Source organism: Nocardioides bruguierae (genome assembly GCF_023656415.1).
In the GTDB taxonomy this organism is placed as follows: domain Bacteria; phylum Actinomycetota; class Actinomycetes; order Propionibacteriales; family Nocardioidaceae; genus Nocardioides; species Nocardioides bruguierae.
Genome location: NZ_JAMOIL010000005.1, coordinates 57,173 through 113,741 on the forward strand (window position 1 = coordinate 57,173; position 56,569 = coordinate 113,741).

General features: G+C 73.8%; 55 protein-coding genes, 3 tRNA genes and 1 pseudogene (2 of these 59 cut by a window edge). 11 read left to right on the forward strand and 48 right to left on the reverse strand.

The window, feature by feature from the left end:
* The 30 genes from M8330_RS04960 to M8330_RS05105 all read right to left on the reverse strand — a co-directional run.
* Positions 1-62 carry the beginning of a YraN family protein gene (locus M8330_RS04960; protein ID WP_250055697.1) on the reverse strand. It extends 328 nt beyond the left edge of the window, so 62 of the gene's 390 nt are visible here — the first part of the coding sequence; its start codon is at positions 60-62; its stop codon lies beyond the left edge, outside the window.
* Between the two features lie 166 nt (positions 63-228).
* On the reverse strand, positions 229-1,989 hold the full coding sequence (locus M8330_RS04965; protein ID WP_250826436.1) for a Tad domain-containing protein: 1,761 nt from the start codon (positions 1,987-1,989) through the stop codon (positions 229-231).
* Positions 1,986-2,495 carry a TadE/TadG family type IV pilus assembly protein gene (locus tag M8330_RS04970; protein ID WP_250055693.1) on the reverse strand — a complete coding sequence of 170 codons (510 nt, stop codon included), beginning with the start codon at positions 2,493-2,495 and terminating at the stop codon, positions 1,986-1,988. The genes M8330_RS04965 and M8330_RS04970 overlap by 4 nt, the downstream gene beginning before the upstream one ends.
* A 103-nt stretch (positions 2,496-2,598) precedes the next feature.
* Positions 2,599-2,907: a DUF2469 domain-containing protein gene (locus M8330_RS04975; RefSeq protein WP_250055691.1), complete on the reverse strand. Its 309-nt coding sequence runs from the start codon at positions 2,905-2,907 to the stop codon at positions 2,599-2,601.
* A gap of 94 nt (positions 2,908-3,001) precedes the next feature.
* Entirely contained in the window at positions 3,002-3,679 is a 678-nt protein-coding gene (locus tag M8330_RS04980) for a ribonuclease HII (protein ID WP_250826437.1), read from the reverse strand.
* Positions 3,680-3,681: 2 nt separating this feature from the next.
* Entirely contained in the window at positions 3,682-4,503 is an 822-nt protein-coding gene (gene lepB / locus M8330_RS04985; RefSeq protein ID WP_250826438.1) for a signal peptidase I, read from the reverse strand.
* Positions 4,504-4,570: 67 nt separating this feature from the next.
* Entirely contained in the window at positions 4,571-4,921 is a 351-nt protein-coding gene (gene rplS, locus M8330_RS04990; RefSeq protein ID WP_250826439.1) for a 50S ribosomal protein L19, read from the reverse strand.
* Between the two features lie 224 nt (positions 4,922-5,145).
* Positions 5,146-6,318, reverse strand: coding sequence for a tRNA (guanosine(37)-N1)-methyltransferase TrmD (gene trmD / locus M8330_RS04995; protein ID WP_250826440.1), 1,173 nt, complete (start codon positions 6,316-6,318; stop codon positions 5,146-5,148).
* A gap of 13 nt (positions 6,319-6,331) precedes the next feature.
* Positions 6,332-6,880 (reverse strand): ribosome maturation factor RimM, encoded by a 549-nt coding sequence (rimM, locus tag M8330_RS05000; protein WP_250055681.1) that lies wholly within the window; start codon positions 6,878-6,880, stop codon positions 6,332-6,334.
* 190 nt (positions 6,881-7,070) lie between these two features.
* Positions 7,071-7,313 (reverse strand): RNA-binding protein, encoded by a 243-nt coding sequence (locus tag M8330_RS05005; protein WP_250826441.1) that lies wholly within the window; start codon positions 7,311-7,313, stop codon positions 7,071-7,073.
* Positions 7,314-7,318: 5 nt separating this feature from the next.
* The gene (gene rpsP, locus M8330_RS05010) at positions 7,319-7,762 is read right to left on the reverse strand and encodes a 30S ribosomal protein S16 (RefSeq protein WP_250826442.1); all 444 of its coding nucleotides are present in this window, start codon (positions 7,760-7,762) and stop codon (positions 7,319-7,321) included.
* A 198-nt stretch (positions 7,763-7,960) separates the two neighbouring features.
* The gene (locus M8330_RS05015; protein WP_250826443.1) at positions 7,961-9,043 is read right to left on the reverse strand and encodes an amidohydrolase family protein; all 1,083 of its coding nucleotides are present in this window, start codon (positions 9,041-9,043) and stop codon (positions 7,961-7,963) included.
* 49 nt (positions 9,044-9,092) lie between these two features.
* The gene (locus tag M8330_RS05020; protein ID WP_250826444.1) at positions 9,093-9,473 is read right to left on the reverse strand and encodes a hypothetical protein; all 381 of its coding nucleotides are present in this window, start codon (positions 9,471-9,473) and stop codon (positions 9,093-9,095) included.
* A 133-nt stretch (positions 9,474-9,606) separates the two neighbouring features.
* Positions 9,607-11,172: a signal recognition particle protein gene (ffh, locus tag M8330_RS05025; RefSeq protein ID WP_250055672.1), complete on the reverse strand. Its 1,566-nt coding sequence runs from the start codon at positions 11,170-11,172 to the stop codon at positions 9,607-9,609.
* 83 nt (positions 11,173-11,255) lie between these two features.
* On the reverse strand, positions 11,256-13,502 hold the full coding sequence (locus tag M8330_RS05030; protein ID WP_250055671.1) for a [protein-PII] uridylyltransferase: 2,247 nt from the start codon (positions 13,500-13,502) through the stop codon (positions 11,256-11,258).
* 145 nt (positions 13,503-13,647) lie between these two features.
* Entirely contained in the window at positions 13,648-13,986 is a 339-nt protein-coding gene (locus M8330_RS05035; RefSeq protein WP_250055670.1) for a P-II family nitrogen regulator, read from the reverse strand.
* 197 nt (positions 13,987-14,183) lie between these two features.
* A complete protein-coding gene (locus tag M8330_RS05040) occupies positions 14,184-14,522 on the reverse strand; it encodes a P-II family nitrogen regulator (RefSeq protein WP_250055669.1) in 339 nt (112 codons plus the stop codon).
* Positions 14,519-15,805 (reverse strand): ammonium transporter, encoded by a 1,287-nt coding sequence (locus M8330_RS05045; protein ID WP_250055668.1) that lies wholly within the window; start codon positions 15,803-15,805, stop codon positions 14,519-14,521. The genes M8330_RS05040 and M8330_RS05045 overlap by 4 nt, the downstream gene beginning before the upstream one ends.
* 397 nt (positions 15,806-16,202) lie before the next feature.
* Complete coding sequence (ftsY, locus tag M8330_RS05050; protein ID WP_250826445.1) at positions 16,203-17,372, reverse strand: signal recognition particle-docking protein FtsY; 1,170 nt, start codon at positions 17,370-17,372, stop codon at positions 16,203-16,205.
* 63 nt (positions 17,373-17,435) lie between these two features.
* Positions 17,436-17,774 (reverse strand): hypothetical protein, encoded by a 339-nt coding sequence (locus M8330_RS05055; protein WP_250826446.1) that lies wholly within the window; start codon positions 17,772-17,774, stop codon positions 17,436-17,438.
* 149 nt (positions 17,775-17,923) lie between these two features.
* Positions 17,924-21,541, reverse strand: a complete 3,618-nt coding sequence (smc, locus tag M8330_RS05060; protein ID WP_250826447.1) for a chromosome segregation protein SMC — start codon at positions 21,539-21,541, stop codon at positions 17,924-17,926.
* A 224-nt stretch (positions 21,542-21,765) separates the two neighbouring features.
* Positions 21,766-21,960: a hypothetical protein gene (locus M8330_RS05065; RefSeq protein ID WP_250055662.1), complete on the reverse strand. Its 195-nt coding sequence runs from the start codon at positions 21,958-21,960 to the stop codon at positions 21,766-21,768.
* 179 nt (positions 21,961-22,139) lie between these two features.
* Entirely contained in the window at positions 22,140-23,006 is an 867-nt protein-coding gene (gene mutM, locus M8330_RS05070; RefSeq protein ID WP_250826448.1) for a bifunctional DNA-formamidopyrimidine glycosylase/DNA-(apurinic or apyrimidinic site) lyase, read from the reverse strand.
* 1 nt (position 23,007) lies between these two features.
* Positions 23,008-23,838 (reverse strand): ribonuclease III, encoded by an 831-nt coding sequence (gene rnc / locus M8330_RS05075; protein ID WP_443689922.1) that lies wholly within the window; start codon positions 23,836-23,838, stop codon positions 23,008-23,010.
* The gene (gene rpmF, locus M8330_RS05080) at positions 23,793-23,978 is read right to left on the reverse strand and encodes a 50S ribosomal protein L32 (protein WP_250055659.1); all 186 of its coding nucleotides are present in this window, start codon (positions 23,976-23,978) and stop codon (positions 23,793-23,795) included. Before rpmF ends, rnc begins: the two co-directional genes overlap by 46 nt.
* A gap of 43 nt (positions 23,979-24,021) precedes the next feature.
* Positions 24,022-24,576 carry a YceD family protein gene (locus tag M8330_RS05085; RefSeq protein ID WP_250826546.1) on the reverse strand — a complete coding sequence of 185 codons (555 nt, stop codon included), beginning with the start codon at positions 24,574-24,576 and terminating at the stop codon, positions 24,022-24,024.
* Positions 24,577-24,685: 109 nt separating this feature from the next.
* The gene (gene coaD / locus M8330_RS05090; RefSeq protein ID WP_250055657.1) at positions 24,686-25,186 is read right to left on the reverse strand and encodes a pantetheine-phosphate adenylyltransferase; all 501 of its coding nucleotides are present in this window, start codon (positions 25,184-25,186) and stop codon (positions 24,686-24,688) included.
* Entirely contained in the window at positions 25,183-25,815 is a 633-nt protein-coding gene (gene rsmD / locus M8330_RS05095; protein WP_250826449.1) for a 16S rRNA (guanine(966)-N(2))-methyltransferase RsmD, read from the reverse strand. Before rsmD ends, coaD begins: the two co-directional genes overlap by 4 nt.
* A 20-nt stretch (positions 25,816-25,835) precedes the next feature.
* Entirely contained in the window at positions 25,836-28,094 is a 2,259-nt protein-coding gene (locus tag M8330_RS05100; protein WP_250826450.1) for an ATP-dependent DNA helicase RecG, read from the reverse strand.
* 47 nt (positions 28,095-28,141) lie between these two features.
* The gene (locus M8330_RS05105) at positions 28,142-29,905 is read right to left on the reverse strand and encodes a DAK2 domain-containing protein (protein WP_250826451.1); all 1,764 of its coding nucleotides are present in this window, start codon (positions 29,903-29,905) and stop codon (positions 28,142-28,144) included.
* A gap of 226 nt (positions 29,906-30,131) precedes the next feature.
* Between M8330_RS05105 and rpmB the strand changes: the two genes are divergently transcribed.
* Entirely contained in the window at positions 30,132-30,317 is a 186-nt protein-coding gene (gene rpmB, locus M8330_RS05110) for a 50S ribosomal protein L28 (RefSeq protein ID WP_136570259.1), read from the forward strand.
* A gap of 95 nt (positions 30,318-30,412) precedes the next feature.
* On the opposite strand, the gene M8330_RS05115 is transcribed toward rpmB, so the two are convergent.
* The gene (locus tag M8330_RS05115) at positions 30,413-31,357 is read right to left on the reverse strand and encodes a thiamine-phosphate kinase (RefSeq protein WP_250826547.1); all 945 of its coding nucleotides are present in this window, start codon (positions 31,355-31,357) and stop codon (positions 30,413-30,415) included.
* Between the two features lie 252 nt (positions 31,358-31,609).
* Between M8330_RS05115 and M8330_RS05120 the strand changes: the two genes are divergently transcribed.
* From M8330_RS05120 to M8330_RS05130, 3 genes are all read left to right on the forward strand, one after another.
* Positions 31,610-31,846, forward strand: coding sequence for an Lrp/AsnC family transcriptional regulator (locus M8330_RS05120; protein WP_250055649.1), 237 nt, complete (start codon positions 31,610-31,612; stop codon positions 31,844-31,846).
* Between the two features lie 27 nt (positions 31,847-31,873).
* A complete protein-coding gene (locus M8330_RS05125; RefSeq protein WP_250055647.1) occupies positions 31,874-32,392 on the forward strand; it encodes a DUF3515 family protein in 519 nt (172 codons plus the stop codon).
* 109 nt (positions 32,393-32,501) lie between these two features.
* Positions 32,502-33,464, forward strand: coding sequence for a D-alanine--D-alanine ligase family protein (locus tag M8330_RS05130; protein ID WP_250826452.1), 963 nt, complete (start codon positions 32,502-32,504; stop codon positions 33,462-33,464).
* 91 nt (positions 33,465-33,555) lie between these two features.
* Here the strand turns inward: M8330_RS05130 and M8330_RS22330 are convergent, their stop codons facing one another.
* The 3 genes from M8330_RS22330 to M8330_RS05145 all read right to left on the reverse strand — a co-directional run bounded on the left by M8330_RS22330 (position 33,556) and on the right by M8330_RS05145 (position 37,094).
* Entirely contained in the window at positions 33,556-34,665 is a 1,110-nt protein-coding gene (locus tag M8330_RS22330; RefSeq protein WP_250826453.1) for a D-alanine--D-alanine ligase family protein, read from the reverse strand.
* Positions 34,666-34,776: 111 nt separating this feature from the next.
* On the reverse strand, positions 34,777-36,294 hold the full coding sequence (locus tag M8330_RS05140) for a Mur ligase family protein (RefSeq protein WP_250826454.1): 1,518 nt from the start codon (positions 36,292-36,294) through the stop codon (positions 34,777-34,779).
* Positions 36,291-37,094, reverse strand: a complete 804-nt coding sequence (locus tag M8330_RS05145; RefSeq protein WP_308196240.1) for an alpha/beta fold hydrolase — start codon at positions 37,092-37,094, stop codon at positions 36,291-36,293. Before M8330_RS05145 ends, M8330_RS05140 begins: the two co-directional genes overlap by 4 nt.
* 94 nt (positions 37,095-37,188) lie before the next feature.
* Between M8330_RS05145 and M8330_RS05150 the strand changes: the two genes are divergently transcribed.
* Positions 37,189-38,301, forward strand: a complete 1,113-nt coding sequence (locus M8330_RS05150) for a trans-sulfuration enzyme family protein (RefSeq protein WP_250055639.1) — start codon at positions 37,189-37,191, stop codon at positions 38,299-38,301.
* A gap of 241 nt (positions 38,302-38,542) precedes the next feature.
* On the opposite strand, the gene M8330_RS05155 is transcribed toward M8330_RS05150, so the two are convergent.
* Together M8330_RS05155 and M8330_RS05160 are read right to left on the reverse strand one after the other, a co-directional pair.
* On the reverse strand, positions 38,543-39,592 hold the full coding sequence (locus M8330_RS05155) for an NAD(P)H-dependent glycerol-3-phosphate dehydrogenase (RefSeq protein ID WP_250826455.1): 1,050 nt from the start codon (positions 39,590-39,592) through the stop codon (positions 38,543-38,545).
* Entirely contained in the window at positions 39,589-40,398 is an 810-nt protein-coding gene (locus tag M8330_RS05160; protein ID WP_250055635.1) for a lysophospholipid acyltransferase family protein, read from the reverse strand. Before M8330_RS05160 ends, M8330_RS05155 begins: the two co-directional genes overlap by 4 nt.
* 107 nt (positions 40,399-40,505) lie before the next feature.
* Between M8330_RS05160 and cofC the strand changes: the two genes are divergently transcribed.
* Positions 40,506-41,180: a 2-phospho-L-lactate guanylyltransferase gene (gene cofC, locus M8330_RS05165; RefSeq protein ID WP_250826456.1), complete on the forward strand. Its 675-nt coding sequence runs from the start codon at positions 40,506-40,508 to the stop codon at positions 41,178-41,180.
* Positions 41,181-41,201: 21 nt separating this feature from the next.
* Here the strand turns inward: cofC and M8330_RS05170 are convergent, their stop codons facing one another.
* The 3 genes from M8330_RS05170 to leuC all read right to left on the reverse strand — a co-directional run bounded on the left by M8330_RS05170 (position 41,202) and on the right by leuC (position 44,232).
* Complete coding sequence (locus M8330_RS05170) at positions 41,202-42,032, reverse strand: alpha/beta fold hydrolase (protein WP_250826457.1); 831 nt, start codon at positions 42,030-42,032, stop codon at positions 41,202-41,204.
* A 185-nt stretch (positions 42,033-42,217) separates the two neighbouring features.
* Complete coding sequence (leuD, locus tag M8330_RS05175) at positions 42,218-42,817, reverse strand: 3-isopropylmalate dehydratase small subunit (RefSeq protein ID WP_250826458.1); 600 nt, start codon at positions 42,815-42,817, stop codon at positions 42,218-42,220.
* 14 nt (positions 42,818-42,831) lie between these two features.
* Positions 42,832-44,232 carry a 3-isopropylmalate dehydratase large subunit gene (gene leuC, locus M8330_RS05180; protein WP_250826549.1) on the reverse strand — a complete coding sequence of 467 codons (1,401 nt, stop codon included), beginning with the start codon at positions 44,230-44,232 and terminating at the stop codon, positions 42,832-42,834.
* A 307-nt stretch (positions 44,233-44,539) separates the two neighbouring features.
* On the opposite strand from leuC, the gene M8330_RS05185 reads away from it, so the two are divergent.
* A complete protein-coding gene (locus tag M8330_RS05185) occupies positions 44,540-45,265 on the forward strand; it encodes an IclR family transcriptional regulator (protein WP_250055631.1) in 726 nt (241 codons plus the stop codon).
* A 111-nt stretch (positions 45,266-45,376) separates the two neighbouring features.
* Here M8330_RS05185 and M8330_RS05190 read toward each other — a convergent pair whose 3' ends face one another.
* Positions 45,377-45,865: a methylated-DNA--[protein]-cysteine S-methyltransferase gene (locus tag M8330_RS05190; protein WP_250055630.1), complete on the reverse strand. Its 489-nt coding sequence runs from the start codon at positions 45,863-45,865 to the stop codon at positions 45,377-45,379.
* The gene (locus M8330_RS05195; RefSeq protein ID WP_250826459.1) at positions 45,862-47,418 is read right to left on the reverse strand and encodes an AlkA N-terminal domain-containing protein; all 1,557 of its coding nucleotides are present in this window, start codon (positions 47,416-47,418) and stop codon (positions 45,862-45,864) included. The genes M8330_RS05190 and M8330_RS05195 overlap by 4 nt, the downstream gene beginning before the upstream one ends.
* A gap of 244 nt (positions 47,419-47,662) precedes the next feature.
* On the opposite strand from M8330_RS05195, the gene M8330_RS05200 reads away from it, so the two are divergent.
* Positions 47,663-48,928, forward strand: a complete 1,266-nt coding sequence (locus tag M8330_RS05200; protein ID WP_250826460.1) for an LCP family protein — start codon at positions 47,663-47,665, stop codon at positions 48,926-48,928.
* A 24-nt stretch (positions 48,929-48,952) separates the two neighbouring features.
* Here M8330_RS05200 and M8330_RS05205 read toward each other — a convergent pair whose 3' ends face one another.
* Together M8330_RS05205 and M8330_RS05210 are read right to left on the reverse strand one after the other, a co-directional pair.
* Positions 48,953-49,666, reverse strand: a complete 714-nt coding sequence (locus M8330_RS05205) for a hypothetical protein (protein ID WP_250826461.1) — start codon at positions 49,664-49,666, stop codon at positions 48,953-48,955.
* Positions 49,663-50,253 carry a hypothetical protein gene (locus M8330_RS05210; RefSeq protein ID WP_250826462.1) on the reverse strand — a complete coding sequence of 197 codons (591 nt, stop codon included), beginning with the start codon at positions 50,251-50,253 and terminating at the stop codon, positions 49,663-49,665. Before M8330_RS05210 ends, M8330_RS05205 begins: the two co-directional genes overlap by 4 nt.
* 151 nt (positions 50,254-50,404) lie before the next feature.
* Between M8330_RS05210 and M8330_RS05215 the strand changes: the two genes are divergently transcribed.
* The 3 genes and pseudogenes from M8330_RS05215 to M8330_RS05225 all read left to right on the forward strand — a co-directional run bounded on the left by M8330_RS05215 (position 50,405) and on the right by M8330_RS05225 (position 53,834).
* Positions 50,405-51,523 (forward strand): FUSC family protein, encoded by a 1,119-nt coding sequence (locus M8330_RS05215; protein WP_250826463.1) that lies wholly within the window; start codon positions 50,405-50,407, stop codon positions 51,521-51,523.
* Between the two features lie 121 nt (positions 51,524-51,644).
* Entirely contained in the window at positions 51,645-52,610 is a 966-nt protein-coding gene (locus M8330_RS05220; protein ID WP_250826464.1) for a YhjD/YihY/BrkB family envelope integrity protein, read from the forward strand.
* A 340-nt stretch (positions 52,611-52,950) separates the two neighbouring features.
* Positions 52,951-53,834, forward strand: a pseudogene (locus M8330_RS05225) (AI-2E family transporter).
* A gap of 62 nt (positions 53,835-53,896) precedes the next feature.
* Here the strand turns inward: M8330_RS05225 and M8330_RS05230 are convergent.
* The 5 genes from M8330_RS05230 to gltX form a co-directional block, all read right to left on the reverse strand.
* A tRNA-Glu gene (locus M8330_RS05230) sits at positions 53,897-53,969 on the reverse strand.
* Between the two features lie 76 nt (positions 53,970-54,045).
* A tRNA-Glu gene (locus M8330_RS05235) sits at positions 54,046-54,118 on the reverse strand.
* Between the two features lie 113 nt (positions 54,119-54,231).
* Positions 54,232-54,306: transfer RNA gene (locus M8330_RS05240), tRNA-Gln, on the reverse strand.
* Between the two features lie 53 nt (positions 54,307-54,359).
* On the reverse strand, positions 54,360-55,352 hold the full coding sequence (locus M8330_RS05245) for a CPBP family intramembrane glutamic endopeptidase (RefSeq protein WP_250826465.1): 993 nt from the start codon (positions 55,350-55,352) through the stop codon (positions 54,360-54,362).
* A gap of 2 nt (positions 55,353-55,354) precedes the next feature.
* Positions 55,355-56,569, reverse strand: partial view of a glutamate--tRNA ligase gene (gene gltX, locus M8330_RS05250; RefSeq protein WP_443689923.1) — the 3' portion only. 282 nt of this gene lie beyond the right edge of the window; the window shows 1,215 of its 1,497 coding nt (coding positions 283-1,497); its start codon lies beyond the right edge, outside the window — the gene reads right to left on this strand; it ends in the stop codon at positions 55,355-55,357.

Here is a 56,569-nt window from a genome sequence, read left to right on the forward strand (position 1 = left end):
TAGGCACCGAGCGCCTGGTGGGCGGTGGTCGGAGCGCCGGCCCCGTTGGTCTGTGTCGTCATCGCTGGACCTCCTGGGCACCCAGGCTGTCCGCTCCCGAGCCGCTGCGGGGTCCGCCCGCGACGCCCTGTGGAGGAGCCGGCCGCGCGGAGGTCCTGTGGACGACAGGTGGCCCGCCCGGCCGGTCCCGACGGCCGGTCCAGAGGGTCCCCGACTCCCCCGGCTGTCTCAGCCGCGCAGCGCGGTCGCGCCGCAGTCCGGGCGCGGCACTCCCCACACGTCGCTGCCGTTGAGCGTCACGCCGAGCGCGTCGAGCAGCGGTTCCACGGTGGTGCTGACCAGCGTGTCCACCGCGGGCGTCACGACCTGGGACAGCAGCGCGGCCACCAGCGGGTCGGCCGCGGCGCCGGCCGGCAGGCCGAGGACGTCGAGGTCGACGGAGGTGGAGGTGACCAGGAACGAGGACGAAACGTCGCCGCCGGTGGCGACCGGGGACTCGTAGTCCGGCAGCGCGTCGAACGCCCCGACGGCGGTGCTGCTCGTCGGGTTCGCGGCCAGCTCGACGTGCACGGTGCCCTCGGCCAGCGGTGGGAGCAGGTCGAGCACCGGCTGCACGAGCAGCCGGTCCAGCGGGCCGAGCGTGGACAGGTCGGCGGAGAGGTCCGCCGCGACGTCGAGGTCGATCCCGATCGTGGCGAGCCCGTTCACCACGTCGACGGTGATCGCGTCGCCCAGGGCGGCGGCGCCGGCGCGGCCGCACCGCAGGTCGGTGAGGGTGCCGGTCGAGCCGGCCACCTCGAGGGCGAGCGCGACGTCGCCGTCCACCCCGGCGTCGACCGTGCCCACGCTCGCGAGCAGCGGGGCGACGACGGCGGTGACCCCGCCCGCCTGGAGGATCGCTTGGAGGGTGGAGGTGCCGAGGGCCAGCTCGGAGCCGGGGGCGCCGAGGCCGCCGGTCACGTCGAGCGCGACCTGGGCGGTGGACGCGGTGGCCTGCCCGGCCGGTCCGCAGGCCTGTCGCGGGGCCTCGACGACGGTGAGGGTCCCGTCCACCCCGGCCAGGCCGAGGGCGTTCACGCCGAGCGAGGGCACGGCGATCGCGTTCGTCCCGTTGGCCACGAGGATGGCGGAGGAGACCAGGTCGAGTGCGTCGATGCTGGTCTCGAGGGCCGAGTCGGCCCCCGGTGCCAACGAGACGAGGTCGCCGACGCGCACGGTGAGGCCGGAGACGCCGGCGTTGATCGCCTCCAGGATCGACACGGCGGCGGCGTTGCCGGCCCCCGCTCGGAGCACGTCGGCCGCCGCCAGCGCCAGCTCGCCGAGGCCGACGGTGGTGTCGGCGAGCTCGTCGGCGGTGCCGGCGTCCAGCGTGACCGCGAGGTCGGCGAGCGAGACGTCGACGCCTGCCAGGCCCGTGTAGGAGATGCCGGTGACCGAGGCACCGCCGCCCAGCGCCTGGCCGAGCAGGGCGTCGAGGAGGACGGAGTCGGCCGTGTCGAGGCCCAGGGCGTAGGAGCCGAGGCGGAAGCAGGCCTGCGGCTGCACCGCGGCCACGGCCGAGCGCTGCGCGGCCCCGTCGCCGGGCCGGAAGGCGTAGGAGACCGAGCCGTGCGCGGTGACCCGCACCCCGTCGGGCTCCTGGGTGCCGGACGCGGGGCTGACCGCACCGGTCGCCTGGTCGACCATCACCAGCTCCACGTCGAGCGTCGGTGCCGTGCCCAGGACGTCGGAGTTGCGGCCGAGGCTGTCGGCGACGGCCGCCGACCAGTCCGGGTCGGCCTGGATCTCGGCGGCGGTCCGGCCGCGCAGGTCCCGCGCGAGGTCGAGGGCGACCACGTCCGCGACCGTCTGCATGTCCGAGCGGACGACCCGCTGCATCCCGAGGTCGACCGTGAAGGCGGCGCTGGCCACGAGCACGGTGAGCATCACCGCGACCATGGGCAGCACGCCGCCCCGCTCGTCGCGCCGAGGGCGCTGGTGACGCCTCACGAGACCCGCACCTGGGTGCTGAAGGCGAGCGAGTCGGGCACGAGGGCGTCCATGAGCGGGAGCACCGGGAAAGTGGGGTGCTCGCGGTAGTGGTAGTCCAGCGCCACCTCGGCGCACACGACGGTGCCGCACGGGACCTCCGTGACCGTGCAGGTGCCGACCGCCTCGCCGTCGCGGGTGAGCACCCCGCCGGCGCAGCTGACGTCGTAGGGCTCCAGGGCGGAGCTGACGGCGGCCTCGGCGTCCGTCTGGCGCTGCGAGGCCACGACGGTGACGGCCGCGGCCCGCGCCCCCTCGGCGGCCGCCTGCGTGAGCCCCTGCCGGAACGACAGCATCATCCCGTAGGTGATGATCCCGAACAGCAGGAGGAGCAGCACCGGCAGCACGAGCGCCATCTCGACGGCGGCGGCGCCCCGGTCCGGCCGCGCACCGGCCCGGCGTGGGCCCCGGGCGCGCTCGGCACCTCGGGGTGCGGGCGCGACGCGGGGGGAACGTCTGCCGGGCATGGGGGGTCCTCCGTGCTCGTGACGGCTCCCGGGTGGGGGTCCCGGGGTCCTCCTCACACTAGGACGCGCGTCACGCCCGTGGGCCGAACATGACCCGAACGGACTACTTCTCCGGGAGATCCATGTCCGATGGGTTGAGCTCCTCGACGTTCACGTCCTTGAAGGTCAGAACCTTGACGCCCTTCGCGAACCGCGCGGGCCGGTACATGTCCCACACCCAGCAGTCGGTCATGGAGACCTCGAAGAACACCTCGCCGGCCTCGGTGCGGGCCTTCACGTCCACCGCGTTGCACAGGTAGAAGCGGCGGTCGGTCTCCACCACGTACTTGAAGATCCCGACGACGTCGCGGTACTCGCGGTAGAGCGTCAGCTCCATCTCCGCCTCGTACCGCTCCAGGTCCTCCGTGCTCACGTCCGCTCCTCGTCGTCAGTGCCTGCGTCCGGTCGCCGCGCGCCCGGTGCCCCCGGTGCTCCGGGCAGGCGGCGTGCGGCGGTGTCGTCGGTGCTCAGCCTTCCACGTCCTCGTCGCCGAGGGGCTCCAGACCCGCGGCACGACGCACGTTGACGAAGCGCATCCGGTGCACCGAGGACGGCCCGTGCTCGGTCAGGGCAGCGGTGTGGGCTGCGGTGATGTAGCCCTTGTGCACCTCGAAGCCGTACTGCGGGTGCTCGAGCGCGAGACCGTCCATGATCCGGTCACGCGTGACCTTCGCGATCACCGAGGCCGCGGCCACGCAGCCTGCGACCCGGTCGCCCTTCCACACCGCGAGCGTGGGGGTGGCCAGCCCGTCGACGGGGAACCCGTCGGTGAGGACGTAGGCGGGCCTGACGTCGAGCAGCGCCACCGCGCGGCGCAGCGCCTCGATGTTGGCCACGTGCATGCCGAGCCGGTCGCACTCCTCGTGGCCGACGACCACGACGGACCACGACAGGGCACGGCGCACCACCTGGTCGTAGCAGCGCTCGCGGGCCCGTGCGGTCAGCAGCTTGGAGTCGGCCAGCCCCGGCACCTCCCCGTGCGGGCGCAGCACGCAGGCGGCCGCGACCAGCGGCCCTGCGCAGGCACCGCGCCCCGCCTCGTCCACGCCGGCGACGGTCTCGAGGCCACGGCGGCGCAGCGCGCGCTCGTAGCCGTAGAGCCCGGCGTCACGGCGCACGGTGGTGCCGGTGGGCAGGGTGGACACGCTCAGCGCCCCTCCCCCGCGCCGGCCGTCCCGTCGGCCGAGTCCTGGGCCGGCTCCTGGGCGGCGGGGACGGCGGCCAGCACCTCCGCGCCGTCGAGGCCACCGAAGCGGGAGGCCGGCCAGGCCACCCCGAGGACGCGGCCGACGACGTCGTCGACGGGCACCCACTCGTGCCCCTCGACGCAGTCGGTGACTGCGTCGCTGCACATGCGCACCGAGGAGTCGGCGCTGGCGGAGCGGTGGTCGCCCATCACGAAGAGCATCCCGTCCGGCACCGGGCCGGCGGTCCAGTCGCACGTGCCGGTCATCGGGCCGTAGCACTCGGCGTCGTCGACGAGGGCGTACTGCGTCTCGTCCACGGCCACGCCGTTGACCTCGAGGCGACCCCGGTCGTCGCAGCAGTGGACGACATCGCCGGCGACGCCGACGACCCGCTTGACCAGGTGGTCGTCCTCCGAGGCCAGGCCCACGGCTCGCAGCAGGCCGACCAGGGCGCCGGCGTCCTGCTCGTCGGCGCCCTCCAGCCACCCGCCGGGGTCGGAGAAGACGACGACGTCGCCCCGGGTGATCTCCTCCCCCGTCCAGGAGCCCCAGCGCTCGACCACCAGGCGGTCCCCCACCTCCAGGGTCGGCTCCATCGAACTGCTGGGCACGAAGAACGCCTGGGCGACGAACGACTTCACGACCAGCGCGACGGCCACCGCACCGACCAGCAGCAGGGTCGCCGAGCCCAGGCGGCGCAGCGGCGAGCGGTGCCGCGTGGCTTCCGGAACGCCGACACCCCGGACCTGCTGGTCCGGGGTGTCGGTCGGGTCGCTGCTCACGGGTCCTACGGTCCCACGCCGCCGGTGACGGCGGCCGGGCGCCCGCCCGTGGGGGCGCTCGCGGGGCTCAGGCCTCGCGGCGCTCCTTGATCTTGGCAGCCTTGCCGCGCAGGTTCCGCAGGTAGTACAGCTTGGCGCGACGGACGTCACCGCGGGTCACGACCTCGATGGACTCGAAGATCGGGGAGTGCAGCGGGAAGGTGCGCTCGACACCGACGCCGAAGGAGACCTTGCGGACGGTGAAGGTGCGGCCGATGCCGGAGCCGTGGACGCGGATGACGACGCCCTGGAAGACCTGGACGCGGGAGCGGTTGCCCTCGACGACCTTGACGTGGACCTTGACGGTGTCACCGGCGCGGAAGGCCGGGAGGTCGCTCCGCTTGGCGGCGGCGCCGATCTCGGTGATCGCGTTGCTCATGGTGTCTCCTCGCGAGTGCCACAGGTCAGCCGCGGAATCAGTACGGTTCGGGGTGCTGCGGCCCGGTGCTCGATGGTCGGGATGCGCCGGAGCCCCCTGTGGCAGGAACCTGCGCGAGCCCCCCGTGCGTTCCTCGGGGCTGCCCTTCGACCGACCAGGCCGACGGTTGAGTCTGCCACAGCGCGGCAGGGACGGTGAAATCCGCTGACCAGCGCGGGAGGCGCTCAGCGACGGCGCCGTGGCTTGCTCAGCAGCACCGGCCCGGAGGGACCGTCGTAGGTCTCCACGACGCGGAACCCGGCCCGCTTGTAGCGGCGCAGGTTCGCCTCCGAGTACTTGCCGGTGACCAGCGTGAACCGCTCGGTGCCGGCCGGCGCCACCCGCTGGGCGTGCTCGAGCAGGACCCGGCCGAGGCCGCGCCCGCGCAGGTCGGGTGCGGCCATCAGCCGGCCGATCTCCCAGGTGGCGGGCTCGTCCGGCACCCGCCGTCCGCGCACGGAGCCGACGAGCCGGCCGGCGGCGCGCACCACGTAGGTGTCCCACTCCTCGATCCCGGCCAGCACGTCGTCGAGGTCCTCGTGCAGCGGCGGGATGGAGAGGTCCTCGTTGACGAGCGCCTCGGTGACCCAGCAGGCCAGCTGGAGCGTCAGCAGCTCCGGGGCGTCGGCGGGGCTCGCGGGCACGACCTCCCAACCGTCGTCGCCGCCCGCGAGGGCGCTGGCGTGCAGCAGGTCGGGCCGGCGCGCCGCCGTCCGCTCGCGCGCCTGCTCCTCGCGCCACGCCGCGATCGCACCGTGGTTGCCGCCCATCAGCACGGGCGGGACCTCGTGACCGCGCCAGGCGGCAGGCTTGGTGTAGACGGGGTACTCCAGCAGCCCGTCGGTGTGCGACTCCTCGACCAGCGAGGCCGCGTTGCCCATGAACCCGGGCAGCAGCCGGACGACGGCCTCGGTGACCGCGAGCGCGGCGACCTCACCGCCGTTGAGTACATAGTCGCCGAGCGAGACCTCGACCAGCTCGGCACGCTCCGCCGCATGGTCGAGCACCCGCTGGTCGATGCCCTCGTAGCGACCGCAGAGGAAGACGAGCCGCTCCCGTGTGGCCAGGTCGGCGGCCAGCGCCTGGGTCAGGGGGCGCCCCGACGGCGTGGGGACGACGACGGTCACGCCGTCGACCTCGAGGGTGTCGAGCGCCTCCCCGAGCGGCTCGGGCTTCATCACCATGCCGGCGCCACCGCCGTAGGGGGTGTCATCGACGGTGCGGTGCCGGTCGTGGGTGAAGTCGCGCAGGTCGTGCACGTGCAGCTCGAGCAGCCCGCTGGCCACGGCCTTGCCGGGCAGCGAGAGCCGCAGCGGTGCGAGGTAGTCGGGGAAGATCGAGACGTAGTCCAGTCGCACGGGTCGGCTCGTCTCAGTCCTCGTCCGGCAGCGGCACGAGCAGCCCCGGACGGTCGGCGACGACCACGCGGCCGGCCTCGAGGTCGACCTCGGGCACCAGGGCGGTCACGAAGGGCACGAGCCGCTCGCCGTGGGCGGTGCGGACCGCGAGCAGGTCCTGCGCTCCCCCGTGGACGAGGCGGACGACCGTGCCGTGCTCGGTGCCGTCGGTGTCGAGCACCGTGAGCCCCTCGAGCTGGTGGTCGTAGAACTCCTCGGGGTCCTCCGGGGAGTCGTGGACGGCGATCGTGGCGTGCAGCAGCACCCCGCGCACCGCCTCGGCGGCGGTGCGGTCGGCGACCTCCTCGAAACGCACCAGCAGCACGCCGGTGTGCATCCGGGCCCGGGCCACCGTGAGCCGGGTGCCGGTGAACGCGGAGCCGCGCGGGGCCTCGGCGCGCAGGACGGCCCCGGGGGCGAAGCGCAGCTCCGGCGAGTCCGTGCGGACGTCGACGGTGACGTCGCCGCGGATGCCGTGGGGCTTGCCGAGGCGGCCGACGAGGACCTCGATGGTCTCGCTCACGCGGGTGCCTTTCGATCTGTGACGGGGCGATCTGTGCCGGGCCGGGTGGGGCCCGGAGGTGGTGCGGACGTCATGCGGAGCGGACGCAGTCTCCCTCAGAGGTATGACGTCCCGGGACGCAGACGACCCGCACGACGCAGGCTGGCTGCGTCGTGCGGGTCGGTGCGTGCGGGGCCGGTGCTGACCGAGGTCAGCGGCGGCGGTCGGTGTCGACGAAGTCGACGCGAGCGCCGTCATTGCCGGCCAGGGCGCTCATCACGGTGCGGAACGCCGTGGCGGTGCGGCCGTGGCGGCCGATCACCTTGCCCAGGTCGTCCGGGTGGACGCGGACCTCGAGGAGCGAACCGCGACGAAGCTGCTTGTCCCTGACGGACACCTCGTCGGGGTTGTCCACGATGCCGCGCACCAGGTGCTCGAGCGCCTCGGCGAGCACGACGCTCAGGCCTCGCTCTCGGTCTTGGCGGGCTCCTCGGCCTTCTCCTCGGCCTTGGCCTCGGCCTTGGGCTCGCTCTTCTTGGTGACCGCCTCGGCGTTGGAGCCGTGGGCCTCCTTGAGCGCCTCGTTGAAGAGGGCGAGCTTGTCGGGCTTCGGGGCAGCGGTCTTCAGGGTGCCCTCGGTGCCGGGCAGGCCCTTGTGCTTCTGCCAGTCACCGGTGATCTTCAGGATGGCCTCGACGGCCTCGGTCGGCTGCGCGCCGACACCCAGCCAGTACTGGGCCCGGTCGGAGACGACGTCGATGTACGACGGGTCCTCCTTGGGGTGGTACTTGCCGATCTCCTCGATCACCTTGCCGTCGCGCTTCTTGCGCGAGTCGACGATGACGATGCGGTACTGCGGCACCCGGATCTTGCCCAGGCGCTTGAGACGGATCTTGACGGCCACGGTTGTGGTGTCTCCTCAACAGGTCGTGTGGGGTGAGGGTCCGCCGCCAGGTGGGGAACCGTAGGCGAGACCTCGATGGGCTCTGCGTCGGCGGAGTGAGAGGGTTCCCCCGACGCAGGACTCAGCCGACTATGTTGCCACGAGTCTCCCCCGGTGGGTAATCGCGCCCGGCCCCGCACGGGCGGGGCCCGCCGGCGCTCAGGGACGCCGGACCACGACCTGCCCGCGCAGCACCACGCAGGCGGGCTCGGCCAGCACGGACGGGTCGGCCACGGGGTCCCGGTCCAGGACCACGAAGTCGGCCTGCGCACCCTCCTCGATGCCGGCGAAGCCCAGCCAGGCGCGCCCCTTCCAGGACGCGGCGGCGACCACCTCGGCCGCGGGCAGGCCCATGGCGATCATCGCCTCGATCTCCTCCGCGAGGTACCCGTGCCGGCCGGTGCCGCCGCCGTCCGAGCCCACGAACAGGTCGACGCCCGCCTCGTGGGCGGCCAGGAGCACCTCGCGACGCTGGGCGTACAGCTCGTCCATGGTCGCGGAGTAGGCGGGGAACCGGCCGCGGCCCTGGGCGGCGAACTCGGGGAACTTCCCGGTCTGGAGCACGGTCGGCACCAGTGCCACCCCGGCGGCGGCCATCCGGTCGAGCTGGTCGACCGAGAGGCCCGTGCCGTGCTCGAGGCAGTCGATGCCGGCGTCCACGAGGCCCTCGAGCACCTCCCGCCCGAAGCAGTGCGCGGTGACCTTCGCGCCCTCGGCGTGCGCGGCGGCGATGGCCGCGGCGAAGGTGTCGGGGGCGAAGGACGGGGCGAGGTCGCCGCTCTCCCGCGAGATCCAGTCCCCCACGAGCTTGACCCAGCCGTCGCCGGACCGGGCCTCGCGCGCCACGGTCGCCGCCAGGTCCTCCGGCTCGACCTCGTGGGCGTAGTGGCGGATGTAGCGCCGGGTCCGCGCGACGTGCCTGCCGGCGCGCAGCAGCACGGGCAGGTCCTCGCGCTCCTGCACCCACCGGGTGTCGGCGGGCGAGCCGCAGTCGCGCAGCAGCAGGACGCCGGTGTCGCGGTCGGCCAGCGCCTGCGCCTCGACCTCCGCGGGGTCCTCCACCGCTCCCCCGTCCTCCAGCCCGAGGTGGTTGTGGGCGTCCACCAGGCCGGGCAGCAGCCAGCCGTCGGCGACGTGCTCGGCGCCCGGCTGGGGCTCGAACGTCACCCGACCGTCCACGACGAAGACGTCGCGGGGCTCGCCGTCGGGCAGGACAGGTCCGGAGAACCGCAGCGCGCTCATGGCCCGACCGTAGCGGGCGTCACACCGGCGCGCAGGGGGCCGCCGGCCCTCAGGGACCCAGCCGGTCCAGCAGCCACGTCGGGCCCACCACGTCCGCGCCGACGCCGTGCAGGTTGGCGCCCAGCGCGCGGTCGGCGGTCACCGCCAGGACCCGGCGTCCCTTCCCGACCCGCTTGCGGGCCTCCGCGAGGATCGTGGAGTCGCCGTCCTTGGGGGCGTGCACGACCCGCACGTGGGCGTCCTTGCCGGGCTTGACCCCGGCCTTGGCGCCGCCCTCCAGCACGAGGACTATCTCCTCGCCCGGCACGTCGGCCACGAGCAGCGCCTCGTGCAGGCGCACCGCGGCGCCCGCGCGGTCCTTCCACCAGCCGTCGGCCTTCGCACCCACGACGTTGGCGGCGTCGATGACGACGGTCAGTCCTCCGGGCACGCTTCCTCCTGGTGCGGCTTCAGGGGTGCTGGATCTCGACTCGCCCGTCGGCCCCGCTCGCAGGCTCGCGGTGCCGGGCTCGCTCGATCCTCGGCCATCGACGCGCTGGTCGCAGGCTCCCAGCGCGACGGCCTCACTTCAGGAACTTGGAGAAGTCTTTGGGCAGGTTCAGGTCGGCCGCGGCCTGCTCGTAGTCGATGGGGGCGTCGCCACCGAAAGGGTTGCTGCCCGTCTTCGCGGGGTTGCCCGGCTTCTTCGCGCCGGCCTTGGCCGGGTTGCCGGAACCGCGCTTGGCACCCTTGCCCTTGCGGGGCTGCTGCTTGGCCTTGCCCCGCTTGCCGGGCCCGGGCATCCCCGGCATCCCGGGCATGCCCGGCATCCCCGGCATGCCGCCGCCCTTGGCCATCGACATCATCATCTTGCGGGCCTCGAAGAACCGGTCAACGAGCTGGTTGACGTCGGTGACGGTGCGACCGCACCCGGCCGCGATGCGCTTGCGGCGCGAGCCGTCGATCATCTTCGGGTTCGCGCGCTCGCCGGGCGTCATCGACTGGATGATCGCCTGCACGCGGTCGATCTCGCGCTCGTCGAAGTTCTCCAGCTGCTCGCGGAACTGCCCCATCCCGGGCAGCATCCCCATGATCTTCGACATCGAGCCGAGCTTGCGCAGCTGCTGCATCTGCTCGAGGAAGTCGTCCAGGGTGAACTCGCCGCCCTGACCGGTCAGCTTCGCCGCGGCCTTGGCGGCCTGCTCGGCGTCGAAGGCTTTCTCGGCCTGCTCGATCAGCGTGAGGACGTCACCCATGTCCAGGATGCGCGAGGCCATCCGGTCGGGGTGGAAGAGGTCGAAGTCGGTCATCTTCTCGCCGTTGGAGGCGAACATGACCGGCTTGCCGGTGAGCGAGGCGATGGAGAGCGCCGCACCACCGCGGGCGTCACCGTCGAGCTTGGTGAGCACCACCGCGTCGTAGCCGACGCCCTCGAGGAACGCCTGGGCGGTCGTGACCGCGTCCTGGCCGATCATCGCGTCGACGACGAAGAGGACCTCGTCGGGGTTCACGGCGGTGCGGATGTCGGCCGCCTGCTGCATCAGCTCGGCGTCGATGCCCAGACGGCCGGCCGTGTCGACGATGACCACGTCGTGCAGCGTCCGCTTGGCCTCCTCGATGGAGGCGCGGGCCACCGACACCGGGTCGCCGACGCCGTTGCCCGGCTCGGGGGCGAAGACCGGCACGCCGACCCGGCCACCGTTGACCTGGAGCTGGTTGACGGCGTTGGGGCGCTGGAGGTCGGCGGCCACGAGCAGCGGGGTCTTGCCCTGCTCCTTGAGCCACAGCGCCAGCTTCGCCGCGAGCGTGGTCTTGCCGGCACCCTGGAGGCCGGCCAGCATGATGACGGTCGGGCCGTTCTTGGCGTAGCGCAGGCGACGGGTCTCGCCGCCGAGGATCGCCACGAGCTCCTCGTGGACGATCTTGACGACCTGCTGGGCGGGGTTCAGCGCACCGCTGACCTCCTCGCCCCGCGCCCGCTCCTTGACCGCGGCCACGAACTCCTTGACCACGGGCAGGGCGACGTCCGCCTCCAGCAGCGCGATGCGGATCTCGCGCGCGGTGGCGTCGATGTCCGCCTCGGAGAGCCGGCCCTTCCCCCGGAGGTTCTTGAAGGTGTCGGCGAGGCGGTCGGACAGGGTGGCGAACACAGGGTCCCTCGTGGAGTCGGTGGGTGGAGCGTGGAGCGGCGAACGACCGGGCACGCACGGGTGCCCGGGCTCGGTGGCCCAGCCTACCTACCGCGTGCGCCGGAACCGGTGCCCGCGCCTCCGGCGAGGGCCGCGCGCACCGCGTGAGCAGCGTCGGCGGCCCTGACCTCGGAGAGCACGCCCGCGTGGGCCTCCTGCAGGTAGAAGACGTCGACGGCCTGCGGGCCGAGGGTGTCGACGTGGGCGCTGCGCACGTCGATGTCCATCGCGGCCAGCGTGGTGCACACCAGGTAGACCACGCCCGGCTGGTCGGCCGCACGGACCTCCAGCACCGTGGACGTGGTCGAGGCGTCGCCCCGGACCTGCACCGTGGGCGCCAGCTTCACGGGGTCGTGGATGCGCAGCCGGTCGGCCGGCGTCATCCGCCCCTCGAAGATGGCGGAGAGCTTGGAGCGCAGGAACCCGACGTCGACGGTCTCCTGGCCGACCTCCCAGCGCGAGACCCCGACGCCGTCCTGGTGCCAGACGCGGGCCGAGCGGACGGGGATGCGGTTGAGCGCGAACAGCCCGGCCAGGTCGGCGAGCAGGCCCACCCTGTCCGGGGCCAGCACCTCGACGAGGCAGCCACCCGCGGCGGCCGTGTCGACCGTGATCGTGAACCCGCCCTCCAGCACCTCGCGGGGCACGTCCACCTCGGGCGTGTCGGGGGACTCCGGCAGCCGGCCCTCCTCCAGCGCCCGCCGCACCTTCCCCGACAGGTCGAGCACGAGCCGCGCGCGCCACGAGGACCACGCCTGCGGCGACGCGGCCTTCGCGTCGGCCTCGGTCAGGGCCGTGAGCAGCTCGAGGGCCTCGGGGGTCTCGACGTGCCGCGCGACCAGCTCGACGGTGGCCGGGTCGTCGGGGTCCCGGGTGGTCGCCGTCTCCGAGAGCAGCAGGTGCCAGCGCACCAGCTGGGCGATCAGCTCCACGCAGCTCGCCGAGAAGCCCATCCGCTGGGCGACCTCGCGGGCGACCGGCTCACCGGCGACGCTGTGCTCGGTGAGCCCGCCCTTGCCGATGTCGTGCAGCAGCGCCGCGACCATGAGGACGTCGGGGCGGCCGACGTGCCGGATCAGGCCCGAGGCCTCGATGCACGTCTCGACGACGTGCCGGTCGACGGTGAAGCGGTGGATGGCGGAGGCGTGCGGCAGCAGCCGGATGCGCTCCCACTCGGGCAGGATCTTGCCCAGGGCGCCGGTCTCCTCCAGCGTCTCCCACACCGGCAGCAGGCTGGGCCCGGCGGCCAGGAGGCGGACCAGCAGCTGGCGCGCCTCCTCGGGCCACGGGTCCGGCAGCGCCGCCGCGTCCCGGGCCAGCCGTCCGGCCGTGGGCGGGGCGAGGAGGAGGTCGCGCTCGGCGGCCTCGGCCGCGGCGCGCAGGAGGAGCAGCGGGTCCTTGCGCGGGTCGGCGCCGCGGTCCAGGACGATCTCGGCGCCCGAGAGCGCGACGCCGGGCGCGACCCGCTCGAGCTGCGGGCGCCGCGGGGCGGTGGCCCGCGGGCGACGCAGGACGTCGTCCACGCGCCGCCAGGACAGCCGGGACAGGTGGGCGATGCGTCGGCCCAGGCCACGGACGTGGACCTGCGCGGAGCGCGCGTCCGGGAGGTCGAGCCCGGTGGCCAGGTCGCTCCACATCTCGGGGCTGATCCGGTCCACCCCGCGTCCGGCGGAGGCGTGGACGAGGTCGCGGACGTCGAGCAGGGCCAGGCGGCTGGCCTCGAGGTCGGCGTGCGGCACGTCGACCAGCCACGTCGCGGTGAGGGCCTTGAGGATGGTGGCGTCGCGCAGGCCGCCTGCGGACTCCTTGATGTCGGGCACCGAGCGGTGCCCGAGCTCGCCGGAGAGCTCGTGGCGCTTGCGCACCATGGCCTGGAGGTCGGGCAGGCGCTCGCGCGCGTCCCGGCGCCACTGCGCCAGCACGGCCGTGCGCAGCCGCAGGGTCAGGTTGGGGTCGCCGGCCAGGTGGCGGATGTCGAGGAGGCCGAGGGCGACCTTGAGGTCGCCGGCCGCGGCCGTGAGCATCTCGGGCAGGAGCCGCACGGAGTGGTCGAGGTTCACGCCGGAGTCCCACAGCGGGTACCAGACCTGCGAGGCGACCTCTCCGGGGTCGGTCGACTCGTCGTGGACGAGGACGACGTCCAGGTCCGAGTACGGGGCGAGCTCGCGGCGGCCGTAGCCGCCGACCGCGATCAGGGCCATGCCCTGGGTCGTGCCGCCCGCCTTCTCGTAGGCGTTCTCGGCGAGCTGGTCGGCCTCGGCGGTGCGCTGGAGACGCTCCTCGGCGGTCATCGTTCCCTTTCCCGGGGTGCGGTCGCCGGGTCACCCGGGACCCGGGTCGACCTGGTGGAAGCACACGACGCCCGCCCCGCGGACCGGCGGCGTGAGCCGGCCGACCCGCGGGCACGGGCGTCGGTGTGGTGCATGCAGCGTGAGGTCAGAGCGCCGCGTCGTCCTTGTCGCCGGTACGCACGCGCACCACCGACTCGAGCGGGCTCACCCAGACCTTGCCGTCCCCGATGCGGCCGGAGGCGGCGCTGCTGACGATGGCGTCGACCACGGGGGTCACGTCGTCGTCGTTCACAGCGATCTCGATGCGGATCTTGGGCACGAGGGCGATGTCGTACTCGGCACCGCGGTAGACCTCGGTGTGACCCTTCTGGCGGCCGTAGCCGGACACCTCGGAGACGGTCATGCCGGTGACACCGACACCCTCCAGGGCGACGCGGACGTCCTCCCACTTGTGCGGCTTGATGACCGCGGTCACGAGCTTCATGGTTTCCCCTCTCGTCCGACTGTGCGTCGGTGACCAGGAGGAGTGCTCCTCCTGGCGACGTGTGTACCGATCATGCCCGAGTCGGTGCCGACCCGGACACCTCCCGCGCGGGGCGGGGTCAGACGGCTCGGGCCCGGCCCTCGACCGAGGACCGGGCCCGAGCTCGCGTCACTGGAACGCCCGGTGGCCGGTCAGGCTCACAGGGCGGCGCCGTCGCGGTCGCCGGTGCGCACGCGCACCACCGACTCGACGGGGCTCACCCACACCTTGCCGTCGCCGATCCGACCGGTCTGACCGGTCTTCACGACGAGGTTGGCCACGTCCTCCGCGTCGCCGTCCTCGACGACGATCTCGATGCGGATCTTCGGGACCAGGGCCACGTCGTACTCAGCACCGCGGTAGACCTCGGTGTGGCCCTTCTGCCGGCCGTAGCCAGACACCTCGGAGACGGTCATCCCGGTGACGCCGAAGTTCTCCAGCGCCTCCCGGACGTCCTCCCACTTGTGCGGCTTGATGACCGCGGTCACCAGCTTCACGCCTTGCTCCCGAGCGAGGAGCCGCCGGCGATCTCGTAGGCCGACTCGCCGTGCTGGTCGAGGTCGATGCCCTCGGACTCGGCGTCCTCGGAGATCCGCCAGCCGATGGTGAACTTGATGACCAGGGCGATCACCAGGGTGGCGATGCCGGACCAGGCGATGGCGACCAGGACACCCAGGACCTGCGAGACGAGCGAGTCGATGCCGCCGCCGTAGAACAGGCCGTCCACGGCACCGCCGGCGATGCCGGTGGTGGCGGAGTCGGAGGTGACCGAGAAGAAGCCGATCAGGACGGTGCCGATGATGCCGCCGACCAGGTGGACGCCGACGACGTCGAGCGAGTCGTCGTAGCCCAGCTTGTACTTCAGGCCCACGGCCCAGGCGCAGACCGCACCCGAGATGAGACCGATGATCAGCGCGCCCCAGATGTTGACCGCACCGGCGGCCGGGGTGATCGCGACGAGACCCGCGACGATGCCGGAGGCCGCACCCAGGGTGGTGGCCTTGCCGTGCAGGACCTTCTCGACGAGCAGCCAGCCGATGATGGCGGCCATCGTGGCGAGCGTGGTGTTGGCGAAGGTCAGGCCGGTCTCGGCGAGGAACTGGAAGCTGGTGAACTCCGCGTCCTCGGTGTCGAGCAGGATCAGCGAGCCGACGTTGAAGCCGTACCAGCCGACCCACAGGAGGGCGGCACCGATCATCGTGAGGGTCAGGTTGTGCGGGCGCATCGGCTCCTTGCCGAAGCCGAGGCGCTTGCCGACGACCAGGGCGAGCACGAGGCCCGCGACACCGGCGTTGATGTGCACGGCGGTACCGCCGGCGTAGTCCTGCGCGCCGATCGTGGTGCAGATGAGGGCGCTGTCGGTGCAGCCGAAGACCATGTGGGCCAGCGGGAAGTAGGAGATCGTCGCCCACAGCGGGACGAAGACCACCCAGGCGGCGAACTTCACACGGTCGGCGATGGCGCCGCTGATCAGCGCGGTGGTGATCACCGCGAAGGTGAGCTGGAACATCATGAAGGTGTAGCCGTCGTAGCCGACGTCCTTCAGACCGAAGTTGGTCGCCGGCGAGGCGAAGAAGACACCGTCGCCGGAGAACACCATCGAGTAGCCCCAGAGGACCCAGATGATGCCCACGATGGCCATCGAGATGTAGCTCATCATCATCATGTTGAGCACGGACTTCGAGCGCGTCATGCCGCCGTAGAACAGGGCGAGCGCGGGCGTGGTCATCATGAGGACCAACAGAGTGGCCACCAGCATGAAGGCGTTGTAGCCGTCCACGAAACCTCCAGTGAGTCAGGCGTGGGGCAGCGACGTCCTGCACGACTTCGCTGTCGATCGTGGACTGCCCCGGTTCGACCGACACCCTCGTGAACCCAGATTTCGCGTATCCACGTGGCATGTTTCACGGATGTAACGAAGCCCAGGGCAGTGTTACATGTGAATGAACCCTCTCAGGGAGCAGGTTTGCCGAGGCGTGCGCCGGGGCACCGCCCCCGCAGGTCAGCGGCTACACGTGCACGCTGGCCACGGGGTCCGAGCGCGGCCCGAGAAGCCCTGTCCTGGCCCCTCCTGGGGCCGGCGCAGCGCCGCCGGCTCACTGATCGCCTGCTGAGCAGTCCCTGAGAACAGCGGACCCGCCCTCCCGGTCGGGAGGACGGGTCGCTGGTGCGGCAGGTCAGCTGAGCAGGGCGTCCACGAACGCGCCGGGCTCGAAGGGGGCCAGGTCGTCCGCGCCCTCGCCGAGGCCGACCAGCTTCACCGGCACGCCGAGCTCGCGCTGCACCGCCACGACGATGCCGCCCTTGGCCGAGCCGTCGAGCTTGGTCAGCACGATGCCCGAGACGTCCACCGCCTCGGCGAACACCCGTGCCTGGATGAGGCCGTTCTGGCCCGTGGTGGCGTCGAGGACGAGCAGCGTCTCGGTGACCGCGGCCTTCTTCTCCACGACCCGCTTGACCTTGCCGAGCTCGTCCATGAGCCCCTTCTTGTTCTGCAGGCGGCCGGCGGTGTCGACCAGCACCGTGTCGGCGCCCTGCTCGGCGCCGGCGTCGACCGCGCGGTAGGCGACGGCGGCCGGGTCCGACCCCTCCTCGCCGCGGACGACGGGGACGCCCACCCGGTCGCCCCAGGTGGTCAGCTGCTCCGCGGCCGCGGCGCGGAAGGTGTCGGCAGCGCCCAGCACGACGCTGCGCTGCTCGGCCACGAGGATGCGGGCGATCTTGCCGACGGTGGTGGTCTTGCCGGCACCGTTGACGCCGACGACGAGCACGACCCCGGGGTCCTCCCCCGCGCCGCTGACGGACAGGGAGCGGTCGACGTCCGCGCCGATCAGCGCGACCAGCTCCTCGCGGAGGACCTGGCGCGCGTCACCGCCGCCCTCGACGCGCAGGCGGGTGCGCAGCTTCTCGACCAGCTCGGTGGTGGCAGCGACGCCCACGTCCGCGGTGAGCAGGGTGTCCTCGATGGACTCCCAGGTGTCCTCGTCGATCCGGTCGCGCGAGAGAAGCGCGAGCAGGCCCTTGCCCAGCGCGTTCTGCGAGCCGGCCAGCCGCTGCCGCAGGCGGACCAGGCGCGAGGACGCCGGCTCCGGGACGTCCAGGGCCGGGGCGGCCGGCTCCTCGACGGTCTCGACGGGGGCCTGCGTCGGCGCCTCGTCGGGGACGACCTCGGCGTCGGGCTCGACGGGCGCCTGCGCGGGCGGGACGGTCGTGGCCGGGGCGTCGCCCTCGACCGGAGGACCGGGTCGGGACCCTCGTCGGCTCGAGACGACGAGGCCGACGACGAGGCCCACCAGCAGGCAGGCCACCACCGCGATGCCGATGATCAGCGACAGCATGGAATCCATGCGGTCATCCTGTCACCCCCGTGCCGGGGGTCCGCCACCCGGCAAGCGGTGGCGGGGACGGGCTCAGCCCTGGGTGCTCTCCGCGTGCTCACGCTCGCGCTCGGCGCGCTGCTGCTCGTTACGCTCCGCACGGTGCTCGTCACGCTGGGCGCGGTGCTCCTCGCGCAGCCGCGCCCGCTCGTCGGCGGCGTCGTCCTCGTGGTGGCGGCGCTGCTGGGCCGCGGCGTCGGTGTCCGGGTCGCCGTCACGCAGGACCGGCAGGCGGAAGGCGGCGCGGATGAGCGGCGCGCTCAGCCACGAGGCGCCCTCCACGTCACGCCCCTGGTGCGGGTAGGCGACGTAGAAGAGGATGCCGCCGGCGAGGACGACGACCACGACCATGGCGACGATGATGCTGACCACGAGAGCTGCTGCGACCTTCCTGAGGGGACGGGCACCAGCGCGCCCGGGAGACAGGCCAAGCCTGCCACGGTCCGGGCCAGGACCCCAGCGCCCGCGAGGGTGGTGGACGGCCTGCGGGACAGGTCTTGCAGGGCCCCCGGGGACGGGGCTCAGGCAGTGGCCTCGTCGCGCAGCCGCTGGCTGATGACGGTGGAGACGCCGTCGCCGCGCATGGTGACGCCGTAGAGCGCGTCACCGACCTCCATCGTCCGCTTCTGGTGGGTGATCACGAGCAGCTGGGAGGACTCGCACAGCTCCTCGTAGATCTGCAGCAGACGCCCCAGGTTGGTGTCGTCCAGGGCCGCCTCGACCTCGTCGAGGATGTAGAAGGGCGAGGGTCGGGCCTTGAACAGTGCGACGAGGAACGCGACGGCCACCAGGGAGCGCTCGCCGCCCGAGAGGAGGGAGAGCCGCTTGACCTTCTTGCCCGGCGGCCGCGCCTCGACCTCGATGCCGGTGGTGAGCATGTTCGCGGGGTCGGTGAGCACCAGCCGGCCCTCTCCTCCGGGGAAGAGCCTGGCGAACGTCGCGTCGAACGCCTTCTCCACGTCGGCGTAGGCCTCGGTGAAGACCTGCTCCACCCGGGCGTCGACATCCGCGACGATGTCGAGGAGGTCCTTGCGGGTCTTGCGCAGGTCCTCCAGCTGCTCCACCAGGAACCGGTGGCGCTCCTCGAGCGCCGCGAACTCCTCCAGCGCCAGGGGGTTGACCTTGCCGAGCTGGGCCAGCGCCCGCTCGGCCGAGCGCAGCCGCTTCTTCTGCTCCTCGCGGTCGTAGGCGACCGTCTCGGGCTCCTGCTCGGGGGAGTCCTCGCCGTCCTCCTCCACCGTGTCCACCGTGCCCGCCGTGGTCGCCGTGCCGGACGCGGGAGCCTGCCCGAAGACCGGGACAGGCTGGTCGGGCCCGTACTCCACGACCAGGTTGTCGGGCTCGATGCCCAGCTCCTCGACGGCGCGGTTCTCCAGCTGCTCGATGTGCATCCGCTGCTGCGTGCGGGCCAGCTCGTCGCGGTGGGCGCCGGCGACCAGGTCCGTCTGCTGGGCGGTGAGGTCCCGCAGGCGAGCGCGTACCTCCCGCAGCTGCTGCTCCCGGCCGGCACGGGCCTGCTCGACCTCGGTGCGGGCGCTGGCCGCGGCGGACACCGAGACCTCGAGCCGGGCCAGGACCCACGCGGTGGCGACCGAGACCGCCTCCGCCGCACGAGCCTCCCGGCGCAGCCGCTCGGCACGCTCGGCGGCCCGGGCTCGCGCGTCCCGCTCCTTGGCCGCGGCCCGGCGCAGGCCGTCGGCGCGCCCGTGGACCGCACGGGCCCGCTCCTCGGCGGTGCGCAGCGCCAGGCGCGCGTCGACCTCACGCTGCCGTGCCTCGCGCGCGGACTCGGCCAGGCGCTCGGACTCGGCGGTGTCGGGCTCCTCCTCGGGCACCTCCTCGGCCGCGGCCAGACGCTGCTCGAGGTCGGCGAGGCCGGAGCCCGCCTGCTCGCGAGCCGTCTCGGCGCGTGTCACCGCCTGGGCGAGCCGCTCGGCCTCGCCCTGCGCGGCCCGGATGGCCGAGCCGTGCTGACCGAGCTGCTCGGCCACGGCGGCGAGCCGGGCGTCGGACTCGTGCAACTGGTCGAGGGCGACGTCGACGCGCTGCTGGGCGTCGTGGCGTCGCGCCTCGAGGCGACTGGTCTCGAACGCGGCCCGCTCGCCGGTGGCGGTGGCCTCGGCGAGCGCGGCGGTCGCCTCGTCCACCGCGGCGGCGATCTCCAGCAGGCTGGGCCCCTCCCCCGCGCCGCCGCTGGCCAGGTGCCCTGCGAGCAGCGCGCCGTCGCGCGTGACGGCCACGAGGTCCGCGTGGCGCTCCAGCACCGCACGCGCGGCGGCCAGGTCGGGCACCAGCACGGTGCCGCCCAGCAGTCGCTGCACGGCGGGGCGCAGGTCGTCGCGGCAGGTGACGACGGAGCCCGCCGGCACCACGTCCTCCCCCTGCCCGGGGAGGTCGGCGGCGGTGGTGCTGCCGCCCGGGGCATCGGCGAGGAGCAGGGTGGCTCGACCGTGCGCGCCCTCGGTCAGGTGCGCGAGGGCGGCCAGGGCCGCGTCGGTGCCCGCGACGGCCACCGCGTCCGCGGCTCGACCCAGGGCGGTGGCCACGGCGGCCTCCCAGCCCGGCTCCACCTCCAGCAGGTCCACCACGGTGCCGAGGACGCCGGCGGGGCCGCCGTCCGCGACGAGGGCACCGGCGCCGTCCTTGCGGGCCAGGCTCAGCTCGAGCGCGTCCTTGCGAGCGGTCAGCGTGTGCCGGTCCCGGTCGGCCGCACGCGCCCGCTCGGCGACGACGGCGAGCTGCTCGACGACCTCGTCCAGGGCGGCGACGGCCTCCTCGTGCTCGGCGTCGAGGCCCTCCTCGCCGGCGTCGAGACCCGCCACCTGGGACTCCAGGGCGTGGAAGTCGCGCTGCGCGGCCTCGGCGCGGCGCAGCGCCTCCGCCCGCGAGGCGGCCAGCCGCTCGACCTCCTCCTCCGCGCTCTGCGCCCGCGAGCGCAGGGTGTTGACCTGGCCGGTCAGCCGGGCCAGGCCCTCGCGCCGGTCGGCGGCCGCCCGCACCAGGGCGGCGACGCGGCGGTCCTCGGCGGTGGCCGCCTCCTCCGCGGCCCGACGCGCGGTCAGGGTCTCCTCCAGGCCGACCCGCAGCCGGTCGACCTCGGCGGCGGCCTCGCGCTCACGCTCCTGCGCGGCGTCGGCCTCCGCCTCGAGCTCCTCGGGGTCGCGACCGCGGGCGGGGTCCTCGTCGCCCGCACCGGCGGCGTGACGCAGCCGCTCGCGGGCCAGGGACTCGGTGCCGCGCAGCCGCTCGCGCAGGCCGGAGAGGTCGAACCAGGTCTGCTGGGCGGCCGAGAGCGCGGGCAGGTCCTCGCGCAGCGCCGCCTCCACGGCGGCCTCCTGCTCGCGGCCGCCGGCCAGGTCGGCCTCGACCTGCGCGCGTCGCTCGGCGAGGACGGACTCGTCGGCCAGCTCCTTCTCCAGCAGCGCCCGGGCGCGGCCGAGGTCGTCGGCCAGCAGGCGGGCACGGGCGTCGCGCACCTCGGCCTGCACGGTGGCGGCGCGGCGGGCTGCCTCCGCCTGCCGGCCGAGGGGCTTGAGCTGGCGGCGGATCTCGGAGATGAGGTCGCCCAGACGGTTGAGGTTGCCCTCGCACGCGTCGAGCTTGCGCAGCGCCTTCTCCTTGCGCTTGCGGTGCTTCAGGACGCCCGCGGCCTCCTCCACGAAGCCGCGCCGGTCCTCCGGGGTGGCATGGAGGATCGTGTCGAGCTGCCCCTGCCCGACGATCACGTGCATCTCGCGGCCGATGCCGGAGTCGCTGAGCAGCTCCTGGACGTCGAGGAGGCGGCAGCCGGTGCCGTTGATGGCGTACTCCGACCCGCCCGAGCGGAACATCGTCCGGCTGATCGTCACCTCGGCGTAGTCGATCGGCAGGGCGCCGTCGGAGTTGTCGATGGTGAGGACGACCTCGGCGCGACCCAGGGGCGGGCGGCCGGAGGTTCCGGCGAAGATGACGTCCTCCATCTTGCCGCCGCGCAGGGACTTCGCACCCTGCTCGCCCATGACCCAGGCGAGGGCGTCGACGACGTTCGACTTGCCCGAGCCGTTCGGCCCCACGATGCACGTGATGCCCGGCTCCAGCTGGAGGGTGGTGGCCGACGCGAACGACTTGAAGCCCTTGAGGGTCAGGCTCTTCAGGTACAAGCCGGGGTCTCCTGAGCGGTCGGCGAGGCGTCGGACGGGCGTCCTGCGGGGCCATCATGCCCCGTGACGCCTCCGGCGAGCCCGCACCCGGGCAGCGTGCCGCCGCTGGGACGCTCGGGCGCCGTCCGTGTGCCGCTGCTCGCGGGCCCACCGGGTCGTCCGGGTGCGGGGTGCGAGCGCCGTCGCGGCCGCCGCGGCGAGCGCCGGGCGGCCGGGTCAGCCCGTCAGGCGGGCTGCATCTCCTGCATGGCGGCCTCGAGCTGCTCGGCGTGCGCAGCGACGAGGCGGTCGTTCTCGAGGGAGAGGCGGGTGACGAGAGCCTCCAGCTCGGCCACGCGGTTGCGCAGGCGAGCGTTGTCGGACGCCAGACGGGCGTCGCGCAGGTCGCTGTTCATGTAGCCGATCAGCGCCTTGGCCATGGGCTTGACCTTCCGGGAGGAGTGGTGTGACCCGGGACCGGGCCATCGTCAAGAATCCCACCAGGTCGCAGGAGGGTCAAACCAGGGACGCATGCCCACCGGGGTAGTCGCCGAACCGCCACGGACGCGGCACCTCCCCAGCCCCTCCCGGACGCCTGCGGTTCACCTCGCGCCGCAGGTCAGCGGGGCTGCCGACGCCGACGTGGCGCCGGCTGGCAGGTGGGGCAGAAGTAGGACGAGCGGTTCATGAACGCCACCCGCCGTACCGGGGTGCCGCACCGCAGGCACGGCTCGCCCTCGCGGCCGTAGGCGTGCAGCGAGCGGTCGAAGTAGCCGGACTCGCCGTTGACGTTGACGTAGAGGGCGTCGAAGGACGTGCCGCCCTGGGCGAGGGCGTCCCGCATGACGTCCCTGGCGTGCCCGAGCAGCTCGCTCACCTGGGCCCGGGTGAGCCGGTCCCCCGGACGCTCACCGTGCAGGCGGGCGCGCCACAGGGCCTCGTCCGCGTAGATGTTGCCGACGCCCGAGACGAGGTTCTGGTCCAGCAGCTGCCGCTTGATGGCCACCGACCTACGCCGGACGCGCGCGACGAAGGCGACGTCGTCGAACGCGGTGTCGAGGGGGTCACGGGCGATGTGCGCGATCTCGGGCGGCAGGTCGGCGCCACCGGCCGAGACCAGCAGGCCGCCGAACATCCGCTGGTCGACGAAGCGCAGCTCGCGGCCGTGCTCGAGGCCGGAGAGCGCGAGCCGGACCCGCAGGTGCCGCTCGGCGGGCGCCTCGGGCGGCTGGACCAGCAGCTGACCGCTCATGCCGAGGTGGGCCAGCAGCGCGTCGCCGTCGTCCAGCGCGAGCCACAGGTACTTGCCGCGACGGCGGGCCGAGACGAGACGACGCCCCGCCAGGGCGGCCGCGAACCCCTCGGGGCCACGCGGATCACGCCGGACGGGGCGTTCGTGCAGGACGTCGACGCGCTCGACGCGACCGCCGAGCACGTGTCGCTCGAGGCCGGCGCGGACGACCTCGACCTCGGGGAGCTCGGGCACGTCAGCCGGCGGTGCCGGCCGTGGGGGTGCCGGCCGTGGGGGTGCCGGCCGTGGGGGTGCCGGCGGTCGCCGAGGTCCCCAGGTCCGCCTCGATCTCCTCGTAGGCGGTCTGGGCGGCGGCCTGCTCGGCCTCCTTCTTGGAGCGGCCCTGGCCGTTGCCGTAGAGTTGCTCCCCCACCCGCACCTGGGCGCGGAACGTCTTGGCGTGGTCGGGGCCGGAGTCCTCGATGACGTACTCCGGGACGCCGAGCTCGTGCTCGGCCGCGAGCTCCTGGAGGGACGTCTTCCAGTCCAGGCCGGCGCCGAGCGCCGAGGCCTCCTCCAGCAGCGGGTCGAAGAGGCGGTGCACGACGATCGCGGAGGTCTCGAGACCTCCGGTCAGGTGCACCGCCCCGATGACCGCCTCCACGGTGTCGGAGAGGATCGACGCCTTCTCGCGACCACCCGTGGTCTCCTCACCACGCCCCAGCTTGATGTGCGGGCCGAGCCCGATCGTGCGCGCCACGCCCGCGAGGGCGCGGGCGTTGACGACCGCGGCCCGCAGCTTGGCCAGCCGCCCCTCCGACAGGTCGGGGTGCGTCCGGTACAGCGTCTCGGTCACGACGACGCCCAGCACCGAGTCGCCCAGGAACTCCAGGCGCTCGTTGGTGGGCAGACCGCCGTGCTCGTAGGCGTAGCTGCGGTGGGTGAGGGCACGCTCGAGCAGCTGGGGGTCCAGGTCGGGGTCCCCCAGCGCCGCCCGCAGCGCGGTGTGGTCGAGCTCCTCGCTCAGGACAGGACCTGAGCTCAGAGGACCTGGCGGCGAGCGCCGCGAGCGCCGTACTGGCCGCACTCGCCGCACGCGCGGTGCGGGAGGTGCTTGGCACCGCAGGCGGGGTTCGCGCAGGTCACCAGGGTCGGGGCCACGGCCTTCCAGGCCGAGCGACGGTGCCGGGTGTTGCTGCGCGACATCTTCCGCTTCGGGACTGCCACTGTTGTCTCCTCGTCATCGCCGGGGCGGGGTCTCCCGCTCCGGTCAGCTCTTGTCGTCCAGGTCCTGCTTGAGGCCGGCCAGCCCCGCCCAACGCGGGTCGATCGGGTCCTCGTGCCCGTGGTCGGGCTCGTCGTTCAGCCGCACCCCGCACTCCGGGCAGAGGCCTTCGCAGTCCTCCGAGCACAGGGGCTGGAACGGTAGTGCCAGCACCACCGCGTCCCGCAGCTGGGGCTCGAGGTCGACCAGGTCGCCGTCGAGCCGGCTGACGTCGTCGTCCTCGTCGTGAGGCGTCTGGTGCTCGTCGTAGACGTACAGCTCCTGGAACGTCACGTCGACCTCGTCGTCGATCGGCTCCAGGCACCGCACGCACTCGCCGTCGAGCGAGGCGTGAGCCTCACCCGTGACCAGCACCCCCTCCATGACCGCCTCGAGGCGCAGGTCCAGCTGGACCGGCGACCCCTCGGGGACACGCAGGACTTCGATGCCCAGATCTGTCGGGGCCGGTACCGTTCGCGACACCTGACGTTGGGACCCCGGGCGGCGGCCGAGCTCGTGGGTATCGAGCACGAGCGGCGCTCTCGGGTCCAGGCTGGTCAGGGGATCACTTCCGGTTCCGGGCACGACACATCGTCGAGAATCGTAACGGTGGGCTGGTGTGCCACCAAACTGCTGACGCAGGGGCGACCGGCACCAGCACCGAGCGGGCTCACGACCCGCCCCCCGCGCTCCGCTCGGCCAGCCGCGCGACGAGGGCCTCGTGCACGAAGGCAGGCAGGAACGCCGAGGTGTCGCCGCCGAACGCAGCGACCTCCTTCACCAGCGAGGAGGACACGAAGGCGTGCTCGGGGCTCGTCGGCAGGAACAGCGTCGTGACGCCGGTCAGCCGGGTGTTCATGTGGGCCATCGGCAGCTCGTACTCGTAGTCCTGCGCGGTGCGCAGGCCCTTGACGATGGCCTGGGCGCCGATCTCGGCGCAGAAACCGGTGACCAGGCCCTCGAAGCCGGCCACGCGCACGCTGGGCAGGTCGGCGCAGGCGCGGCGCAGCAGGTCCATCCGCTCCTCGGCGGAGAACAGGCGTCGCTTGGAGGCGTTGACCCCCACGGCCACGACGACCTCGTCGAACAGCGCGGCGGCGCGCGCGATCACGTCGAGGTGGCCGAGCGTCACGGGGTCGAAGGACCCCGGCACCACCACGGTGTGCGTCACGGACGCTCCTCCTCCTGCTGCACGTCGCCGTCCTGCTCCTGGTCCTGCTCCTGGTCCTGCGCCCCGCCCGGCCAGTCGGCCGTCCAGAGCGCGGTCTCACCGTAGTTGCGCGGCTTGCGGGCCGTGAAGCCCGCGGGCCAGCGCGGCTCGGGGCTCCGGGCCGAGCGCTCCACCACGACCAGCGCGTCGACCGCCAGCCAGCCCGGCGCGCCCAGCGCCACCAGGTCGGCCGCCACGGCGTCGTCCGCGAGGGGGTAGGGCGGGTCGGAGAGCACCAGGTCGTAGGGCTCGGACGGCGGCGGCCCGGCGAGGAAGGAGCGCACCGTGCCGGCCACGACCCGCACGGGCCCCAGGCCCAGGTCGGTGGCGTTGCGGCTGATCAGGCCGGCCGTGCGCTTGTCGTGCTCGACCAGCGTGGCCGCGCTCGCCCCGCGGGAGAGCGACTCCAGCCCGAGGGCGCCGGTGCCGGCGTAGAGGTCCAGGACCCGCAGCCAGTCGAAGGAGCCGGCCCACGACTGCACCGTGGAGAACAGCGCCTCGCGGACCCGGTCGCTGGTGGGGCGCGTCGCGCTGCCGCGCGGGGTGGCCAGCGAGCGACCGCCCGCCGAGCCGGCGATGATCCGGGTCATGACGCCCGATCGTAGGGTCGTCAGGACCGGTCGACGAAGGCGGCCGCGGCCGTGCGCTCCAGCTCGGTGACCATGCCCGCCAGCAGCGGCGCCTGCCGCAGGTCCGCGTCGGCGTCGAGCAGGGCCGTCGCGGCCTCCCGGGCCGCCACGATGGTCTCCTCGTCGCGCAGGACCCGCAGCGTCTGCAGGCTGGAGCGCAAGCCGGACTGGCTGGCGCCCAGGACGTCGCCCTCCCGGCGCAGCTCGAGGTCGATCCGGGAGAGCTCGAAGCCGTCGGAGGTGCCGGCCACGGCGTCGAGCCGCTCGCGGGCGGGTGACCCCGCCTCGGCGTGGGTGACCAGGAGGCACAGGCCGGGCAGGCCGCCACGCCCGACGCGACCGCGCAGCTGGTGCAGCTGGGAGATGCCGAACCGGTCGGCGTCGAGCAGGACCATGGTGGTGGCGTTGGCGACGTCCACGCCGACCTCGATCACGGTGGTGGAGACCAGCACGTCGACGTCGCCGGCGGCGAAGGAGCGCATGGTGCGGTCCTTCTCGTCGGCCGCCATCCGGCCGTGCAGCGGCTGGACCCGCAGCCCGGCCAGCGGCCCGGACGAGAGCTCGGCCACCACGTCCTCGACGGCGGAGAGCGGCCGCGGGGCGTCCTCTCCCCCGCCGGCCGCCCCCTCGGTGGGGTCGCCCCAGTCGTCACGGGAGTCGGAGGCGTCGAGGGCGTCGGCGGGCTCCTCCTCGTCGCCGCTGATGCGGGGGCACACGACGTAGACCTGGTGCCCCTTGCCGACCTCCTCTCGGGCGCGGGCCCAGATCCGGTCGGCCCAGTGCGGGGCGTCGGCGAGCGGCACCACGGTCGACTGGATCGGCGCGCGGCCCGCGGGCAGCTCGTCCAGGACGGAGGTCTCCAGGTCGCCGAAGACGGTCATGGCCACGGTCCGCGGGATGGGCGTCGCCGTCATCACCAGGACGTGGGGCGGCACCCCGCGGGACTTGTCGGTGAGCGCCGCGCGCTGCTCGACGCCGAAGCGGTGCTGCTCGTCGACGACGACCAGGCCGAGGTCGGCCAGCTGCACCGTGTCCTGGAGCAGCGCGTGCGTGCCCACGACGATGCCGGCCTCGCCCGACGCCAGCCGCAGGAGCGGCTCGGTGCGCTCCCGCTTGGTCATCGAGCCGGTCAGCAGCTCCACGCGGGTCGCCTCGTCGGCGCCGCCGAGCATGCCGCCGGCAGCAAGGTCGCCGAGCATGGCGGTCAGCGAGCGGTGGTGCTGCTGGGCGAGCACCTCGGTGGGGGCCAGCAGGGCGGCCTGGCCGCCGGAGTCGACCACCCGCAGCATCGCCCGCAGCGCCACGAGGGTCTTGCCGGAGCCCACCTCTCCCTGGAGCAGCCGGTTCATCGGTCGGTCGCGCGCCAGGTCGTCGAAGATCTCCTCGCCGACGCGCTCCTGGCCCGCGGTGAGCGTGAACGGCAGCCGGGCGTCGAACGCCGCGAGCAGGCCCCCGCCGCCGGTCCGGGGGCGGGCTCCCTCGGCGGCCGCGGCGCGCCGCCGGCGTCCGAGCACGAGCTGGCTCACGAGCGCCTCGTCGAAGGCGAGCCGCTTGCGGGCCCGGGTGACCTGGCCGAAGTCGTCGGGCGCGTGCAGCCACGCGAGCGCCTGGCGCAGGCCGATCAGCCCGTGCTCCTCGCGCACGTCCTCGGGGATCGGGTCGGGCAGCTCCTCCAGCACCGAGAGCGCGAACGCGACGGCCCGCTGGAGGTCCCACGACTCCACGCCCTTGGTGAGCGGGTAGATCGGGTAGAGGTCGCCGAGGTTCTCCAGGGCCAGCTGGGCCGTGTCCTCCCCCGGCGTGCCCATCAGCACCATCTGCGGGTTGGTGAGCTGCCACTGGCCGTTGAAGCGGCTCGCCTTGCCCTGGAAGATGCCGCGGCGACCGGGCTGGAGGCGGTGCTGGTGGTACTGGGAGACCCGCGCGTTCTTGGCGAAGAAGGTCATCCGCAGGTCCGGGCCGCCCGTCGCCAGGGTGACCTCGACCCGGTAGGCCGGACGGCCGGTGCGGCGGTCGGTGTAGGTGCGCTCCCTGCTCTGCGAGACCTTGCCGACCACCACCAGCATCTCGCCCTCGACGAGCGACTCGACCTCGGTGAGCTCGGCGGTCTTCACGTACCGCCGCGGGTGGTGGTTGAGCAGGTCCCCGACGGTCTCGATGTGCAGGCCCTCGACGATGCGCTTGCGCTTGGCGCCCGCCTCGCCCAGGACGGCCTCGACCTTCGAGTCCAGGGTGATCACGGGCTCTCCTCGGGCAGGCGTGCGGGGGTGCGCGGCAGCAGGATCGCTCACTCCACCGACAGCAGCAGCGGGTAGCGCTCCTGGCCACCGTCGTACACCAGCACCTCGACGAGCGGGTGGTGCCGCTCCGCCCAGGCGGCGATCCGCTCGGCGGCGCCGCCGCTGACCTCGTCCGCGCCGGCGACGACCGTGAGGAGCTCCCCACCCTGGGCCAGCAGTCGGCCGGCGACGTCCACGGCCACCTCGTGCAGGTCGGCGCCCACGACCGCGAAGTCGCCGGCGACGACGCCGAGCACGTCGCCCGGCTCGCACGGGCCGGCCATCGTCATCGCCGGTCGGGCGGCCACGGTGACCGCTCCGTCGCGGACCTGCCGGGCGGTGGCCGTCATCTCCCGGACGTCGGCGGAGAAGCCGCGGCCCGGGTCGTGCACGGCCAGCGCGGCGAGGCCCTGCACCTGCGCGCGGGTGGGCACGACGGCGACCCGGACGCCGGTGGCCTCCTGCGCCGTCGAGGCGGCGACCTGGGCGCTGCGCACGACGTCCTCGCCGTTGGTGAGGACGACGACCTGCTCGGTGCCGGCGTGCCGGATGGCCTCCAGCAGCTGGCCGGTGGACGGCAGCCGACCAGGGTCGCCCTCGACGACCACGGCCCCGGCGCCGGCGAAGAGCTCGGAGAGGCCCGGGCCGGCGGAGACGGCCACGATGCTGCGGCCCGGCGCGAGCCGCGGTGCGGGGCTCGGGTGCCCGGCCTCGTCCGCCGCGGAGGGGCGGCCCGTCCCGCCCGCGTCGCCGCGCTCCTCGGTCCCGTCGTGGTCGTCGCGCTCGTGGCGGGCGTGGTGACGGTGCACGTCGTCGGCGAGGTGGGTGATGCGGATGTGGTGGGGGCGGCCGAGCTCGACGCCGGCCTCGACGGCGGCACCGGCGTCGTCCACGTGCACGTGGACGTTCCACAGCCGCCCCTCCCCCACGACCACGAGGGAGTCGCCGAGCGCGTCGAGGCGCTCGCGCAGGGTGGCCACGGCGGCCTCGTCGGCCTCGAGCAGGTACATGACCTCGTAGGCGGGGGCCTCGCAGCCCGGCTCGGCGCCCGGAGCGGAACCACCGGCGGCCGGTCGTCCGACCTGTGCCGAGGGCTCGGGCCGGACGCGGCACACCACCGGCTCGGGGCGGCGTCCGGTGAGCAGGGTCGTGGCCGCGTCGAGGACCGCGACGAGGCCCCGTCCGCCGGCGTCGACCACGCCCGCCGCGGCCAGCGTGGCCAGCTGCGAGGGGGTGCGGGCCAGTGCCTCGCGGGCCGCGGCAGCGGCGGCCACCAGCACGTCGCGCACCCGGGCCGCCGGGTCGTCGGCGACCGCCTCGGCGGCCTCGGCGGCCGCGCGGGCCACGGAGAGGATCGTGCCCTCCACCGGCGTCCCGACCGCCTGCCAGGCCGCCGCGGCGGCCTCGGCGATCCCGTCGGCCAGGACGACGGCGTGCCGCCGTGCCGGGTCGGCGGCCGCGACCCGGGCGGCCAGCGCGCGCAGCATCTCGGAGAAGATGACGCCGGAGTTGCCGCGCGCACCCAGCAGCGCCCCGCGGCCCAGGGCAGCCAGGGCGTCGACCGGCCCCGCCCCGTCCACCCCGACGGTCTCGAGCAGGGAGTCCCGCCCGGAGCACAGCGTCAGGTACATGTTCGTGCCGGTGTCGCCGTCGGGCACGGGGTAGACGTTGAGGTCGTCGACCTCCTCGCGCACCGCCGCCAGCGCGTCGGTGGCCGCGTCCACGAACCGCTGCACGACGACGAGGTCGATGCTGGTCCCGGCGGTGGTCACGCGGCGAAGACTAGGGCATCCTGAGGGCGCACCCGAGACGGTGCTCCGGGCTCCACGGTCGTGGATTCGTCCGGCGCGGCCCGCCTCGGCTACTCTCTTGTGGTTGCCCCGGCCGGTTCGGTGCGCCCACGACGGGCCCACCACGCCAGGCAGGGCCCCGACATCGTTCGGCCCGCACGGGCCGGAAACTGTACGTAATCCCGATCCCGATCCACAGGAGTTCACGGTGGCTGCCGTCTGTGACATCTGCGCCAAGAAGCCGACCTTCGGCAACAACCGGCCGTGGTCCCGCAAGATCACGAAGCGTCGCTTCGACCCCAACATCCAGCGCGTCCGCGCCACGGTCAACGGCACCCCCAAGCGCCTGAACGTGTGCACCGGCTGCCTGAAGGCCGGCAAGGTCTCCCGCTGACCTGATCAGCGCCCACCGCGGCCGTCGTCCCTCGTTGGACGGCGGCCGCGGTTCGTTTTCGCGGCCCGGATCAGCTCGGCCCCGGCCGGCGGCCCTCAGAAGTGGGTCCAGCCGGGAGCGCCCTCCCAGGCGCCACCGTCGACGGTGACACCGCTGCCCTCCGCGACCGTGCCGATGGCGTGGAAGCCCTCGGGCAGGCCCACGCCCGGCGGGAAGGTGGCGAGCAGGGCGTGGTCGTCACCACCGGAGAGCACGAGCTGGAGCGGGTCGCTGCCCAGGGCCGCGCCGACGGCCGCGACGGGCTCGGCGACGTCGAGGTCGGCGGTGCGGACGTCGATGGCGACCTCACTGGCCTCGGCCAGGTGCCCGGCCTCGGCCAGCAGCCCGTCGGAGACGTCGATGAGGGCGGTGGCACCGCCCTCGGCGGCGGCGGGACCTGCCTCGTAGGGCGGCTCGGGGTGTCGGTAGGCCTCCACGACGGCCCGCGGGGAGCGGAACCCGCGCCCCAGCACGGCCAGCCCGGCCGCGGCCCAGCCCTGGCGGCCCGCCAGGGCCAGCACGTCGCCGGGCCGGGCTCCCGAGCGCAGGACCGGAGCCACGGTGCAGGTGCCGAGCACCGTCACCGAGACCACCACCTGGTCGGCCCGGGTCACGTCGCCGCCGACGATGCTCGCGCCGACGAGACGGCACTCCTCGGCGAAGCCGCGCGCCAGGTCCAGCGCCCACGCCAGCGGCAGGTCGGCGGGGGCGGCCAGGCCCACGGTCAGGGAGTGCGCACGGCCGCCCATCGCGTTGACGTCGGAGATGTTCTGCGCAGCGGCTCGACGGCCGACGTCCGCGCCGTCGCACCACTCCCGGCGGAAGTGGCGGCCCTCGACCATGAGGTCGGTGGAGACCACGACGTGACCCTTGCGGATGCGCAGCAGCGCGGCGTCGTCACCGGGGCCCACCAGCACGTGCTCGCCCATCTCGAAGAGGTCGACCATGCGGCTGATGAGGCCGAACTCCCCCGCGTCGGCGACGGTGGCGCCCGGAGGCAGGTCGGCGGCCGGGGAGGACATGCCCCCCATCCCACCAGACGCCCTCCCCGGCGCCTCGAGGCAGGTCCCCGGCCCGCGTCCCACCCCCGCGTCCCACCCCACGTTCCACCCCGCGGCTCCCCCCGCGTCCCACCCCGCGTCCCGACGGGCCCGTCCGGAGGCGTGCGGGCCGACAGGTATGGTCCACTCGGCGGCGGAGGTCCTCCGACGCCCGCGGCAACGGCGCCGTGACCCCGCCCCGAGGAGTGAACCGTGGTCGTCCAGGCCTACATCCTGATCCAGACCGACGTCGGCAAGGCCGCCCAGGTGGCCGGCGAGATCCGGGACATGCCCGGCGTGACGCAGGCCGACGACGTGACCGGCCCCTACGACGTCATCGTCCGGGCCGAGGCCCGCGACGTCGACGAGCTCGGCCGGATGGTCGTCTCCAAGGTCCAGTCCCTCGACGGGATCACCCGCACCCTGACCTGCCCGGTCGTCAACATCTGACGACCCCCCCACGCCGGAGGAGCCGACGTGCCACCGTTCACCCGCCCCGCCACGGCGCTGCTGTCGGCGGCCCTGCTGACCGGCGCCCTGGTCGGCTGCGGCTCCTCCGGCGTCGCGGTGCCGGGCACCGAGACCCTCGACGCCGCGGACCGCCAGGCCTGCACCGACCTGCTGGAGTCGCTCGGCACCGAGCTGGGCACCCTCTCGGCCCGCGCGGAGCCGGACCTCGAGGCCGGCACCGCCGTCTTCGGCGACCCCAGCTCGCTGAACCAGGAGGACGACGTCACCGTCGTCTGCGGTGCGGTCGCGCCCGACGGGCTGGAGGCCACCTCCGCCTGCGACGCGGTGCAGGGGGTCGGCTGGTACACGCCGACGGAGCAGCTGGACGACCCGGGCGGCGGCGCCGTCAGCACCACGGTGGAGTTCTCCCCGCGCGTCAGCGTGGTCTTCCCCGCCACCGAGCGCGGCGACGCCGGCTTCTCGGTGCTCACCGCCCTGGCGGCTCCGGTGAAGGAGCACCTCGAGCGCGTGACCACCTGCAAGTAGCCGTCCCCGGCCTTGCCCGGCCAGGGGTACCGGTCGGCTGCCGTACCGCGTACCGGGCATCCGGACGGCGCCCGCACGAGCGCACAGGCCCGTGTGGGAGCCTGTACCCATGAGCGCAGCAGAGCCCCTCGAGATCCCCGGCCCGGTTGCGGTCATCGCCGGCGGGCTCTCCCACGAGCGTGACGTCTCCCTGGCCAGCGGCCGGGTCCTGGTGCGCGAGCTGCGCCAGGCGGGCGTCGAGGCCGCCGCCTACGACTTCGACCGCAAGCTGCTCAGCGCGCTCGAGGACGACAAGGTCGCCGTCGCCTTCCCGGTGCTGCACGGCCAGTTCGGCGAGGACGGGGAGATCCAGACCCTGCTCGAGCTGATCGACATGCCGTTCGTCGGCTCCCCCAGCGCCGCGTGCCGCGTCGCGTGGGACAAGGCGACCAGCCGCGAGCTGCTGCGCCGGGCCGGCATCCCCACTCCCGAGAGCGTCGGGCTCTCGGCGCAGACCTTCCGCGACGTCGGGCCCAGCGCGCTGATGGAGCACGTGATGGCCCACCTGGGCGAGCGGGTCGTGGTCAAGCCGACCCGCGGCGGCTCCGCGCTGGGCGTGACGGGCGTCGACGGGCTCGGCGCGCTCCCCTCCGCGCTCGTGCGGGCCTACTCCTACTGCGAGGACGCGCTGGTCGAGCGGTTCATCGAGGGCGTCGACGTCAGCGTCGTGTGCATCGAGGACGCCCAGGGCCTGCGCGCTCTCTCCCCCGTGGCCATCGACTTCGAGAAGGGCCACGAGTTCGACTTCTCGGCCCGCTACACCGCCGAGTACGTCGGCCTCTCCCGCCCCGACTTCGGCGAGGACGTCATCGCCGAGCTGGAGCGGGCCGCCTGCCAGGCGCACGAGGTGCTGGGCCTGCGCGGCCTGAGCCGCAGCGACTTCATCGTCTCCCCCGACGGTTCCTACGTCGTCCTGGAGACCGCCATCACCCCCGGCACCACCGAGACCTCGGTGATGCCGTTCGCGTGCGGTCTCTCCGGCACCACCCTCGGCCAGGTCACCCGCGACCTGATCGCCCACGTGCTCGCCTGAGCGCCCCGCGCACACGTAGACGCAGCAACGCGGAAGGCCCCGGACCGTGCGGTCCGGGGCCTTCTGCTCGTGCGCGTAGCGGTCGCCCGCGTCAGCCCTCGCTGGGCAGGCCGGCGAGCTTGGAGGCGATGCCGCCGGCGGCACGCAGGGCCACGCCCTCCTCGTAGTTCCAGGTGGCGCGGGGCGGCAGCGTCTCCGCCTCGGCCAGCGCCGACTTCAGCACCTCGGCCGGGGTGGTGTCGGGCCACAGGTAGAGGGCCAGCGCGCCCGGGATCGAGTTGACCTCGTTGACGAACACCTCGGTGCCGTCGGAGAGGAAGTCGATGCGCAGGACGCCGGTGAGGCCGGTGAGCTCGACGACGCGGCGGGCCAGCTCCTGGATGCGACCGCGCAGATCGTCGCTGATGTCGGCGGGGAACTCGCGCGGCGCGGAGGCCAGGCCCTCGGTGTGCAGGTACTTCGCCGAGTAGTCGTAGATCGCGCCGTCCGAGGGCCGCAGCGGGCGCTCCACGTCCGAGACCGCCAGCGTCGGGGCCGTGCGCACCGAGACGTTGAGGTCGAACAGGTCGGGGCGGTTGGGCTCGACGACCGCGCCCTCGCGCAGGTGCGGGCTGGTCGAGAGCAGCGCACGCGCGGTCTCCAGGTCGTCGACGACCTCGATGCCGATCGAGGAGCCCCCGAAGCGCGGCTTGATGATGTAGGGGCCCTCGAAGCCGGGGGCGTGGTCGGCGCTGAGCAGCTGCCGGTCGAGCGTCGGGACGCCGGCGGAGGCCATCACGCCACCGAAGGCCAGCTTGTCCATGCCGAGCGCCGCCGCGGCCAGGGTGCCGCCGGTCGCCGGGACGCCGAGCATCGCGAACAGCGCCTGCGCACCGCCGGACTCGCCGGCGCCACCGTGCAGCGTGGACAGCACGGTGCCGACGTCCAGCTTCTTGGCCCGCATGCCGGGCAGGTAGAACCCGTCGCCCTTGTCGGCGCCGATCCGCAGCTCGAGCTTCTTGGCCGAGGCCGGGGGCCCACCGAGGTAGTCGCGGGCCTCAGTACCGTTGGGCACGAGGTGGAAGTCCTCGCTGCGCGCCCAGTAGAGGCACTGCACCTCGAGCCCGGCGCGGCTGAGCACCCGCTCGGCCTGCAGCCCGGTCAGGATGCTGATGTCGTGCTCCGCCGACGGTCCGCCGAAGACGACGGTTGCCTTGCTCACCACGTGTGGGACTCTCCTGCTGGGTCGGTGTCGTGCTTGCGTGCCGGGCCGCCGGGCGGCCCGGGGAGCAGTCTCGCACCTCCCCGCCGCACCCGGCCCATCACGCGCCGATCACGGGTAGTGGTCGGGCAGGTCGTTCTCGAAGAGGATGACGTCGCCGGCGCGGGCCTGCTTGCGCACCCAGGCGGTGGCGGCCTCCCGGGAGGCGAAGCGCTTGGTGCGCTCCTTCTCGCCGGCCAGCAGCGCCGGGACGTTGGTGCGACCCACGACGCACAGGGTGCTGCGCTCGTCGCCGGTGGCGTCGACGGCGAGGGCGGCGTTGCGCTCGCGCTGCCGGTGCCCCAGCTCCATCATGCCGGGGGTGATCGTCCAGACCCGGCCGCTCTCCCCCGCCAGCTCGCGGGCATGGGCCAGGGCCGCCGCCGCACCGGTGGGGTTGGAGTTGAAGGTGTCGTCGATGACCGCGACGCCGTCGGCGCCGGTGGTGGCCTCCGCGCGGTGCGGGGTGGCCGGGATGCCGGGCAGGCGCTCGAGCAGCGTCTTCTCGGGCACGTCCAGCGCCACGGCCAGGCCGACCGCGACGGCCACGTTGGTGGGGTGGCCGACGTCCGCGGGCAGCCGCACGGGGTGGGCAGCACCGCTGAGGACCAGCTCCCAGCCGCCGTCCTCGGCCCGGCGGACGACCACCTCGGCCTCGGGGTGCTCGCCGGCGGAGACGGCGATGACCCGCTTCTCCGCGCGCATCCGCTCGGCGATCTCGTGCAGCTCCGGCACGTCGACGTTGAGGACGACGGTCGAGGCGGGCGGCAGGATCTCGCTCTTGGCGCGGACGATGGTCTCGCGGTTCTTCATCCGCTCCAGGTGGGCCTCGCCGATCGTGGTGATCGCCGAGACCTCGGGGCGGAAGATCTCGCACAGCGACGCGATCTCGCCGGGGCCGTAGGTGCCCATCTCGGCGACGAAGACGTCGGTGCCGGGCTCGAGCCGGTCGTTGACCGCCCGGGAGAGGCCGAGGACGTTGTTGAAGGACGCCGGGCTGGCCAGCGTCGACCAGCGCCCCTGCAGCAGGTGGGTCACGTAGTTCTTGGTGGAGGTCTTGCCGTAGGAGCCGGTGATCGCCACGACCCGCGGGGAGACCCGCTTGATCTTCTCGGCGGCCGAGACCTGCCAACGCTTGTTCAGGCGCGCCTCGATCGGCTGGGCGGCCAGCAGTGCCACCTCGACCAGCGGCACCGCCAGGAGCGGGAGGAAGGAGACGGCGCCCAGCGGCAGCAGCGCCGCGGTCACGACGACCTGCAGGCCGACGGTGAGCGCGACCAGGCGCTTGACGCGCGCGGTGAACGCCAGCTTCTTCTCCGAGCGCCACAGCACCAGGCCCGGCGGCCAGGCGATGAGGACGACGGCGGCCACGACGCCCATCAGCGGGTACGGCACGCCGGCCAGGGCACACACGACGAGCGCCACGAGGCCCAGCAGGCCCAGCGGGACGGCGCGCAGCCAGATGCCGGTCATGGCCAGCACGCGGCCGGGGCCGTAGTGCTCGCGCTGCGCGACGCGCCACCAGCGCAGGTCGGCGACGACGACGAGGACGAGGGTCGCGAGCGCGGCGACCAGGTCGAGCGCGGTCATCGCTCCTCCTCCGGGGTGGACGGGTCGGTGACGGCGGCGGTCTGGGTGGGCTCGCTCTCGCGCAGCACGGCGATCGCCTGCTGGAGCTCGGCCACGAGGGCGGCGTCGAGCAGGTGGGCGGAGCCGGGGACGACGGTGAGCGTGGCGACCTCGCCGAGCAGGTCGAGCGCCTCGCGAGCCATCGGGACGGGCGCGGCGGTGTCGTGCTCGCCCCAGACCATGGCGACCGGCACGCCGTGCCCGGCGACCGCGAGCAGCTCCTCGCGGTAGTCCTCGTTGACCAGCTTGACCAGGATCTCGCGCATGACGCCGCGGGCGTTCGCGTAGTCGGCCGAGCCGTGCTTGCGGCGCAGCTGCTCCATCCTGTCGTCACCGACCAGGCCGCGCTGGTGCAGCGCACGCACGACGCGGTAGCCGAGCGCGGGCTTCCTCCCGCCGCCGGTCGGCTGCTTGCGCAGGAGGGGGACGCCGGTGAGCACGACGCCCCGCACGAGGTCCGGTCGCTTCGCGGCGACGGTGATCGCGACGCGTCCGCCGAAGGAGTGGCCGGCGAGGACGGGGCGGTCCAGCGTCTCGAGGACCTCGATGACGAAGTCCGCGTACTCGGCGGCGCCCCAGGCGGCGTCGGGCTCGGGCGTGGCCCCGTGGCCGGGGAGGTCGAGAGCGAGGGCGTCGGTACCGGCGAGGACAGGGGCCCAGTCGGCGCGGGTGCGCGCCCATCCGTGGAGCGCCACCACCTGCGTCGGACCGGAGCCCGTCTTCTCGGCGAAGGCGCGTCCGCCCAGGAGCGTGGTCAGCACGGGTCAGAGACTAACGGTGGACGCACCACCCGCCTGATCCCGACACCCGCACCGGCGGGTGACCCGGCGCCAGCGCCTCCTAGGCTGGAGGGTGATGAGCACCAGCGACGACACCTCCCCCGCGCCCACCGGCGGCCTCCCCGACGGTCTGGCCCCCTCCACCCGGGCCGTGCACGCCGGGCGTCCGGCCCACGTGCCCGACGCACCGCTGAACGAGCCCCTGACCATGGCCTCGGTCTACGTGGCCGGCGGCGACCGCGAGTACGGCCGGTACGGCAACCCGACCTGGCAGGCGTTCGAGGCCGCCCTCGGCGAGCTCGAGGGCGGCGACGCGCTCGCGTTCTCCTCCGGCCTGGCCGCCGTGTCCTGCGTGCTCGACCTCGTCGGGCAGGACGCGCTGGTGCTGGCCCCCGACGCCGCCTACCAGGGCTCCCTGACCCAGATCGGCGACCTGGAGATGCGCGGTCGTCTGCGCTCCCGCCTGGTCGACGTCGCCGACACCGACGCCGTGCTCGCCGCCATCGACGACGACACCGCGCTGGTCTGGCTGGAGTCGCCCACCAACCCGAACCTGGACGTCGCAGACGTCCCCGCGATCTGCGAGGCGGCGCACGCGGCCGGGGCCTACGTGGTCGTCGACAACACCTTCGCCACCCCGCTGCTGCAGAAGCCGCTGGACGACGGCGCCGACATCGTCGTGCACTCGGCGACCAAGTACCTCTCCGGCCACTCCGACGTGCTCCTGGGCGCCCTCGTCACCCGCGACGAGCAGCTCCGCGGCGTGCTCAAGGGCCGCCGCGACCTGCTCGGCGCCGTGCCCGGCACGCTCGAGTCCTGGCTCGCGCTGCGCGGCATGCGGACGCTGCACCTGCGCGTCGAGCGGGCCTGCGCCAACGCCGCCGAGCTGGCCCGGCGGCTCGCCGAGCACCCGGCCGTGGGCCTCGTCCGCTACCCCGGGTGGGGCGCGATGGTCTCCGTCGAGCTGGCCGCCGGCGCGCTGGCCGCGGACCTGCTGCCACGCAAGACCCGGCTGTGGGTGCACGCCACCTCGCTGGGCGGCGTCGAGTCCTCCCTGGAGCGGCGTCGACGCTGGGCCACCGAGCCGAAGACGGTCTCGGACGCGCTCGTGCGGCTGTCCGTCGGCATCGAGGACGTCGAGGACCTGTGGGCCGACCTGTCCTCGGCGCTGGACGACCTCGTCGGCTGAGCGCTGGTCTGCGGTGATCGAGGTGGTCTCGCGACAGGACTTCGTCCTTCCTCGACCTCCGGCAAGCCTCGAGATCGCCGCGCCCGATCGCGTCCTCGAACCTGGTCTCGAGCCGCAGCCGGAGTGAGCCCTCAGGGTCTCGAGCCGCAGCACTGACCCCGCTCGTTCCTCGCGGGGTCAGTCGCTCCCTCGACCTTCGAACGGTGCGAACCGGGCTCGTTCCTCGCCCGAGTCGCCGTTCTCAGTCCTTCTCGGCCTTGGTGTCGCGGGCGAGGGTGATGTCGACCATGGCCTTGGCCGTCATCCGGCCGGAGACGACCTCGTCGACGATGGTGGCCAGCGGGGCGTCCACGCCGTGCTGGGCGGCCAGCGCGCGCAGCGACGAGCAGGACTTCGCCCCCTCGGCCACCTGCCGGGTCGAGGCGTAGATCTCCTCGGTGGTCATGCCGCGGCCGAGCTTCTCGCCGAAGGTGCGGTTGCGCGAGAGCGGGGAGGAGCAGGTGGCGACGAGGTCGCCGAGGCCGGCCAGGCCCATCAGGGTCAGCGGGTCGGCACCCAACCGGGTCGCCAGGCGCGCGGTCTCGGCCAGGCCGCGGGTGATGATCGAGGCGGTGGTGTTGTCGCCGAAGCCCAGCCCGACCGCCATGCCGACGGCCAGCGCGACCACGTTCTTGTAGGCACCGCCCAGCTCGCAGCCCACGACGTCGGTCGAGGTGTAGGGCCGGAACGCGGGTGAGTGGACCCGCAGCTGCAGCCGCTTGGCCACGTCCTCGTCGGTGCACGCGACCACCGAGGCGGCCGGCTCGCGCCGGGCGATCTCGCCGGAGAGGTTCGGCCCGCTGATCACGGCGACGCGCTCGCTGGGCACGCCGGTGACCTCGTGGATCACCTCGCTCATCCGGCGCAGCGTGCCGAGCTCGACGCCCTTCATCAGCGAGACGAGCACGGCGTCGGGCTCCAGGTGCGGCGCCCAGCCGACCAGGTTCTCGCGCAGCGTCTGCGAGGGGGTCGCCAGGACGACGACGTCCGCACCGGCGAGGGCCGCCTGCACGTCGTGGGTGGCGCTGATCGCGTCGGGCAGCGTGAGCCCGGGCAGGTAGTCGGTGTTCTCCCGCTTCTCGGTGATCGCCGCGGCGACCTCCTCGCGGCGGGCCCACAGCGTCACGTCGTTGCCGGCGTCGGCGAGGACGATGGAGAACGCGGTGCCCCACGACCCGGCGCCGAGGACGGCGACCTTGCCGAAGCGTCCGGGCTCGGTGGGCCGGGCGGTGCCGGCGGGCTGCTCGGTCATGGGGTGTCTCCTCCGTCGCCGGTGTCCTGCTTCTGGTCCCGGTCCTCCAGGCGCTCGCTCTCCTGCGCCTCCCGGGCTGCCCGCTCCGCCGCCCGTGCTCGGCGCAGGTCGAAGCGCTCCGCCGGAGCCTTCTCGCCGCGCAGCACCTCGACCTCGGCCACGATCGCCGCCTGGATGCGCTCGGTCGCCGCGTGCACCACCTCGGTGGTGACGGGCCCAGCGGCGAGGTCGGAGAGGTCCACGGGCTCGCCCACCGAGAGGTGGATGGTGGTGGGCGGGAACAGGTGCGGGCGCTTGCTGTAGGGCGCCAGCAGCTCGTGGGCCCCCCACTGGCCGACGGGCAGCACCGGGCAGCCGGTCTCCAGCGCGATGCGGGCGGCGCCGGTCTTGCCGGTCATCGGCCACAGCTGCGGGTCGCGGGTGATGGTGCCCTCGGGGTAGACCACGACGCACTCGCCGGCGCGCACGGCGTCCACCGCCGCGGCGTAGGCGGCGTGCCCGTGGCTCTCCCGCTCCACCGGGATCTGGCCCGCGGCCCGCAGGAAGAAGCCGAGGAACCTGTTGCGGAACAGCCCCGACTTCGCCAGGAACCGGGCGAGGCGGCCGTGGTCGTAGACCAGGTGGGCCGCCGTCAGCGGGTCGACGTGCGAGGTGTGGTTGACGGCCAGGACCACGCCGCCCGTGGCGGGGATGCGCTCACCGTGGTGCCAGTCCTGACGCGTCGTCGCGAGGAGGACGGGCTTGAGGATGGCCACCGCGATGGTCCACGCCCAGCCCCGCGGCTGCTGCAACCTGCGAACGGGCACTACGGGTCCTTCTCCTCTGCTCAGGGTCTGCCTCGCGTGGTCACGACCACGCAGGAGGGCAGGCTACTCGTTCGGGTCGCCGGGGGCGTTTGGCAGGATCCTCGCCCGTGCCCCCCTCCGACGCCGCGCCGTCCCCCGCACGCTTCGTGGTGCTCGTGCCCGTGAAGCCCCCCGTGGCGGGCAAGAGCCGCCTCCAGGGCGTGGACGACGGCGCCCGCACCGCGCTCGCGGCGGCCTTCGCCCGCGACACCGTGGCGGCCTGCCTGGCGGCCGAGCAGGTGGCCGCCGTCCTCGTGGCCACCGACGACGCCGTGCTCGCCCTGGCCCTCGGCGCGGCCGGCGCGACGTGCCTGCCAGACGGCGCCACCGGCCTGAACGAGACGCTGGTGCAGAGTGCCGCGGAGGCCGCCCGCCGGTGGCCGGACCTGGTGCCGGTGGCGCTGCCCGCCGACCTGCCCGGGCTCGAGCCCGGTGACCTCGACGCAGCGCTCGCCGCCTCGCACGGGGCGCTGCCGGCGTCCGGCCACGCGTTCGTGCCGGACGCGGCCGGTCTGGGCACCACGCTCTACACCGCGGAGCCCTCCGCCTTCGCGCCCCGCTTCGGCGAGGGCTCCGCGGCCGCCCACGCAGCCGCGGGCGCCGTCGACCTCACCCGCACCTGCCACGCTCCCCTGGGCTCGCTGAGGCGCGACGTCGACGACCTCGTCGACCTCGCCACCGCCGCGAGCTTCGGGGTGGGTCCGCACACGCGCGCGGTGCTGGACGACCTCGGCCTGTTCTGAGGGCCGACCCGGTCCGGGCGCTCAGTGGGCCAGGAAGTCCACGAGCGCCTTGTCGAACTCCTCGGCGTGGGAGACGTTGAAGCCGTGCGGGGCCCCCTCGACGACGACCAGCTCGGCGCCGGCGACCGCCTCGGCGCTGCGGCGCCCCGAGACCTCGAACGGCACGACCGCGTCGCCCGAGCCGTGCAGCACGAGCGTGGGCACGGTGAGCCGGGCCAGGTCCTCGCGGAAGTCCGTGCGGGCGAACGCGCCGATGCAGGCGACCACGGCCTCGTCGCGGGCGGGCTGCTGGAGCGCGACGGCGTCCGCCACGTCGTTGGAGCTGACCTGCAGCTCGCCGTCCACGGAGAAGAAGTTCTCGGTGAAGCCGGCGAGGAACTCCTCGCGGTTGGTGCGGGCGCCGTCCTCCATCTCCTGCACGTCGGACTCGGAGAGGCCGCCGTCGGGGTTGTCGTCGGTGCGCAGCAGGTACGGCGGCACGGCCGCGGCCAGGACGACGGACCGCAGCCGACCCTCGCCGTGCCGACCCACGTAGCGGGCCACCTCGCCGCCGCCCATCGAGAAGCCGACGAGCGTCACGTCGGTCAGGTCGAGGGCCTCCAGGAGCCCCGCGAGGTCGTCGGCCATCGTGTCGTAGTCGTAGCCGCCGTCCGGCTTGGACGAGACGCCGAAGCCGCGCCGGTCGTAGGTGACGACCCGGTGACCCGCGGCGACCAGGGTGGGCACCTGCTGCTTCCAGGCCTCCCCCGACAGCGGCCAGCCGTGGATCAGGACGACCGGGTTGCCGGTGGCCTGCTCCGGGGCGGTGTCGGTGTAGTGGAGCGTGACGTCGTTGGTGGTGATCTCGGGCATCGGTGCCCTCCTCACGGTCGGTGGCTGGACCCTGTCAACGGTGCGTCGCTCGCGGCGCGACCCACAGGTCCGACCGGGTGTCTCCGCACAGGTGAGCTCACTCCCCTCGATCCTCCTCCGGACGCGGACAGCCCCCGCCGTCCGAGGACGACGGGGGCTGCCTGGCTGTCGTGGTGCGACGAGCGTCAGAGGGTGACCGGCTTGAACGCCGGGCGGGTCTTCTCGAACGCGTCGATGGAGTCGGCGTGGCCGAGGGTGATGCCGATGTCGTCGAGCCCCTCCAGCAGGCGCCAGCGGGTGTAGTCGTCGATCTGGAAGGACTCCTCGATCGCGTCGTCGCCCTCGCCGGCACGGATGGTGCGCGACTCCAGGTCGACGGTGATCGCGGCGCCCGGGGTGTCCTCGAGGATCGTCCAGAGCTTCTGCACGACCTCCTCGTCGACCTGGGCGGCCAGGAGGCCGGCCTTGCCCGAGTTGCCGCGGAAGATGTCCGCGAAGCGGGCGGAGACGACGACCCTGAAGCCGTAGTTCTGCAGGGCCCAGACGGCGTGCTCACGCGAGGAGCCGGTGCCGAAGTCGGGGCCGGCCACCAGCACGGTGCCCTGGGCGTAGACCTCGTTGTTGAGGACGAACTCGGGGTCGTTGCGCCAGGCGGCGAACAGGCCGTCCTCGAAGCCCGTGCGGGTCACGCGCTTGAGGTAGACCGCGGGGATGATCTGGTCGGTGTCGACGTTGCTGCGCTTGAGCGGGACGCCGACGCCGGTGTGGGTGGTGAACTTGTCCATGACGTGAGCTCCGTTCAGTCCAGGTCGGCGGGCGAGGAGAGGGTGCCGCGGACGGCGGTCGCCGCCGCGACGGGGATCGACACGAGGTGCGTGCGACCGCCCTTGCCCTGGCGTCCCTCGAAGTTGCGGTTCGAGGTCGAGGCGCTGCGCTCACCGGGAGTGAGGGTGTCGGGGTTCATGCCCAGGCACATCGAGCAGCCCGCGCCGCGCCACTCGGCACCGGCCTCCTTGAAGATCACGTCCAGGCCCTCCTCCTCGGCCTGCAGGCGCACGCGCACCGAGCCGGGGACGACGAGCAGGCGGGTGTCGTCGGCGACCTTGCGGCCCTTGATGACGTCCGCCGCCAGTCGCAGGTCCTCGATGCGGCCGTTGGTGCAGGAGCCGACGAAGACCGTGTCGACCTTGACCTCGCGCATCGGGGTGCCGGCCTCGAGGCCCATGTAGCCCAGGGCCTTCTCGCAGGCGATCTTGTCCTGCTCGTCCTCGAAGTCGGACGGCGAGGGGACGGAGGCGCCCAGCGGCACGCCCTGACCCGGGTTGGTGCCCCAGGTGACGAACGGCGTCATGACGGAGGCGTCGAGGACGATCTCCTTGTCGAACGTCGCGTCGTCGTCGGTGCGCAGCGTCTTCCAGTGCGCGACGGCGGCGTCCCACTCGGCGCCCTTCGGCGCCTCCTTGCGGCCCTCGATGTAGTCGAAGGTCGTCTGGTCGGGGGCGATCATGCCCGCCTTGGCACCCCACTCGATGCTCATGTTGCAGATGGTCATCCGGCCCTCCATGGAGAGCTCCTCGATGGCCTGGCCGCGGTACTCGACGATGTAGCCCTGGCCGCCACCGGTGCCGGTGTGGGCGATCAGGTTGAGCACCAGGTCCTTGGCGGTGACGCCGTCGGGCAGCGAGCCGTTGACCGTCACGGCCATCGTCTTCGGCTTGGCCTGGGTCAGCGTCTGCGTGGCGAGCACGTGCTCGACCTCGGAGGTGCCGATGCCGAACGCGATGGCGCCGAACGCGCCATGGGTGGAGGTGTGGGAGTCGCCGCACACGATCGTCATGCCGGGCTGGGTCAGGCCCAGCTGCGGGCCGACGACGTGGACGATGCCCTGGTCGATGTCGCCCAGCGGGTGCAGGCGGACGCCGAACTCCTCGGCGTTGCGACGCAGCGTCTCGACCTGGGTCCGCGAGACCGGGTCGGCGATCGGCTTGTCCCAGTCGAGGGTGGGGACGTTGTGGTCCTCGGTGGCGAGCGTGAGGTCCGGGCGACGGACCTTCCGACCGGCCAGGCGCAGGCCGTCGAAGGCCTGCGGGCTCGTCACCTCGTGGATGAGGTGGAGGTCGATGTAGAGCAGGTCCGGCTCTCCGGCGGTCGAGCGGACGACGTGCTCGTCCCAGACCTTCTCGGCCAGCGTTCGACCCAGTGTCTTGCCCATGACGCACTCCTTCGTGGCGACCGCGACGCCGGCTGGGTGGGCCGGCGATGACTTCTCCCGGCGGCTCGGCCGAGCCACCGGACGGGTAGCGGCGGGGCGTCGTGTGGACGCACCACAGCCGGTTACCGAGAAGGAACTGTACGCCTTCTGGTCCAATGTGTGAGACAGTTGTCCCGTCATCCGAGATGGACGACGCTCGAGACCCCGGGCGTCTGCCCTGCCCGACACCCCGGGCTCGGCCCTCGTGATGGTCCACCCGCCGGGTGCGGCCACGCAACGAAACACAGGAGTGCAGATGGATTCCAGCGGAGTCGGCGTCCTCGACAAGGCCGCCCTCGTGCTGACCGCCCTCGAGTCGGGCCCGGCCACGCTGGCCGGCCTGGTCACCGCCACCGGCCTGGCCCGCCCCACCGCGCACCGCCTGGCCGTCGCGCTCGAGCACCACCGGCTGGTCGCCCGCGACATGCAGGGCCGCTTCGTGCTAGGCCCGCGCCTGGCCGAGTTGTCCGCGGCCGCCGGCGAGGACCGCCTGCTCGCCACCGCCGGCCCCGTGCTCGCCCGTCTGCGCGACATCACCGGCGAGTCCGCCCAGCTGTGGCGCCGCCAGGGCGAGCACCGCGTCTGCGTGGCCGCCGCGGAGCGCCCCTCGGGGCTGCGCGACACCATCCCCGTCGGCTCGCAGCTCACCATGCGTGCCGGCTCGGCCGCCCAGGTGCTCCTCGCCTGGGACGACCCGGAGCGGCTGCACCGCGGGCTGCAGAACGCGGCCTTCTCCGCCGCCGCGCTCTCGGGCATCCGCCGCCGCGGCTGGGCACAGTCGATCGGCGAGCGCGAGCAGGGCGTCGCGTCCGTCTCCGCGCCGGTGCGCGCCCCCAGCGGCAAGATCATCGCGGCGGTGTCGGTCTCCGGCCCGCTCGAGCGCCTCTCCCGCCAGCCCGGCCGCATGCACGCCCCCGCCGTCATGGCGGCCGCCGAGCGCCTCTCGGAGTCTCTGCGCCGCGCGGCAGCCGAGTCCGCCTGAGCCTGCGGCGGCCGGGGTACGACCCACCGTATTCGTGGTTCGAGGACGTCCGAACCACGAATGTGGTGGGTCGTACCCGTTCGCGAGCCTGCGATGGCAGGGGCAGCCAGGTCAGAACAACGCGTCGGCGTCGTCCCGCTCGAGGTCGAGGAGCACCTGCTTGCGCTCGAGGCCGCCCGCGTACCCGGTGAGGGTGCCGTTGGCGCCGATCACCCGGTGGCAGGGCACCACGACCGGGATGGGGTTGCGGCCGTTGGCCAGCCCGACGGCGCGAGAGGCCCCGGGCTTGAGGCCCAGCCGGACCGCCACGTCCCCGTAGGTGGACGTCGAGCCCCACGGGATGCGGGCGAGCTCCGCCCACACGCGCTGCTGGAACTCCGTGCCGGCGGGGGCCAGCGGCAGGTCGAAGTCGCGGCGCTCGCCGGCGAAGTACTCCCCCAGCTGCCGCGCGGCCCGCGCCAGCACGGGCGAGGCGTCGTCGCGCTCTCCCGCCGCCTCGTCGGGGTCGGGGAACGGCGAGAAGTCGATCGCCTCCAGCCCGGCGTCGCCGCCGCGCAACCGCAGCGGGCCGACGGGGCTCTCGATCACGGTCCAGGTCATCGTGCTGCCTCCTGCGAGGTCGGGGTGGGTGGCATGAGGGTCTGCCACAGGTGCATGAGGGCGTAGGAGCGCCACGGCGACCAGCCGGCCGACCGGGCGACCACCTCGGCCGGGTCGTGGCCCAGCCGCGTGGCGGCAGTCCGCACCCCCACGTCGGTGGGCAGGAACACGTCGGGGTCCGCCAGGGCACGCATGGCCACGTAGTCGGCGGTCCAGGGGCCGATCCCGGTCAGGGCCAGCAGTCGCTCCCGGACGTCGGCGCGCCCGGCGCCCCGCTCCAGGTCGACCTCACCCGCGGCCAGCGCCGCGGCGAGACCCACCAGGGCCCGGCCGCGGGCGCGGGGCATCGGGAGCGTCTCAGGATCCACCGCGGCCAGCACGTCGGCGCCGGGGAACAGGCGCGTGAGGCCGGGCAGGCCGGTCTCCACGCGCGCACCGTGCTCGGCCACGACCCGCCCGAGCACGGTGCGCGCGCCGCTCACGCTGATCTGCTGACCCACCACGGTGCGCAGGGCGGTCTCCGCCCCGTCGACCTGGCCGGGCACCCGCAGACCGGGGTGCTCGCCGACCAGGGGGGCCAGCACCGGGTCGGCCGCCAGGTGGGCGGCCACGGCTCCGGGGTCCGCGTCCGCGTCGACCAGGCGTCGGGCCCGCTCGAGCGCCGCCCCGGTGTCGCGCAGGTCGGCGAGGCGCAGCTCCAGGTGCAGCTGCGCGGTGCCGGGAGCCGCGGACGCGAGGGTCGTGTCGGCGAGGTCGAGACGCAGGGTGCCGGCGCCGTGGGGCAGGTCGAGGGTGCGGGCGTACCAGCCGTCCTCGGCCGTCTCGACGCCCGGCACGAGGTGGTAGGCGAGGAAGTCCAGCAGCGCGGGGGCGTCGAACGGCGTGCGCACGGCCAGACGGAGGCGGAGCACGCCGTCGTCGCCGTGGGACGCCTCGTCCCCGGGCCCGCGGGCGCCGCCCCGCCAGCCGGCACGAGGGTGGACGCCACGGGCCCGCAGGTGGCTGGGCGTGGCGTCGTAGACGGCTCGGACGGTCTCGTTGAACTGGCGCACGCTGCTGAAGCCGGCGGCGAAGGCCACGTCGGCCAGGCCGAGGTCGGTGGTCTCCAGCAGCACGCGTGCGTTCTGCGCCCGACGGGCACGGGCGAGGGCGAGGGGTCCGGCACCGTGCTGCTCGACGAGCAGCCGACCGAGGTGACGGGGCGTGTAGCCGAGCCGGTCCGCCAGGCCCTGCACGCCGTCGCGGTCCACGACGCCGTCGGCGATCAGACGGACGGCCCGGTCGGCGGTGCCGGCGCGGACGTCCCACTCGGGGCTGCCGGGCGTGGCGTCGGGCAGGCACCGCTTGCAGGCGCGGAAGCCTGCCTCCTGCGCGGAGGCGGCACTGGGGTGGAAGCGGACGCGCTCACGCGCCGGCGTCCGGGCCGGGCAGGAGGGCCGGCAGTAGATGCCGGTCGAGAGGACGGCGGTGAAGAAGAGCCCGTCGAAGCGACGGTCGCGGGCGGCGATCGCCGCGTAGCGCGCGTCGTCGTCGAGGTCCGCGGTCTGCGTCATGGCTCCATCATGCCCGCGCCCGCCGACAGCGTCTGGCGGGAATCGGACACGGCCGTGGGTCCTCCGCCGACCTCCGACGGGGCGCTGCGGGGCCGGTCGGTGACCGTCGCCGGGGCCGCGCACGTGCTGCTCCTCACCCGATCGGGCAAAGAGACTGTTTCGCCGCTGTGAATCCACTGCGAGACACCCCTCTGGGTGTCCGGTATGCGCCCGGGCGCAACATTCTTTTGCCACCATCGTCGTCATGCCCGACCAGGACACTCCCTCCGACGCCGCCGCCGACAGCCCCGACGGCGGCGCGGGCACCCCCACCCGCAGGTCCGGCCGCCGTCCCCACCGCCACTCCTCGCGCGGACGTCGGCGCCGCTGGTGGCGCCACCCCGTGCTGGTCGCGCTCGTCGCGACCCAGATGGTGCTGGCCGTCGCCACCGCGACCGGGGTGACCGTGGCCTACCGGCACCTCAACGACAACCTCCAGGTCACCGATGTCGAGGCCCAGCTCAGCGACCGCCCCACGAAGTCCGAGCCCACCGAGACCGCCAGCGAGGAGGCCGAGGAGCCGACCGAGGCGCTCAACATCCTGGTGATGGGCTCCGACACGCGCAGCTGCGACGGGTGCGCGATCGACGGCGAGGCCGGCGGCGGCGGGTCGGACACGACGATCCTGCTGCACGTCTCGGCCGACCGCTCCAGCACGTACGGCGTCTCCCTGCCGCGCGACGCCCTCGTCACCCGGCCCGACTGCACCGCCTCGGACGGCAGCACCATCCCCGGTGGGGAGCTGCAGATGTTCAACACCGCGTTCGCCCTCGGCGGCGCAGCGTGCACCATCCAGACCGTCGAGCAGCTGACCGGCATCTACATCGACCACTACGTCGTGGTCGACTTCGCCGGGTTCGAGGACATGGTGGACGCCGTGGGCGGCGTGGAGGTCTGCATCCCCAAGGACGTCGACGACTCGGCGCACAACATCTACTTCTCGGCCGGCACCCAGGTGCTCACGGGCAAGGACGCGCTCAACTACGTGCGCGAGCGCTACGTGCTCTCGGCCAACTCCGACATCGGCCGGATGAAGCGGCAGCAGGCCTTCATCGCCTCGATGATCAACCAGGTCGTCTCGGCCGGGACGCTGACCAACCCCACCAAGGTCTACAAGTTCCTCGACGCCGCCACGTCCTCGCTCACCCTGGACAGCGGACTCGGCAGCATCGCCAAGCTCGCGACGCTGGCGCTGCAGTTCTCCGACACCGGCCTGGACAAGATCCGCTTCGTGACCGTGCCGTTCGAGGAGTACGCCCCGGACCCGAACCGCCTGGTGTGGTCGTCCTCGGCGAAGAAGCTCTGGAAGCGCATCCGCAACGACCAGGCGCTGCCGGGCAGCCTGCGCCAGGGCTCCATCAGCGCCGACGACCCGGTCGGCACGACGAAGTCCCCCAGCAGCAGCGCCTCGCAGAGCACCGAGGAGCAGGAGGCCGCGACGACGGCCGCGCAGAACGGTCTCTGCGCCTGAGCCGCGGCGTCCCGTCCTCCTCGCTCACGGCACGTCGCCTCGCACCGCGAGGCTGAGGGCGGCGCCGCCGTTCACGCCGATCGCGGCGGCGGCGCCGAGATCGCCTCCGACGGTGATGACCCCCTCGAGGGCCGCGAGCGCCGTCATCAGCCCGGACAGCACGGCGCGGGCCTCGCCGAGGCCGGCGATGGCGGCCCGCCCGAGCGAGACCAGCCGAGGCGCCGCCGCGACGAGCCGCACGCTGCCCACCGGCCCCATGGCCAGGGCGGTGAGCCCGACGGTCACGGCCTCGTCGGCCAGGTCCGCGGCCAGGACGCAGAGGTCGTGGACGGCCTGCAGGAGGGCGCGCAGGCAGGCGGCGACCTGTCGGATCGCGAGGGCGCGTGCGTCGAGGTCCGCGGCGGCCGCACGCAGGGCGCTCGCCGCCGCGAGGGGCGTCAGCCCCTGCCACACCGACCCGAGCCGGTCGGCCAGCGCCCGGTGGTCCTCGGCGAGCACCTCGAGCGCGCGCGCCGCCGCGTCCCAGGCCTGGGCCATCTCGTCGATCTCGTCGTAGCCGCCGGTGAGCTCGTCCAGCACCATCGCCACGGGGTCGAACCCCACGGCCTCGGCCAGGAGCCAGCTGGCCGGAAGGAGCGGCAGGAGGCGGGAGCGCACGTCGGCGACGAGGGCGGTCGACGCCTGGCTGGTCGGCTGCGGCAGCAGCGCCTCGACTCGCTGGGAGGCGGCGGTCGTCATTCCTCGACCTCCCCCTGCAGCGCCTGCACCCCTCGCCCGATGGAGTCGAGGGTCGAGGTCAGGTCCACCCACGCGGCGGCCGAGGAGACCGGGGTGGCGTAGCCGCCGGTCGCGGCCAGGGGCTTCCACCGGTCGGTGAAGCGTGCGGCCTGCGAGGCGGTGGCCGCCGTCCGCAGCGACCCCGTGGCCAGGGCCGAGCTGACCACGTGCGGCAGCGAGGAGCTGTACTCGGCCGGGTCCCCGGTGGCCGTCTCGAGCGCCGCCAGGACCGACGAGGTGGCGTCGTCCGCGTCGGTCAGGAGGCGGGAGGCCTCGCGCAGGTCACGGGCCCGTCCGGCGGCCTGCGAGACCGCTCCGGCGAGCCCGGCGGTGGCACGGCCCAGGGCCGCCTCGTAGGGCGCCCGCACCCCCGCCGTGAGGCCGCCGAAGGCCTCCAGGTGGCTGCAGCGGGCGACGACGTAGGACAGGACGAGGGCCAGGGCGTCGCCCTGGTCCTCCAGCGCCGCGCTCACGGCGCTCGCCCCCGGCAGGTCGAGGCTGGTCACTGCTCCGCTCGAGGTGGGCAGGGTCGGGTCTGCGGCGAGCATGGCGGGTCCTCCGGTGTCGGTCGCGTGCGGGACACCAGGAGCGTGCCCGCGGCCCGGGCCACGAACCCCGCGGCCCCGCGACCTGTGGACAACCGGCTCGACCCGTCGTGGCCCCCGTCGCGGGACGGCACCGGTACTAGCCTCCGCCGACGTGGCCGCCGCGCGCCCTCACCGACCCAGCACCTGGTCCTGGCTGGGTGGCACCCTCACGCCGACCGGCCGGCCGCCCCAGGTCGCGCTCGTGGTGCTGCTGCTCGTGGGGCTGGTCGTCGGGCTGGTCGTCGGGCTGGGGACGGGCCTGCTCGTAGGCCGACCCGCAGGCGCCGCCGCGTCCGCGCTCCTGCCCTCGCTGGTGGCCGGCCTCGTCTCCGCGACCGGTACCGCCGGCGCTCCACGGATCGCGGCACGGGTCGCGACGTGGGCGGCGGTCGTCGCCGTCAGCGTCGTCGGCACCGCGATCCTGGTCAGCGGGCGCCCCTGGGCCGCGGCGCTCGCCATGGCCGCGGTCGCCGTCCTCACCTCGGCCGCGGTCGGGGCCGGACCGATCGGCGGCGTCCTCGGCGTGCTGAGCACCCTCGCCTACGTGCTGGGGCTGGTGCTGGCGACCTCGGCCGACGCCCGGACGCAGGACTCTCCTGGGGCCCTCCTGCTCCAGCTGGGTCTCGCCGCCGCGCTGGGCTGGCTCGTCGCGTGCGGCGGTGGGTGGTGGCTGCATCGGCGGCAACCGTCCTCGTCCCCCTCGGCGCCGGGCGTCGTGCCCTCCCCGTGGGCAGCGATCGCCGGGTCGGTCCGCTCCTGGGACCAGCACTCCCGGGACGGGGTGCGGCGGGCGGTCCCGCTGGCCGGCTGCGTCCTGTGGTACCAGCTCAGCGAGACCCGCGACGCGCTGTGGGTGCTGATCACCGCCCTGGCGATCCTGCTGCCGTCCGGCAAGAGCACGGTGGAGGCCGCCGTCGTGCGGGTCAGCGCCACGTTCCTCGGGGTCCTGCTCGTGCCCCTCACGGCGCAGCACCTCCCCACCGCGGTCGTCCTGGTGCTGGCAGTGGTGTGCCTGCTGGTGGGGCTGGCCTACCAGCCCGTGCTGCCCGTCCTTGCCGGCGCGGCGTCGGCGCTCGGGGTCGTCCTGCTCGTCGGCGCGCCCACGGGCGCCGCGGAGGAGCTGGCGCTGCGACGGCTCGTCGACACGCTCGTCGGTGCCGGGCTGGCGCTCGTGGCCACCTACCTGCTGTGGCCGCGGGACCGTCCCGACGACGCCGCGGCCGCAGCCTGAGGGGCGACGTCGCGTGGCCGGGCGATCTGCGCAGCCGCCCTCGCACGCCCCCGCGGGCCACTACAGTGCTGAGCACGAGGCTCCGGCCGAGCCGGCCGACCACCTGTCACGAGGGGCAGCGATGACGGCGACAGACCCCGACGCGGTGCGTGCCGTGCTGGCGGGCTTCGGCATGACCGAGACCCAGCTGGCTCGCCTCGACCGGCTGCCGCCTCGCTACTCGGCCCGGCTCATCTGGCTGATGGACCACTGGCCCGGGCGCGTCGGGCTCCGCGTCGTCGCCGGTCTGCGACGCATCCAGGTCTTCGACCGAGCGATGACCATCGCGGCCCAGCTGTTCACGTCGGTCTTCCCGGTCCTGATCATGGGGGCGGCGCTCCTCGGCAGCGAGCGGGTCTCGTCCGCCGTCTCCGGCTGGGGCGACCTGCCCGCGGAGACCCAGGTCGTCCTCGACGAGGTGGCCGGGGCCAGCGACAGCGCGACCTTCGGGCTGCTGGGCGTCCTCGTGGTCCTGATCTCGGCCACGAGCCTGTCCCGCGCGATGATCCGGGCCTACGACGCCGTCTGGATGCACGGGCGCAGCCACACCCGGCTCGACCAGGCCTGGCGCTGGTTCGTGGCGGTGCTCGGCCTGGCCCTGACGCTGGCGGCGACGCAGAAGCTGATCTCGGTCCTCGAGCCGCTCCCGCCCCGCGACTGGTGGGCGACCCTGCTGGTGGGCTGCGTCAACATGGCGGTGGCGACCCTCGTCCCGTGGTTCCTCCTCGCGGGTCGTCTCCGCCTGCGCTGGCTGGCGCCGGGAGCGGCCCTGTTCGCCCTCGGCATGCTCCTGGCGCATCCGGTCGCCACCCGCTACCTGTCGGTGTCGATCGAGCTCAGCGCCACCAGGTTCGGGTCGATCGGCGTGGCGTTCACGTACCTCACCTACCTCTACGCCGTCGCGTGGTGGCTCCTGGTCACCGCCGTCGTGGGCCAGGTGGTCGCGACGGACGAGGGCTCGATCGGCCGACTCGTCCGTGGTCGACCGCGAGCCGACGGGCCCGAGGCGCCGGCACCGACCCTGGAGTGGGACGCCGATGCCTCCTGACACCGGTGCCCGCGGGCGCAGCGGCACGACGCGCTCCCACGACGACGAGAGGTTCCCGATGAGCCGAGGAGAGGCCCCCGTGGGAGAGTCCCGATGAACTGGGGCACCAGCGGTGGTGGCGGGCCCGCGCCCGCGCCCGAGTGGCTGGTGCGCTGGGGCCTGCGAGGATGGCTCGCCCTCGGGGCGCTCGGTCTCGTCGCCGTCCTCATGAGCATCTCGGCCACCCTCTCCGGGGTCGTCGTCCCGCTCGCCGTCGCGATCCTGCTCGGGGCGCTCCTGGTGCCGGTCGTGGACGCCCTGGAACGGGTCCGGGTGCCACGCGCGTGGGGTGCTGGTGCTGGTGCTGGTCGCCCTGGTCGGGGTCGTCGCCTGGTCGCTGTGGTTGACGATCACGGGCGTCGCCGAGAAAGGCCCGGAGATCGCCGACGCGCTGACCTCGGGCACCGCCGTGGCCCAGGACTGGGTCGGGAGCCTCGGCGGCGGCGACGGGACCTCCCCGGCGGAGCTGGACGAGGCCACCCGCCAGCTCCTCGGCGGGCTCGCGGGACTCGTCCCGGGGCTGGTCGGGAGCGTGTTCTCCAGCGCGGCGGCCTTCGTCATCGGCCTCGTGGTCGGAGGCTTCTTCTTCTACTACGTGCTCGTCGACTGGTCCGCCCTCGTCGCGTGGGCGGGGCGCCTCGTGTCCTCGCAGCGGGTCCCGGGCGCCGTCGTGATCGAGGAGGCCGTCAGCGCCGTCCGGGCCTACTTCGGCGGCGTGACGCTCTCGGCCCTCGTCACGGTGGTGCTGATCGGTGGCACCGCGCTGGTGCTCGGGGTCGACCTGTGGATCACCATCGCCGTGGTCACCTTCGTCACCTCCTACGTCCCCTACTAGGGGCGATCGTGTCCGGGGCGTTCGCCACCGTGGTCGCCCTGGGCACCGCGGGGCCGACCGCCGCGATCGTCATGCTGGTGGTGATCCTGGTCGTGCAGAACGTCGTCCAGACGGTCGTGATGACGAAGCTGACCAGCGAGGCCCTGCACATCCACCCGATCGTCAACCTCGCCTCGACCCTGGTCGGCGGCGCCCTGGCGGGCATCCTGGGGGCGACGCTGAGCGCTCCCGCGGTGGCCACGGCCCTGCGCATCCGTGCCCTGCTGGACAGCGCCGGCGCCGACAGCCAGGACGGCGGCGGGCAGGACGACGCGGACCCGACCGACGGTTTCCCGCCACCCTCGCAGTAGCAATCGGCCCCGGCACGGCGAAGCGCCCCGGTCCGAGGTACACGGGGCGCTTCGAGGTGCTGTACCCCCGACCGGATTCGAACCGGCGCTACCGCCTTGAGAGGGCGACGTGCTAGGCCGCTACACAACGGGGGCAATGCGGTGCCCGGCCGGAGCCGGGCATGAGAAGACCCCCGGCCCTGGGACCAGGGGTCTTCTCATCTTTCTCGCGTACCCCCGACCGGATTCGAACCGGCGCTACCGCCTTGAGAGGGCGGCGTGCTAGGCCGCTACACAACGGGGGCGTGCTGGTGAGAGAGCCTCACGGCCTCTCGCAACCTGCGGAACTCTAGCCTCGGGCTGGTGCTCCGACCAAATCTCCGTGACCCCCGTGGGAGCCTCGTCGACCTGTGGTCGCTGGCTGGGATACAAGGACTCGAACCTTGACTAACTGAACCAGAATCAGTCGTGCTGCCAATTACACCATATCCCAATGGCTACTCGGCCGGCCCCGCCTGAGCGGTGCCGCCGAACCGAGACGAGACGTTACACGCGCGTTCCCTGACCCGCCAAAACGGGCCCCGCGGTCGTCGTCGCGACGGGTCGGCGACGCAGCGACAGCTCCACGAGACCGAGGAAGACGAGGCTCTGGGTGAGGGTCACGGGCAGGTTCGACCAGCTGCTCGCCGTGGGGTTCAGGGTGCTCGTCATGTCGCTGAACAGCAGGGCAACGCCGTAGGCGAGGAGGTTGTTCAGCACGTGCATGGCGATGCCGGCCTCGAGCCCGCCGGTGCGCAGCACGAGCACCCCGGCGACCAGGCCGAAGGCGAACCGGTCGACGAACACGGGAGCGTCCTGGGCGCCGTGCGCGAGCGCGAACAGCACCGCCGGCACCACCACGGCCACGGCCTTGCTCAGCGGCGCCCAGGTCGGCACCATCCGCCCGAAGGCCTGGGTGAGGTACCCGCGGAAGACGAACTCCTCCCCCGCCGCCTGGAGCGGCGTGAGGAGCAGGACGACGAGCAGGAACGCGGTCGTCTGCGAGGTCCAGTCGTTGAGGTTGCCGGAGATCTCCTGCCCCGTCCCCGTGGCGGGCACGAGCGCGCTGACGACCACGGTGACCACGAGCGTGATCGCCGCGAGCCCGAGGCAACGCAGCAGCCAGCCCCAGCGCATCCGGGCGGCCACGCTGACCACCCACCCGGGACGCTGCTTGTGCACGAGCAGGACGACGGCCAGCACGGCGATCACCGCGTAGGCCCAGCCCGCGTCGACCAGCGCCAGGTAGGCGGGGGTCACCGGGTCACCGGACAGCCTCTCGACCACGTCGTCGGCCGACCAGCCGGCCAGGACCAGCGGCACCTGCACGCTCACCAGGGCGGCGTACTGCCCGAGCAGCACGAGGACGAGCAGCAGCAGGACGCCTGCCAGCGCCCAGGCCCGCGAGGGCCGCCCGAGCAGCAGCAGCTGGTGGTAGCCCAGCGGCTGCTGCTCCGGGGCCGACGCGGACGCCGACGACGGGGCCGAGGAGGTCGGCAAGGTCAGGCGGTCCGCGACGCGGCTGCGGCCAGGCGACCCAGGCCGCGCTCGCGGCCCAGCAGCTCCAGCGACTCGAACAGCGGCGGGGAGACCCGCCGCCCGGTGACGGCCACGCGCACGGGCCCGAACGCGACGCGCGGCTTCAGGCCCATCTCGTCGACCAGGGCGGTCTGCAGCGCCGTCTGGATGGCGTCGGTGGACCAGGTGCCGAGCGCCTCGAGCCCGGCGTGGGCGGCCTTGACGACCTCCAGGCCCTGCTCGTTCAGCAGCTTGGCGGCGTCCGCCTCGTCCAGCGTGAAGTCCTCCTCGGAGACGAAGAGGAACGCCAGCATCTCCGGCACCTCGGCGAGCTTGTTGACCCGCTCGGCGACCAGCGGCATCGCCTGGTCGAGCAGCTGCCGGTCGGCCTCGGAGGAGGCGTCGAGCACGCCGGCCGAGGTCAGGAACGGCAGCGAGCGCTCGGTGATCTCCTCGACCGAGAGCATCCGCATGTGCGAGGCGTTGATGGCATCGCACTTCTTGAGGTCGAAGCGGGCCGGGTTGGGGTTGACGTCCTTGAGGTCGAACGCCTCGACCATCTCGTCGAGGGTGAAGACGTCGCGGTCCGCCGCGATCGCCCAGCCGAGCAGCGAGAGGTAGTTGAGCAGGCCCTCGGGCAGGTAGCCCTGGTCGCGGTAGGCCAGCGCGTGCGCCTGCGGGTCGCGCTTGGAGAGCTTCTTGTTGCCCTCGCCCATGACGTACGGCAGGTGGCCGTACTCGGGGGTGAACTCGGCGACCTCGATGGCCTCGAGCGCCTCGAACAGCGCGATCTGGCGCGGGGTCGAGGAGAGCAGGTCCTCGCCGCGCAGCACGTGGCTGATCCTCATGGTGGCGTCGTCCACGGGAGCAGTGAGCGTGTAGAGCGGGTCGCCGTTGGCGCGGGCCAGGGCGAAGTCCGGCACGTGCTCGGTCTCGAAGGTGACGTCGCCGCGCACGAGGTCGGTCCAGGTGATGGAGCCCTCGGGCATGCGGAAGCGGACGACGCTGGTGCGGCCCTCGGCCTCGAAGGCGGCGCGCTGCTCGGCGGAGAGGTCGCGGCAGAAGCCGTCGTAGCCCAGGCTCTTGGAGCCGGACGCCTTGCGGCGCGCGTCCACCTCCTCGTTCTTGCAGAAGCAGTCGTAGGTGTAGCTGGACGCCGCCAGCTTGGCGAGCACCTCGGCGTAGAGCTCCGTGCGCTC

What these genes read in the sequence shown, in the direction of transcription:
- M8330_RS05150 (WP_250055639.1), top strand. Translation starts at nt 37,189, where the DNA reads ATGAGCACCAGCGACGACACCTCCCCCGCGCCCACCGGCGGCCTCCCC.
- leuD (WP_250826458.1), bottom strand. Translation starts at nt 42,817, where the DNA reads ATGGACAAGTTCACCACCCACACCGGCGTCGGCGTCCCGCTCAAGCGC.
- M8330_RS05190 (WP_250055630.1), bottom strand. Translation starts at nt 45,865, where the DNA reads ATGACCTGGACCGTGATCGAGAGCCCCGTCGGCCCGCTGCGGTTGCGC.
- M8330_RS05185 (WP_250055631.1), top strand. Translation starts at nt 44,540, where the DNA reads ATGGATTCCAGCGGAGTCGGCGTCCTCGACAAGGCCGCCCTCGTGCTG.
- M8330_RS05210 (WP_250826462.1), bottom strand. Translation starts at nt 50,253, where the DNA reads ATGCTCGCCGCAGACCCGACCCTGCCCACCTCGAGCGGAGCAGTGACC.
- M8330_RS05195 (WP_250826459.1), bottom strand. Translation starts at nt 47,418, where the DNA reads ATGACGCAGACCGCGGACCTCGACGACGACGCGCGCTACGCGGCGATC.
- M8330_RS05015 (WP_250826443.1), bottom strand. Translation starts at nt 9,043, where the DNA reads ATGAGCGCGCTGCGGTTCTCCGGACCTGTCCTGCCCGACGGCGAGCCC.
- M8330_RS05065 (WP_250055662.1), bottom strand. Translation starts at nt 21,960, where the DNA reads ATGGCCAAGGCGCTGATCGGCTACATGAACAGCGACCTGCGCGACGCC.
- M8330_RS04970 (WP_250055693.1), bottom strand. Translation starts at nt 2,495, where the DNA reads ATGCCCGGCAGACGTTCCCCCCGCGTCGCGCCCGCACCCCGAGGTGCC.
- ftsY (WP_250826445.1), bottom strand. Translation starts at nt 17,372, where the DNA reads ATGGATTCCATGCTGTCGCTGATCATCGGCATCGCGGTGGTGGCCTGC.
- M8330_RS05155 (WP_250826455.1), bottom strand. Translation starts at nt 39,592, where the DNA reads ATGACCGAGCAGCCCGCCGGCACCGCCCGGCCCACCGAGCCCGGACGC.
- rplS (WP_250826439.1), bottom strand. Translation starts at nt 4,921, where the DNA reads ATGAGCAACGCGATCACCGAGATCGGCGCCGCCGCCAAGCGGAGCGAC.
- M8330_RS05140 (WP_250826454.1), bottom strand. Translation starts at nt 36,294, where the DNA reads ATGACCGCGCTCGACCTGGTCGCCGCGCTCGCGACCCTCGTCCTCGTC.
- M8330_RS05035 (WP_250055670.1), bottom strand. Translation starts at nt 13,986, where the DNA reads ATGAAGCTCGTGACCGCGGTCATCAAGCCGCACAAGTGGGAGGACGTC.
- M8330_RS05030 (WP_250055671.1), bottom strand. Translation starts at nt 13,502, where the DNA reads ATGACCGCCGAGGAGCGTCTCCAGCGCACCGCCGAGGCCGACCAGCTC.
- M8330_RS05220 (WP_250826464.1), top strand. Translation starts at nt 51,645, where the DNA reads ATGACGGCGACAGACCCCGACGCGGTGCGTGCCGTGCTGGCGGGCTTC.
- M8330_RS05130 (WP_250826452.1), top strand. Translation starts at nt 32,502, where the DNA reads ATGAGCGCAGCAGAGCCCCTCGAGATCCCCGGCCCGGTTGCGGTCATC.
- rsmD (WP_250826449.1), bottom strand. Translation starts at nt 25,815, where the DNA reads ATGACCCGGATCATCGCCGGCTCGGCGGGCGGTCGCTCGCTGGCCACC.
- M8330_RS05200 (WP_250826460.1), top strand. Translation starts at nt 47,663, where the DNA reads ATGCCCGACCAGGACACTCCCTCCGACGCCGCCGCCGACAGCCCCGAC.
- M8330_RS05205 (WP_250826461.1), bottom strand. Translation starts at nt 49,666, where the DNA reads ATGACGACCGCCGCCTCCCAGCGAGTCGAGGCGCTGCTGCCGCAGCCG.
- M8330_RS05170 (WP_250826457.1), bottom strand. Translation starts at nt 42,032, where the DNA reads ATGCCCGAGATCACCACCAACGACGTCACGCTCCACTACACCGACACC.